This is a genomic window from Xanthobacter aminoxidans (genome assembly GCF_043193615.1).
Classification (GTDB): Bacteria; Pseudomonadota; Alphaproteobacteria; order Rhizobiales; family Xanthobacteraceae; genus Xanthobacter; species Xanthobacter aminoxidans.
Window position 1 is genome coordinate 1 of sequence record NZ_JBAFUS010000001.1, and the last position, 57,211, is coordinate 57,211.

Annotated in this window: 50 protein-coding genes, 1 pseudogene and 1 riboswitch (1 of these 52 cut by a window edge); of the genes and pseudogenes, 25 read left to right on the top strand and 26 right to left on the bottom strand. The window is 67.1% G+C overall.

The window, feature by feature from the left end; all coding sequences use genetic code 11:
• The 6 genes and pseudogenes from V5F74_RS00005 to V5F74_RS00030 form a co-directional block, all read left to right on the top strand.
• Positions 1-226 (top strand): annotated as a pseudogene (locus V5F74_RS00005) (methylisocitrate lyase); the annotation flags it as partial.
• A 130-nt stretch (positions 227-356) separates the two neighbouring features.
• A riboswitch (cobalamin riboswitch) is annotated at positions 357-555 on the top strand.
• Positions 556-657: 102 nt separating this feature from the next.
• Positions 658-2,640 (top strand): TonB-dependent receptor plug domain-containing protein, encoded by a 1,983-nt coding sequence (locus V5F74_RS00010; protein WP_394005530.1) that lies wholly within the window; start codon positions 658-660, stop codon positions 2,638-2,640.
• A 26-nt stretch (positions 2,641-2,666) separates the two neighbouring features.
• On the top strand, positions 2,667-3,554 hold the full coding sequence (locus tag V5F74_RS00015) for an ABC transporter substrate-binding protein (protein WP_394005531.1): 888 nt from the start codon (positions 2,667-2,669) through the stop codon (positions 3,552-3,554).
• Between the two features lie 269 nt (positions 3,555-3,823).
• On the top strand, positions 3,824-4,567 hold the full coding sequence (locus V5F74_RS00020) for a DUF6925 family protein (RefSeq protein WP_051679240.1): 744 nt from the start codon (positions 3,824-3,826) through the stop codon (positions 4,565-4,567).
• Between the two features lie 295 nt (positions 4,568-4,862).
• The gene (gene dusA, locus V5F74_RS00025; protein ID WP_081837712.1) at positions 4,863-5,855 is read left to right on the top strand and encodes a tRNA dihydrouridine(20/20a) synthase DusA; all 993 of its coding nucleotides are present in this window, start codon (positions 4,863-4,865) and stop codon (positions 5,853-5,855) included.
• Between the two features lie 134 nt (positions 5,856-5,989).
• A complete protein-coding gene (locus V5F74_RS00030) occupies positions 5,990-6,826 on the top strand; it encodes a sulfite exporter TauE/SafE family protein (protein WP_024279065.1) in 837 nt (278 codons plus the stop codon).
• 9 nt (positions 6,827-6,835) lie between these two features.
• Here the strand turns inward: V5F74_RS00030 and V5F74_RS00035 are convergent, their stop codons facing one another.
• Positions 6,836-7,489 carry a hypothetical protein gene (locus V5F74_RS00035; protein WP_394005534.1) on the bottom strand — a complete coding sequence of 218 codons (654 nt, stop codon included), beginning with the start codon at positions 7,487-7,489 and terminating at the stop codon, positions 6,836-6,838.
• 234 nt (positions 7,490-7,723) lie between these two features.
• Between V5F74_RS00035 and V5F74_RS00040 the strand changes: the two genes are divergently transcribed.
• On the top strand, positions 7,724-8,608 hold the full coding sequence (locus V5F74_RS00040; protein ID WP_394005536.1) for an ATP-binding protein: 885 nt from the start codon (positions 7,724-7,726) through the stop codon (positions 8,606-8,608).
• Positions 8,609-8,789: 181 nt separating this feature from the next.
• Here the strand turns inward: V5F74_RS00040 and recQ are convergent, their stop codons facing one another.
• The 4 genes from recQ to ssb form a co-directional block, all read right to left on the bottom strand.
• Positions 8,790-10,607: a DNA helicase RecQ gene (gene recQ, locus V5F74_RS00045; RefSeq protein ID WP_394005538.1), complete on the bottom strand. Its 1,818-nt coding sequence runs from the start codon at positions 10,605-10,607 to the stop codon at positions 8,790-8,792.
• A 54-nt stretch (positions 10,608-10,661) separates the two neighbouring features.
• A complete protein-coding gene (locus V5F74_RS00050) occupies positions 10,662-11,273 on the bottom strand; it encodes a LysE family translocator (protein ID WP_374251927.1) in 612 nt (203 codons plus the stop codon).
• A 40-nt stretch (positions 11,274-11,313) separates the two neighbouring features.
• Positions 11,314-14,073: a DNA gyrase subunit A gene (gyrA, locus tag V5F74_RS00055; protein ID WP_394005541.1), complete on the bottom strand. Its 2,760-nt coding sequence runs from the start codon at positions 14,071-14,073 to the stop codon at positions 11,314-11,316.
• A 337-nt stretch (positions 14,074-14,410) separates the two neighbouring features.
• Positions 14,411-14,962, bottom strand: a complete 552-nt coding sequence (ssb, locus tag V5F74_RS00060) for a single-stranded DNA-binding protein (protein ID WP_394005543.1) — start codon at positions 14,960-14,962, stop codon at positions 14,411-14,413.
• A 443-nt stretch (positions 14,963-15,405) separates the two neighbouring features.
• On the opposite strand from ssb, the gene uvrA reads away from it, so the two are divergent.
• Positions 15,406-18,531, top strand: coding sequence for an excinuclease ABC subunit UvrA (uvrA, locus tag V5F74_RS00065; protein ID WP_394007436.1), 3,126 nt, complete (start codon positions 15,406-15,408; stop codon positions 18,529-18,531).
• Positions 18,532-18,561: 30 nt separating this feature from the next.
• On the opposite strand, the gene V5F74_RS00070 is transcribed toward uvrA, so the two are convergent.
• Positions 18,562-19,278 carry an FkbM family methyltransferase gene (locus tag V5F74_RS00070; protein WP_394005545.1) on the bottom strand — a complete coding sequence of 239 codons (717 nt, stop codon included), beginning with the start codon at positions 19,276-19,278 and terminating at the stop codon, positions 18,562-18,564.
• Positions 19,279-19,589: 311 nt separating this feature from the next.
• On the opposite strand from V5F74_RS00070, the gene V5F74_RS00075 reads away from it, so the two are divergent.
• The 5 genes from V5F74_RS00075 (at position 19,590) to V5F74_RS00095 (ending at position 24,315) form a co-directional block, all read left to right on the top strand.
• Positions 19,590-19,751, top strand: a complete 162-nt coding sequence (locus V5F74_RS00075; protein WP_081762634.1) for a DUF1127 domain-containing protein — start codon at positions 19,590-19,592, stop codon at positions 19,749-19,751.
• 194 nt (positions 19,752-19,945) lie between these two features.
• Complete coding sequence (gene trmFO, locus V5F74_RS00080; protein WP_051679238.1) at positions 19,946-21,391, top strand: methylenetetrahydrofolate--tRNA-(uracil(54)-C(5))-methyltransferase (FADH(2)-oxidizing) TrmFO; 1,446 nt, start codon at positions 19,946-19,948, stop codon at positions 21,389-21,391.
• Positions 21,392-21,400: 9 nt separating this feature from the next.
• Entirely contained in the window at positions 21,401-22,504 is a 1,104-nt protein-coding gene (locus tag V5F74_RS00085; protein ID WP_394005547.1) for a serine/threonine protein kinase, read from the top strand.
• A 129-nt stretch (positions 22,505-22,633) separates the two neighbouring features.
• A complete protein-coding gene (locus V5F74_RS00090) occupies positions 22,634-23,806 on the top strand; it encodes an isovaleryl-CoA dehydrogenase (RefSeq protein WP_374251941.1) in 1,173 nt (390 codons plus the stop codon).
• Between the two features lie 167 nt (positions 23,807-23,973).
• A complete protein-coding gene (locus tag V5F74_RS00095; RefSeq protein WP_197023024.1) occupies positions 23,974-24,315 on the top strand; it encodes a hypothetical protein in 342 nt (113 codons plus the stop codon).
• A 79-nt stretch (positions 24,316-24,394) separates the two neighbouring features.
• On the opposite strand, the gene V5F74_RS00100 is transcribed toward V5F74_RS00095, so the two are convergent.
• Positions 24,395-25,003: a TMEM175 family protein gene (locus V5F74_RS00100; protein WP_394005549.1), complete on the bottom strand. Its 609-nt coding sequence runs from the start codon at positions 25,001-25,003 to the stop codon at positions 24,395-24,397.
• Between the two features lie 266 nt (positions 25,004-25,269).
• Between V5F74_RS00100 and V5F74_RS00105 the strand changes: the two genes are divergently transcribed.
• Entirely contained in the window at positions 25,270-26,799 is a 1,530-nt protein-coding gene (locus V5F74_RS00105) for an EAL domain-containing protein (protein ID WP_394005551.1), read from the top strand.
• A gap of 12 nt (positions 26,800-26,811) precedes the next feature.
• Here the strand turns inward: V5F74_RS00105 and V5F74_RS00110 are convergent, their stop codons facing one another.
• The 4 genes from V5F74_RS00110 to V5F74_RS00125 all read right to left on the bottom strand — a co-directional run bounded on the left by V5F74_RS00110 (position 26,812) and on the right by V5F74_RS00125 (position 31,805).
• Positions 26,812-27,612 (bottom strand): FAD binding domain-containing protein, encoded by an 801-nt coding sequence (locus tag V5F74_RS00110; protein ID WP_394005553.1) that lies wholly within the window; start codon positions 27,610-27,612, stop codon positions 26,812-26,814.
• Positions 27,613-27,621: 9 nt separating this feature from the next.
• Positions 27,622-30,000, bottom strand: a complete 2,379-nt coding sequence (locus V5F74_RS00115; protein WP_394005555.1) for a xanthine dehydrogenase family protein molybdopterin-binding subunit — start codon at positions 29,998-30,000, stop codon at positions 27,622-27,624.
• A 76-nt stretch (positions 30,001-30,076) separates the two neighbouring features.
• A complete protein-coding gene (locus V5F74_RS00120; protein WP_394005557.1) occupies positions 30,077-30,595 on the bottom strand; it encodes a (2Fe-2S)-binding protein in 519 nt (172 codons plus the stop codon).
• Between the two features lie 145 nt (positions 30,596-30,740).
• Positions 30,741-31,805, bottom strand: a complete 1,065-nt coding sequence (locus tag V5F74_RS00125; protein WP_394005559.1) for a bile acid:sodium symporter family protein — start codon at positions 31,803-31,805, stop codon at positions 30,741-30,743.
• Positions 31,806-32,168: 363 nt separating this feature from the next.
• Here V5F74_RS00125 and V5F74_RS00130 point away from each other — a divergent pair, with 363 nt between their 5' ends.
• From V5F74_RS00130 to V5F74_RS00165, 8 genes are all read left to right on the top strand, one after another.
• Entirely contained in the window at positions 32,169-33,086 is a 918-nt protein-coding gene (locus tag V5F74_RS00130) for a branched-chain amino acid ABC transporter permease (RefSeq protein WP_029558474.1), read from the top strand.
• Positions 33,086-34,540: a high-affinity branched-chain amino acid ABC transporter permease LivM gene (livM, locus tag V5F74_RS00135; protein ID WP_394005562.1), complete on the top strand. Its 1,455-nt coding sequence runs from the start codon at positions 33,086-33,088 to the stop codon at positions 34,538-34,540. Before V5F74_RS00130 ends, livM begins: the two co-directional genes overlap by 1 nt.
• Positions 34,540-35,487 carry an ABC transporter ATP-binding protein gene (locus tag V5F74_RS00140; RefSeq protein ID WP_394005564.1) on the top strand — a complete coding sequence of 316 codons (948 nt, stop codon included), beginning with the start codon at positions 34,540-34,542 and terminating at the stop codon, positions 35,485-35,487. The genes livM and V5F74_RS00140 overlap by 1 nt, the downstream gene beginning before the upstream one ends.
• Positions 35,484-36,257 carry an ABC transporter ATP-binding protein gene (locus V5F74_RS00145; protein ID WP_394005566.1) on the top strand — a complete coding sequence of 258 codons (774 nt, stop codon included), beginning with the start codon at positions 35,484-35,486 and terminating at the stop codon, positions 36,255-36,257. Before V5F74_RS00140 ends, V5F74_RS00145 begins: the two co-directional genes overlap by 4 nt.
• A 1-nt stretch (position 36,258) precedes the next feature.
• On the top strand, positions 36,259-36,717 hold the full coding sequence (locus V5F74_RS00150; RefSeq protein ID WP_394005568.1) for a DUF6867 family protein: 459 nt from the start codon (positions 36,259-36,261) through the stop codon (positions 36,715-36,717).
• 124 nt (positions 36,718-36,841) lie between these two features.
• Positions 36,842-37,942, top strand: coding sequence for a branched-chain amino acid ABC transporter substrate-binding protein (locus tag V5F74_RS00155; RefSeq protein ID WP_029558468.1), 1,101 nt, complete (start codon positions 36,842-36,844; stop codon positions 37,940-37,942).
• Positions 37,943-38,181: 239 nt separating this feature from the next.
• Positions 38,182-39,282, top strand: coding sequence for a branched-chain amino acid ABC transporter substrate-binding protein (locus V5F74_RS00160; RefSeq protein WP_394005571.1), 1,101 nt, complete (start codon positions 38,182-38,184; stop codon positions 39,280-39,282).
• 70 nt (positions 39,283-39,352) lie between these two features.
• Entirely contained in the window at positions 39,353-39,766 is a 414-nt protein-coding gene (locus tag V5F74_RS00165; protein ID WP_394005573.1) for a rhodanese-like domain-containing protein, read from the top strand.
• On the opposite strand, the gene V5F74_RS00170 is transcribed toward V5F74_RS00165, so the two are convergent.
• The 12 genes from V5F74_RS00170 to V5F74_RS00225 all read right to left on the bottom strand — a co-directional run bounded on the left by V5F74_RS00170 (position 39,748) and on the right by V5F74_RS00225 (position 49,697).
• Entirely contained in the window at positions 39,748-40,206 is a 459-nt protein-coding gene (locus V5F74_RS00170) for a type II toxin-antitoxin system RatA family toxin (protein ID WP_024279092.1), read from the bottom strand. The genes V5F74_RS00165 and V5F74_RS00170 overlap by 19 nt on opposite strands.
• Position 40,207: 1 nt before the next feature.
• The gene (lipA, locus tag V5F74_RS00175; RefSeq protein ID WP_024279093.1) at positions 40,208-41,161 is read right to left on the bottom strand and encodes a lipoyl synthase; all 954 of its coding nucleotides are present in this window, start codon (positions 41,159-41,161) and stop codon (positions 40,208-40,210) included.
• Between the two features lie 124 nt (positions 41,162-41,285).
• Positions 41,286-41,564, bottom strand: a complete 279-nt coding sequence (locus V5F74_RS00180; RefSeq protein ID WP_029558464.1) for a GlsB/YeaQ/YmgE family stress response membrane protein — start codon at positions 41,562-41,564, stop codon at positions 41,286-41,288.
• Between the two features lie 269 nt (positions 41,565-41,833).
• Complete coding sequence (gene lpdA, locus V5F74_RS00185) at positions 41,834-43,249, bottom strand: dihydrolipoyl dehydrogenase (RefSeq protein ID WP_024279095.1); 1,416 nt, start codon at positions 43,247-43,249, stop codon at positions 41,834-41,836.
• On the bottom strand, positions 43,242-43,877 hold the full coding sequence (locus V5F74_RS00190; protein WP_081837711.1) for a nucleoside 2-deoxyribosyltransferase: 636 nt from the start codon (positions 43,875-43,877) through the stop codon (positions 43,242-43,244). The genes lpdA and V5F74_RS00190 overlap by 8 nt, the downstream gene beginning before the upstream one ends.
• A gap of 98 nt (positions 43,878-43,975) precedes the next feature.
• Positions 43,976-44,212: a YdcH family protein gene (locus tag V5F74_RS00195; RefSeq protein ID WP_024279097.1), complete on the bottom strand. Its 237-nt coding sequence runs from the start codon at positions 44,210-44,212 to the stop codon at positions 43,976-43,978.
• A 147-nt stretch (positions 44,213-44,359) separates the two neighbouring features.
• Positions 44,360-45,724, bottom strand: coding sequence for a pyruvate dehydrogenase complex dihydrolipoamide acetyltransferase (locus tag V5F74_RS00200; protein ID WP_029558462.1), 1,365 nt, complete (start codon positions 45,722-45,724; stop codon positions 44,360-44,362).
• Positions 45,725-45,754: 30 nt separating this feature from the next.
• Positions 45,755-46,462 carry a methyltransferase gene (locus V5F74_RS00205; protein WP_051679235.1) on the bottom strand — a complete coding sequence of 236 codons (708 nt, stop codon included), beginning with the start codon at positions 46,460-46,462 and terminating at the stop codon, positions 45,755-45,757.
• Positions 46,459-47,838, bottom strand: coding sequence for a pyruvate dehydrogenase complex E1 component subunit beta (locus V5F74_RS00210; RefSeq protein ID WP_029558460.1), 1,380 nt, complete (start codon positions 47,836-47,838; stop codon positions 46,459-46,461). Before V5F74_RS00210 ends, V5F74_RS00205 begins: the two co-directional genes overlap by 4 nt.
• 5 nt (positions 47,839-47,843) lie before the next feature.
• On the bottom strand, positions 47,844-48,200 hold the full coding sequence (locus tag V5F74_RS00215) for a hypothetical protein (RefSeq protein WP_024279101.1): 357 nt from the start codon (positions 48,198-48,200) through the stop codon (positions 47,844-47,846).
• 10 nt (positions 48,201-48,210) lie between these two features.
• Positions 48,211-49,227: a pyruvate dehydrogenase (acetyl-transferring) E1 component subunit alpha gene (gene pdhA / locus V5F74_RS00220; RefSeq protein ID WP_374253950.1), complete on the bottom strand. Its 1,017-nt coding sequence runs from the start codon at positions 49,225-49,227 to the stop codon at positions 48,211-48,213.
• Between the two features lie 155 nt (positions 49,228-49,382).
• A complete protein-coding gene (locus V5F74_RS00225; RefSeq protein ID WP_029558459.1) occupies positions 49,383-49,697 on the bottom strand; it encodes an FtsB family cell division protein in 315 nt (104 codons plus the stop codon).
• A 125-nt stretch (positions 49,698-49,822) separates the two neighbouring features.
• On the opposite strand from V5F74_RS00225, the gene recO reads away from it, so the two are divergent.
• Positions 49,823-50,554, top strand: coding sequence for a DNA repair protein RecO (recO, locus tag V5F74_RS00230; RefSeq protein WP_029558458.1), 732 nt, complete (start codon positions 49,823-49,825; stop codon positions 50,552-50,554).
• Here the strand turns inward: recO and V5F74_RS00235 are convergent.
• Positions 50,542-50,793, bottom strand: coding sequence for a hypothetical protein (locus V5F74_RS00235; RefSeq protein WP_156026397.1), 252 nt, complete (start codon positions 50,791-50,793; stop codon positions 50,542-50,544). The two genes, recO and V5F74_RS00235, sit on opposite strands and share 13 nt — an antisense overlap.
• Before the next feature lie 293 nt (positions 50,794-51,086).
• Here V5F74_RS00235 and parC point away from each other — a divergent pair, with 293 nt between their 5' ends.
• Positions 51,087-53,324 carry a DNA topoisomerase IV subunit A gene (gene parC, locus V5F74_RS00240; RefSeq protein WP_029558457.1) on the top strand — a complete coding sequence of 746 codons (2,238 nt, stop codon included), beginning with the start codon at positions 51,087-51,089 and terminating at the stop codon, positions 53,322-53,324.
• Positions 53,325-53,327: 3 nt separating this feature from the next.
• Entirely contained in the window at positions 53,328-55,124 is a 1,797-nt protein-coding gene (locus tag V5F74_RS00245) for a chloride channel protein (protein ID WP_038193507.1), read from the top strand.
• Between the two features lie 15 nt (positions 55,125-55,139).
• Here V5F74_RS00245 and V5F74_RS00250 read toward each other — a convergent pair whose 3' ends face one another.
• Both V5F74_RS00250 and V5F74_RS00255 read right to left on the bottom strand, forming a co-directional pair.
• Positions 55,140-56,627, bottom strand: coding sequence for a sensor domain-containing diguanylate cyclase (locus tag V5F74_RS00250; RefSeq protein WP_051679234.1), 1,488 nt, complete (start codon positions 56,625-56,627; stop codon positions 55,140-55,142).
• A gap of 72 nt (positions 56,628-56,699) precedes the next feature.
• Positions 56,700-57,211, bottom strand: partial view of an AI-2E family transporter gene (locus V5F74_RS00255; RefSeq protein WP_051679233.1) — the final stretch only. It continues 631 nt past the right edge of the window; only the last 512 of its 1,143 coding nucleotides appear in the window; the start codon falls outside the window, past its right edge; the stop codon is at positions 56,700-56,702.

Below are 57,211 nucleotides of genomic sequence, written 5' to 3' on the forward strand. Positions count from 1 at the left end.
AGCCATGGGCTATCGCCTGGTGATCTGGCCCGTGTCATCGCTGCGGGTGGCCAACAAGGCACAGGAAATGCTCTACGCGACACTCGCGCGCGATGGCTCCACGCAGGCAATGGTCGGCGAAATGCAGACGCGGGCCGAGCTCTACGATCTCATCGGCCTTAAGACCTTCGAGGCCCTTGATGCGTCGATCGTTGCAACCGTGGTTCCGACGCTCGCGGCAGAGTGACGTCAACGGGTCAGGATTCAGAGCGCCCGGGAGCCGCGATGCAGAAGATGCCACATTGTGGCATTTTCGCAGCAGCTCGGGCACTTTCTGTCTTTATCGTGGCGAGCCATTGACGCACCGCAAAATCTATCCGTATCGTTAAAGTGACGGTTCCCGAAAGGGATCAAAAGGGAACACGGTGATTCGGTGAGTCCGAAAATGCCGTGGCTGCCCCCGCAACTGTAAGCGGCGAGTCCTCTGCCATCAGCCACTGGGTCGCGAGATCTGGGAAGGCGGCAGACGGGCGGTGACCCGTGAGCCAGGAGACCTGCCGTCGATCGTGGTCACACGCGAGCTCATTGGGCGGGGTGTCCTGGTGGCGGTTTTCCAGCCTTTCTCGGCCGGGCGACCTCGTTCGCGGTGACGGACCACCCGCGCCGCCGAGTGTCTTCATGTCGTCCGTTCTGCTGTCCCTCCCCCGCCGCCCCGGTCGGGCCACGGCCCTCGTTGCCTTCCTTTCCGTCGCATTCGCTCCGTGTGCCTTTGCCCAGACGGCGGACGACCAAAATGCCGGTGACCTGCCCACCCTCGTTGTCAGCGCCACCGGCATTCCCACGCCCGAGACCGAGGTGGCGAGTTCGGTCAGCATCGTCACCGCCGACGACATCGCCCGGGCCCAGCAGCGCACACTCCCGGACGTGCTGCAGTCCCTGCCCGGCCTCAACGTGGTGCAGACGGGCGGCCCCGGAGGGCAGACCTCGGTTTTCATCCGGGGCACAAATTCCAATCATGTGAAGGTGTTGATTGACGGCATTGACGCCGGTAATCCCTCCACGCCCAACGGCGCCTTCGACTTCGGACAGCTCATGGCCTCCGATCTCGAGCGGGTGGAGGTGCTGCGCGGCCCGCAGTCGGGCCTTTATGGCTCGGACGCAATCGGCGGCGTCATTGCGGTCACCACAAAGAAAGGCGAAGGCCCGCCCAAGGTCACGGCCTATGTGGAAGGCGGAGCGCTCGGCACCTTCAACCAGTATGCAGGCCTGTCCGGTTCGACGGAAAAACTATCGTATTCGTTCAACGTCACCCACTTCTCGTCCACCGACATTCCGGTGACGCCCCAGAACATCGCGCCCCCCTTCTGGCCGCTCAATCCCAACGCTTACGACAACTGGACGTATTCGACGCGTCTCGACTGGCAGGCGGCGGACAATTTCGCGGTCAATTTTGTTGCGCGCTACATCGACTCGAGCCTCGCTTTCACGCCGGACACCTATCCCCCGCCCACCTATTCCGGCGTGCCGGCCGCGCAGCGTTCCACGTCCTATGCCAGCATGTTCTTCACCAAGGGCGAAGGGGTGTGGAAGGCTTTCGATGATCGCCTCATAACCACCTTCGGTGTGAGCGAGCTTTCAACGTCCAATCCTACCGTCGGGCCGAACACGTCAGTGAACGGCACCTATGACGGCGACCGGCAGATCTATTACCTGCGCTCCAACTACGCCTTCGCGCCGGGCCAGAACCTGCTGGTGGGTGCTGAGCGGCGCAACGAGAGCATGACCTCCGCCACCGCCTACACATCCATCGACGCCGCGACAGGCGACACGGGCGTTTATGCGGAGTATCAGGGCAATCTCTGGAACCGACTCTTCTTTGCCGCCAACGTGCGCTACGACAGCGACGACAGCTTCGGCGACCACACCACCTTCCGTCTCGCCCCTGCTCTTCTGTTCGACGAGACCGGCACCAAGCTGAAAGCGAGCTACGGCACGGGCTTCAAGGCGCCAACCCTCTACCAGCTCTATGCGCCCTATTACGGCAACCTGAATCTGCTGCCGGAAGAAAGCACCGGATGGGACGCAGGCTTTGAGCAGAAAGCATTCGGGGACCGGGTGCTGTTCGGCGTGACCTACTTCCACAACAACATCACAAACCTCATCAGCTACGATCCGGTGACGTATCAGAACATCAACATTTCAAATGCCGTGTCGCAGGGTGTTGAGGCGTTCATCGCCGTCAAGGTCACCGACCGCATTGATGCGCGCGTGGACTATACCTACACCGACGTGGTCGGATATGTGCCCCCTGGCCTGCCGTTCGGCGCCGCCTGTGCGCCCATCGACGCGACGTCCTGCAATCCCCTGCGGCGGCCCAACAACAAGGTGAGCCTGGCTCTCGGCTGGCGGCCGACCGACGAACTCGACCTCAAGGCGAGCCTCGTCTACGCGTCCTCCTGGTGGGACATCGTGCGTCTCACCTCGAACTACATTGACCAGCCCGGCTATACGGTGGTCAACGTTGCCGCCAACTATAAGTTGAATACCAACGCCACGCTTTTTGGGCGCATCGACAACCTGTTCGACCAGACCTACGAAAATCCCAACGGCTTCCTTGCTCCCGGCTTCGGTGCCTATGGCGGTGTGAAGCTCACATGGTGAGGGAAGCTGCAAGGCGCCTTGCGAGCGTGCTCGTCGCCGTGTGGCACCTTCTGCTGACGCAGGGGGCGTTTGCCGAAGCTGGGCGCACAGCCGCCCTGCTTCGCGTCGTCTCGCTCAACCTGTGCGCGGATGAACTGGTGTTGCGCCTTGCCGATCCGGGACAGGTCGCATCCGTCACGTTTCTCGCCCGCGACCCCCGCGCCTCTAACGTCGCGGACCTTGCCCGCACCGTGCCGATGAACCGGGGTTTGGCCGAGGAGATCGTCCCCCTGAAGCCGGATCTGGTCATTGTCGGGGCCTATACCACGCGCACCACCACGGCCATGCTGCGCCGACTTGGCTTCGAGGTGCTGGAACTGGATATTCCCCGAACTCTGGGTGAGGCGTATGCCCAGATCCGTATGGTGGCCGCGCGGCTTGGCGTGCCGGAGCGGGGCGAGCAGACGGTGCGGGAGATGGAGGTCGGGTTCGCCCGGCTGCCGGCCGTCGCAGAGAACCACCCCACAGCGGTGGTCCTGCGGCCCAATGGCTTCACGGTCGGCCGGGGCTCGATCTCTGACGAGGTGATGCAGAAGGCCGGTCTATCGAACCTTGCCGCCCGCCTGTCCACCGACAGGAAGGGACAACTGACACTTGAGGAGATCGTGCGCGCGAACCCCGACCTCCTCATCATCAATGCGGAGAAGGACGCGCCTCCCTCACTCGCCGATGGGCTCCTGCGCCACCCGGTATTGGCCGCATTTGCAACCGCCGGACGGTCCGTCGCACTGCCGCCCCGGCTTTGGACGTGTGCCGGTCCCGCGCTCACCGAGGCCGCGGCGCGTCTCGCCACCGCCCGGCTGAGCCTTTCCGGTGTCGGTGCGTCTGGAGAAGATCGGCCGGCCGCTCACCTCGGCGGGGGCACCCTACGTTGATTCCCGAACGCCGCATTCTGCTCCGGCGCGACGCTGCGGTGATCGCCATGATTCACGACCTTCCGGCCTCCGCCCGCTTCTGTGATCGGGTCGCCTTGATGAAGGATGGGGCCTTATCGCCGAAGGTGTCCCAAGGCCGGTGCTGGACGAAGAACGGATCGCAGAGGCGTTGTCGGTCGATGGCCTGCGGTTCGAACATGCGGGCGAGAGTGTCGTCCTGCCATGGTCCCGACCCAGGCGCGAAAACAGCAGGCAGGAGGCCAGCCAGCATGAGCGATAACGTCTTCGACGCGACCGCAGCACATATCCGGGACCCTTATTGCGGCTTCAGCCTCGGCATTTTCGGGGCCATCGCGGAATTCATGCGAGACCCCGCCGAGGCGGCGGAGGTGTGGGAGGGGCCCGATAGCCTTTCGTTACTGACGACCCGCGGCGGGCTGCGCTTTCACGACCATCCGCAAGCCGTCCTCGTCGACTATCGCATGCCTTCGCGCCATGTTGAGCGCCGGATTCCGGCTCGCGCCGTGTGCCTGCCCACCACCTTGGCCGGCCGCGCTGGCCGCGGCGTCCTCACTGAGGTGGGGACCGATGCCGATGCCCTTCGGGAAGAGGATCGCGATGCCGTTCTGTTCGACCTCGGCATTGGACTTGGGTCCGTCGAGGCGTGCATACGGACCGGTGCTCCGGACCTCCTGGCGATCCTGCGCGCTGGGGAGGGCCGTCCGGTTTTCGAGGTTCCCGGCCTTATGCCCGCCTTGGTCGCGCACGGGCCGCACCGCGTGTTCATCTCAGCGCTCGCGCGCATTGAAGTTTTCTCGCCCATCCCGCCGCCCGACGGCCGGAGCCCCGACGGCCCGCACACGCACGTTCTGCCGAGGCTTCTGGCACACCAGCGCACCCACGCCGCCAATGTTCCAATCCCCGAGGGGTGGGTGCCGTGCTTCTCCATCCACCCTCCTGCCGCTCCGGATGCGGATGGGGTCGCTGACACCGAGACTGGCGCTTGCTTCTAAAGGTTCTTGGTAGAGCGCAGCGCCGCCCGCTGCGCTGGCGCAGTTGACCAATTCCGCAAGCGGCAGGCCATCGAGGGTGGGCCGTCGCCGAGACATGCTGCCTGACCGCCTCGGACGCAATCCGAGCCACGGCTCCCTGGCGATCGATGCGGCGCAGGAACGTCTGCGTTCACGTTCTGCCCCTTCCGACGGTTCCGGGCTCTCCAGAAGCCGGATTTTAGTTTAGTGAAGGAGGCCAATCCGTGTGCGCACCACGTGCACACGGTACGGCGAAATGTTATCCAACTACCGAATAATGCTTAAAAATCAGAACATTGTACTGTCCGTGGCGCCCATGATGGACTGGACGGACCGGCATTGCCGGGCCTTCCATCGCACCTTCTCGCGCCATGCGCTGCTCTATACGGAGATGGTGACGGCGCCTGCCGTGATCCATGGCGACCGGGCCCGGCTGCTCGGGTTTTCGGAGGTCGAGCATCCGGTGGCCGTGCAACTCGGCGGCAGTGATCCGGCGCTTTTGGCCCAGGCGGCGCGTATCTGCGCCGATTTCGGCTATGACGAGATCAACCTCAACGTGGGCTGCCCCTCCGACCGGGTTCAGGGCGGTAATTTCGGCGCGTGTCTCATGCGCGAGCCGCAGGTGGTGGCCGAGTGCGTCGCCGCCATGAAGGGCGCCGTATCCCTCCCCGTCACCGTGAAATGCCGCATCGGCGTGGACGACCAGGACCCCGAGGAAGCCCTCGACACCCTGGCCGACGCCGTGCTGGCGGCCGGTTGCGACGGGCTCATCGTCCATGCCCGCAAGGCGTGGCTGAACGGCCTTTCCCCGCGCGAGAACCGGGACATCCCGCCCCTCGACTATGACCGCGTGCGACGCCTCAAGGCCCGCCTGCCACACGTTCCGGTGTCCCTCAACGGCGGTCTCGAAAGCCTCGCGCAGGGGCTCGCCGAGGCGGAGGGGCTCGACGGCATCATGTTCGGCCGCGCCGCCTATCACACGCCGGAACTGCTGGCGGATGTGGACCTCACCCTCCACGGCGTCCCGGCCCCGCACGAGGATACGTTCGCGGCCATCGAGGCGTTCGAGCCCTATATCGCCCGCCACCTCGAAGCCGGCGGCCGGCTGTCCGACATCACCCGCCACATGCTGGGCCTGTTCGGCGGCAAGAAGGGCGCGCGCATCTTCCGCCGCCGCCTCTCCACCGAGGCCATCATCCCCGGTGCCGGGCTCGAGGTGCTGCGCAGTGCGGTGGACGAGGTGCGCCGCCGCGACCTGCAGGCGGCCTGACGAGGCGGCAATTCCTGCGGAGTTGCGTGAATAGCGCAGCTCTCGCCGGCGTCATGCGGCCGGCACAGTGGACATATGCCGAATTCCGGGCCACTCCTCGTCGCCTATCCGCCCGCAAGCCTTCGGTTCCGCTCATGTTTTCCAACGTTCCCGTGCAGGAGCTCGTCCTGCTCGTCGCCGCCATGCTGGCCGGTGGCCTGCTCACGGGCCTGCTCGCCGGTCTCTTCGGCATTGGCGGCGGCGGCGTCATCGTGCCGGTGCTGTACGAGGTCTTCGGCTTCCTCGGGGTGGACGACAGCGTGCGGATGCAATTGTGCGTCGGCACCTCCCTCGCCATCATCATCCCCACCGCCATGGCCTCCCACCGCACCCACATCGCCAAGGGCGCATCGCTGCCCGGCGTGCTGGCGAAATGGCGCATCCCGGCCATCATCGGCATCATAGCGGGCAGCGCCATTGCGGCGGTGGCGGCGGGTTGGGTGCTACAGGCGGTTTTCGTGGCGGTGGTGTCGCTGCTGGGGCTGAAGAGCCTCATCGGCCGCAACGACATCCGTATCTCCGACCACCTGCCCTCTTCCGCGGTGATGCGCTTCTACGGCTTCTTTATCGGCCTCGCGTCGTCGCTGGTGGGCATCTCGGGTGGGGGCATCTCCACCAACATCCTGCTGCTCTACGGCGTGCCGATCCACGCCGCCGTTGCGACCTCGGCCGGCATCGGCGTCATCATCCCCATACCGGGAGTGATCGGCTATGCCATCGCCGGCTGGCCGCACCTCTCCGAGCTGCCGCCCCTGTCCATCGGCTATGTGTCGGTGATCGGCTTCCTGTGCATCGCCCCGGTGGCGACGCTGGTGGCGCCCTATGGGGCGCGGCTCGCGCACCGGCTGAGCCGCCGCCATCTGGAGATCGGCTTCGGCCTGTTCCTGCTGCTGATCGGCGCGCGCTTCCTCATCGCCATCATAAAAGGCTGAGGCGGCGCCTCACCAGCGGTGGGTGAAGCCGGCGGTGATGCTCTTGTTCAGCGTCGAGCCGGTATCGGCCACGGAGGTGGTCACCGTGAGGTCCGGCGCGAGCTGCTGCTGGGCGCTCACGGTGGGCAGAAGCTGGGACGAATTGCTCGTCGCCTTGGTCGAGACGGCGAAGGTGGTGCCCATGTCCGTCAGCTTGAGGCTGAGCGACTTGTCCGTCTCCCACGCCTGCGACCCGGCCTTCACCTGATAGGTATCCGCCAGCGTCGCCGCGAGACCGCTGGTCAGGGGAATGGTGCGCTCGAAGGTGGTGGCGAGCTTGCTCGCCGCATCGTTGGGATCGACGGAGACGTTCAACGTGCCCTTCTCCCACACCATCCAGTCCGGCAGCCGGGAGACGGTGACCTTCGCATAGGCGGTGCCGCCGAGGCCGTCCGCGCTCTGGCCGACGGTGGGCGCCACGCTCGATCCCGTGGCGGAGAGGTCGAGGCCGACCACCGCGCCATAGTCCTGCACGGGCGTCGAATAGGTGAGCGAGGTCGAGCCGTCGGCCTTCAGGGCCGTCTTCGCCTCCGTCCCGTCGGCAAGCGCCGGCGCGGCGGCGAAGAGCGGAGAAAGCAGCGCCGGCAGAAGCGCGGCGCGCGTGAGGGGGCGGCGGATCGCCATGGGTCTCGACCTCCCGGGGCAGAGGGTGGGGCACCGGAACGGGGACCGCGCACGCGGCTACCGTTCCTCTCGGCTTGCTTGGTCGAGGATGGATGGGGAGAAGTTAAGGCGGAATTGTTGCACTGCGGCGTCGTCCCCATCATGCGCGCGCCGCATGGCTTTTGCGCCACACGCGCGCCGGGCCGCCTTGCCGCCGGGCCAGCCGCGTCCTAATCCCCGCGCGGGAGGATGATAATGACACAGCCGGATCTTTCGAGCGCAACCCTCGACCTGCTCACCCGCATCGCCGGGGCGCTGGAGCGCCTGGCCCCGCCTGCGGTGCCCACACCGGATTTCGAGGCGGCCGACGCCTTCGTCTGGCACACCGACCCCATCCGCTTCGAGCCGGTGCCGCGGGTGAACCGGGTGGAAATGGACCTTTTGCAGGGCATCGACCGGGTGCGCGACCAGCTCGTGGAGAACACCGAGCGCTTCGCCCATGGCCTGCCGGCCAACAATGCGCTGCTCTGGGGCGCGCGGGGCATGGGGAAAAGCTCGCTGGTGAAGGCCTCCCACGCCGCCATCAACCGGTCTCTGGCCGATGATGGCGCGCGCCTGAAGCTGGTGGAGATTCACCGCGAGGACATCGAGACACTGCCGGCGCTCATGGGGCTGGTACGCGGCTCCCATCACCGCTTCATCGTCTTCTGCGACGACCTCTCGTTCGATTCCGACGACACCTCCTACAAGTCGCTGAAGGCGGTGCTGGAAGGCGGCATCGAGGGGCGGCCGGACAATGTGATCTTCTACGCCACGTCCAACCGTCGCCACCTGCTGCCGCGCGACATGATGGACAATGAGCGCTCAACCGCCATTAATCCCGGCGAGGCCGTGGAGGAGAAGGTCTCTCTCTCTGACCGCTTCGGCCTGTGGCTCGGCTTCCACAAGTGCAGCCAGGACGAATACCTCGCCATGGTCGCCGCCTATGTGGAGCACCACGGCATTCCGGCGACGGAGGAGGAGTGGCGGCCGAAGGCGCTCGAATGGGCCACCACCCGCGGCGCCCGCTCCGGCCGCACCGCCTACCAGTTCGTGCAGGACCTCGCAGGCCGGCTGGGGGTTGCGCTGAAGGCGGCGTGAGGCGCCAGCCTGCGTTAGGGCGACGTCTGACTTGCCCCCTCTCCACTTGCGGGAGAGGGCTGGGGTGAGGGGTATGGCGCCCTTTGTCCCAACACTTCCCTGAACCGACCACCTCCCTCACCCCCAACCCCTCTCCCGCAAGGGGAGAGGGGAGATCTTGGAGGGAAGGGAGATCTTGGCCTCACCCCTCGGCGATCACCGCCAGGAATTGCTGGCCGTAGCGCATCAGCTTGGCCTCGCCGATGCCGGAGATCATGCCCAGAGCCTTCATGGAGGTGGGCTTCAGCTCGGCGATGGCCATCAAGGTGGTGTCGTGGAAGATGACGTAGGGCGGCACGCCCTGCGCCCGCGCCAGCTCCAGCCTGAGTTTCTTCAATTTCTGGAACAGCGCCTCGTCCGCCGGATCAGCCAGAGTGGCGGAGGGGCCGCGCCCGCCGCCGGTGACGCGGGCGGCGCGGGGGCGCGCCTCGGCCTTCAGTTCCACCCGCTCCTCGCCGCGCAGCACAGGCCGGCATTTCTCGGTGAGGCCGAGGCTGCCGTGGCCCTCCACGTCCACCCAGAGATAGCCCATGGCCACCAGCTGGCGGACCACGGCCCGCCATTCATCGCGCGAGAAATTGCCGCCGATGCCGAAGGTGGAGAGCTTGTCGTGGCCGAACTTGGTCACCTTGTCGTTGGCCTCGCCGCGCAGCACGTCGATGACATGGCCGGCGCCGAACCGCTCCCCGGTGCGGTAGACGCAGGAGAGCAGCTTCTGCGCCGCCTCGGTGCCGTCGAAGGTGCGCGGCGGTTCGAGGCAGGTATCGCAATTGCCGCACGGCTGCGGCAGGTCTTCCTCGAAATACTTCAGCAACACCTGCCGCCGGCAGGAGGCGGTCTCGGCAAGCCCCAGCAGCGCATCGAGCTTGCTGCGCTCCACCCGCTTCCTCGCCTCCGGGGCATCCGAGCCATCCACGAACTGGATCAGCTTCGCCACATCCTCCACGCCGTAGAGCAGCAGCGTCTCGGAGGGCAGCCCGTCGCGGCCGGCGCGGCCGGTTTCCTGATAATAGGCCTCGATGCTCTTGGGCAGGTCGAGATGGACGACGAAGCGCACGTCCGGCTTGTCGATGCCCATGCCGAAGGCGATGGTGGCTACCATCACCACGCCTTCCTCCTTCAGGAAGCGGTCCTGGTGGCGGGCCCGGGTGTCGGCGTCGAGGCCGGCATGATAGGGCAGCGCCGTGCGGCCCTCGGTGGAGAGCATCTCGGCGGTCGCCTCCACCTTCGCCCGGCTCATGCAATAGATGATGCCCGCCTCGCCATCATGGGCATCGAGGAAGGCTTTCAGCTGCACGCGCGGATTGGCCTTCGGCGCGATGCGGTAGCGGATGTTCGGCCGGTCGAAGGAGGACAGGAACACCTGCCCCTCCTCCAGATTGAGCCGCTCCACGATCTCCCGGCGGGTCGGCCCGTCCGCCGTGGCGGTGAGCGCCATGCGCGGCACGCCGGGATAGCGCTCGTGCAGGATGGTGAGCTGGCGATATTCGGGCCGGAAATCGTGCCCCCACTGGGAGACGCAATGGGCCTCGTCGATGGCGAACAGCGAGATGCGCGCGCCGTCCAGCAGATGGAGGAAGCCGTCCGTCAGCAGCCGCTCGGGCGCCACATAAAGGAGGTCGAGGTCGCCCATGGCGAGCGCCCGTTCCACCTGCCGCCCCTCGCCGGGGGCGAGGGACGAATTGAGCATGGCCGCCTTCACGCCGAGCTGGCGCAGCGCCTGCACCTGATCGTGCATCAGCGCGATGAGCGGCGAGACCACGATGCCCGTGCCCGGCCGCACCAGGGCCGGCACCTGATAGCACAGGGATTTTCCGCCGCCCGTGGGCATGAGCACAAGGGCATCGCCCCCGGCGACCACATGCTCCACGATATCCCGCTGCCGCCCGCGGAACGCCTCGTAGCCAAAGACGTGGCGCAGAACCTCGAGCGGAGCGGAATCATGAAGGGTAGCGGGCATGGGGCCTTATAGCCCCCTGCCCCCGCCGGGCAATGCGGGATGGAGCCGCGCTGCCTATCGGCGCCCCGCCGCCAGCAGCAGCGCGGCACCGCCGACGAGGATGCCGGCGGACACCCGGTCCGCCACCAGGGTGAAGCGGCCCTTCAGCGCTGCGCGCGCCTTGTCCGCCACCACCGCCCACAGCATGTCGCCCACCAGTGCGATGACCGCGAAGATCGCCGCCAGAAGCGCGATCTGCGGCACGGGATCAGCCGTGTTGGTGACGAATTGCGGCAGGAACGCCGCGTGGAACAGGAGCGTCTTGGGATTGGCGAAGGCCACCGCGAGCCCGCGTCCGAAGGCGGCATGGGCGGAAGGTGTGGGCGCATCCACCGCCTTGCCGGCACTGCGCCACTGCATCACCGCAAGCCAAACGAGGTAGGCGGCACCGGCATAGCGCACGAGATCGAAGTGGCGGGAGAAGGCCTCCACCACATAAGCGAGGCCCCCCGCCACCAGCGCCAGCTGGGCGATGAGGCCCACATTGACGCCCATGGCGGTGAGAATGCCCGCCTGCCGCCCGTGCTTGAGGCTGGTGCCGACGATGAGCGCCACGTTCGGCCCCGGCGTCGCCCCCAGGGCGATGCAGGCGAGCACGAACAGGGCGAGGCTTTCGGCCGAGATCATCACTTGCGCTCCTCCGGCCGAGGGCCCGCCCGCTCGCGGATCAGGCCTCCGGCGTGTCGTCTCCGGCGGCTTCCACGCCGCCTTCGCCCGTCTCACCCTCGGCGCCGGTGTCCTCGCTGATGTGCTCCACCGAGACCACGCGCTCGCCTTCCGCCGTGTCGAACACGATGACGCCCTGGCTGGCGCGGCCGACGATGCGGATGCCATCCACGGGGCAGCGGATGAGCTGGCCGCCGTCGGTGACGAGCATGATCTGGTCGGCATCCTCCACGGGGAAGGAGGCGACGAGGCGGCCGTTGCGCTCGTTCACCGCCATGGCAACGATCCCCTTACCGCCGCGCCCGGTGACACGATATTCGTAGGACGAGGTGCGCTTGCCGTAGCCGTTCTCGGACACGGTGAGGATGAACTGCTCCTTCGCGCCCATCTCGGCATAGCGCTCCTGGCTGAGCTGGCCGGAGCCGCTCGCGCCCTCCTCCTGCTCCACCTCGGCGCTCTCGCCCGCCTCGCCGCGCAGGGCGCGGCGCATCTTGATGTAGGCGAGCCGCTGCTCGGCATCGGCATCCACATGGCGGATGATGGCCATGGAGATGACGCTGTCACCATCCTCCAGCCGGATGCCCCGCACGCCCACGCTGTCGCGCCCCTTGAACAGGCGCACCTCGGTGGCGGGGAAGCGGATGCAGGCGCCGGCCGCCGTGGTCAGCAGCACGTCGTCCTCCTCCGTGCACAGGCCGACATCCGCGATGGCCTCGCCCTCGGCGAGCTTCATGGCGATCTTGCCGTTGCGGTTCACCTGCTGGAAATCGGTGAGCGCATTGCGCCGCACGGTGCCGCCGGTGGTGGCGAACATGATCTGCAGGCGCTGGTTCTCGCCCTCGTCCTCCGGCAGGAGAACGACGGACGTGATGCGCTCGTCCTGCTCCAGCGGCAGGATGTTGATGAGGGCCTTGCCGCGGGCCTGCGGCGCCGCCAGCGGCAGGCGCCACACCTTCATCTTGTAGACCTGCCCCTTGGAGGAGAAGAACAGCACCGGCGCGTGGGTCGAGGCCACGAACAGGCGGGTGACGAAATCCTCGTCCCGCGTCTGCATGGCCGAGCGGCCCTTGCCGCCGCGCCGCTGCGCCCGATAGGTGGAGAGCGGCACGCGCTTGATGTAGCCGGCATGGGAGACGGTGACGACCATCTCCTCGCGCTGGATCAGATCCTCGTCCTCCAGATCGCCGAAGCCCTCGACGATCTCGGTCTTCCGGGGCGTGCCGAACTCCGCCTTGATGGCGAGAAGCTCGTCCCGGATGATCGCGCGCATGCGCGGCCGGCTGGCGAGGATTTCGAGATAATCGGCGATCTCGGCGGCGAGCTTGTCCAGCTCGTCGGCGATTTCATCGCGGCCGAGAGCGGTGAGCCGCTGGAGCCTTAGGTCGAGGATCGCGCGGGCCTGCACCTCGGAGAGGCGATAGGTGCCGTCTTCCTTCAGCTTGTGGCGCGGATCGGCGATGAGGGCGATGAGCGGCGCCATGTCCTTGGCCGGCCAGTCGCGGCCCATCAGGGATTCGCGGGCGCTCGCCGGGTCCGGCGCGGTGCGGATGAGGCGGATCACCTCGTCGATGTTGGCGACGGCGATGGCGAGGCCCACCAACACGTGGGCGCGGTCGCGCGCCTTGCGCAGCAGGAACTTGGTGCGCCGGCTGATGACCTCCTCGCGGAAGGCGATGAAGGCGGTCAGCACGTCGTGCAGGGTGAGCAGGCCCGGCTTGCCGCCGGAGAGCGCCACCATGTTCACGCCGAAGGAGGTCTGCAGCAGCGTGAGCCGGTAGAGGTTGTTCAGCACCACGTCGGCCTGGGCGTCGCGCTTGATCTCGATGACCACGCGCATGCCGTCGCGATCGCTCTCATCGCGGATCTCGGAGATGCCCTCCACCCGCTTGTCGCGCACCAGCTCCGCGATCTTCTCGATCATCGTCGCCTTGTTCACCTGATAGGGAATCTCGGTGACGATGAGGGCTTCGCGGTCCTTGCGGATGTTCTCGATGGCGACTTTCGCGCGCATCAGGATCGAGCCGCGACCGGTGAGATAGGCCTGGCGGATGCCGGTGCGTCCGAGGATCAGCGCGCCGGTGGGGAAGTCCGGGCCGGGCAGCAGGTCGAGCAGCGCCTCGGGCTCCAGCAGCGGGTCGTCCAGCAGCGCGACGGTGACGTCGATGATCTCGCCGAGGTTGTGCGGCGGGATGTTGGTGGCCATGCCGACCGCGATGCCGCCGGCACCATTGACCAGGAGGTTCGGGAACTTGGCCGGGAGAACGGTCGGCTCCCGCTCGGAATTGTCGTAATTCTCCTGGAAATCGACGGTTTCCTTGTCGAGGTCGTCGAGAAGGGTGTTTGTCACCTTCTCGAGGCGCACCTCGGTGTATCGCATGGCCGCCGGGGCATCGCCGTCCACCGAGCCGAAATTGCCCTGGCCATCCACCAGGGGGAGCCGCATGGCGAAGGTCTGGGCCATGCGCACCAGCGCGTCATAGACCGACTGGTCGCCGTGGGGATGGTATTTACCGATCACGTCGCCGACCACGCGGGCCGACTTGCGGTACTGCTTGTTCCACTCGTACCCGTTCTCGTGCATGGAGAACAGGATGCGCCGATGCACGGGCTTGAGGCCGTCGCGCACGTCGGGCAGGGCCCGGGCGACGATGACGCTCATGGCATAATCGAGATAGGAGCGGGACAGCTCCTCCGTGATGGAAACGGGCCGGATGTCGGACGGCGGCTCGCCACCAGTCTTCGGCGTTTCGGAATCGGCCAAAAGTCAGCACTCGCATGGATTGGTGAGGTGCTTCCTTCTAGCCGATTCACCCCTGCGACGCCAGCAAAACCCCTCTGGCGGACGTAAATTTATACTATATAAATCAATGGGTTATGCAGACCATCTCGCAGGTCGCCGGACAATTTGTCGGTTTTGCGTCAGATGGGCTCGCGAACGCCGCCTGAAGCGGCCGGAAACGGGGCCTGCGACGGCACAACAAAAGCCCGCCCGCGGCATGCGCAGGCGGCGACTTTCCGTGAGCCAATCAGCAACAAAGCTAGGGCGGCCAGCACCAAGACCGACCGCAGCGCCCCGTCCTCAAAGCCGAAGGCGTGCCTCAGAACGGGATTTCGTCGTCGAGATCGGCCGCAGGGCGTCCGCCACCCGAACCGCCGCCAGCCGGTGCCGGACGGCGCCCGCCGCCGGAACCGCCTCCGCTGTAGCCGCCGAAGCTGCCGCCTCCGCCGCCCATGGGGCTGGCCGAGCCGAAGTCGGAGCCGCCGCCATATTCGTCCGCGCCGGAGCCGGCGCCGCCGCCCTCACGGCCGTCGAGCAGGGTCAGCTCGCCGCGATAGGGCCGCAGCACAACCTCGGTGGTGTAGGTCTCGCGGCCGTCCTTCTCATACTTGCGGGTCTCGAGCTGGCCCTCGATGTAGACCTTGGAGCCCTTCTTCAGGAAACGCTCGGCCACGCCGACCAGGTTCTCGTTGAAGATCACCACCCGGTGCCACTCGGTGCGCTCGCGGCGCTCGCCGGAGGCCTTGTCGCGCCAGTTCTCGGACGTGGCGATGGACAGGTTGCAGACGCGGCCGCCGTTCTGGAACGACTTGACCTCCGGGTCGCGGCCCAGATTGCCGACCAGGATCACCTTGTTGACGCTGCCGGCCATCCCGCTCTCCCTCGTGCCGTGTTCCGCCGTTCCGCAGGCCGCCATTGCGACGCGCCGCGAATCCCGCACCCTACCGTCCCCGCCGGGTCATGCGACCCCCGGCGCGGCTTTATCCCCATGATGAACCGCCGCTGGCCGCCGTGCGTAACAGCTCATGGCTTAAATGTTCACGTTGTGTTCCTAACCGACTTCCCCCAGACTGGCAAGAGCATCGGCGCGCTCGATCCGAGTCGCCCCGCTCTTTTTGGGTGGCGCCCTTCGGAGTTCGTATTATGTTCTCTTCCGCATCGCACAAGGTTCACTACATTTCCGAGAGTTCATGAGCACGTTCCCCGGCGCGCTGCGCGGCTTTCCGGCCGCTGGCGTGCTCGCCGCTGCAAGGGCGGCACGATCGTTTCTCAGGCCCCGACCCCTTTTTGCGCCGCAGGCGCCAGCGGATGTCCATGTCTGATCGCGCAGCCTCCCCGCGTCCCATCCCGCGCCGCGATGCCCGTACCCTCTCGGTGCGCGGCGCGCGCGAGCACAATCTCAAGAACGTGGACCTCGAAATCCCCCGCGACAGTCTGGTGGTGTTCACCGGCCTGTCCGGCTCGGGCAAAAGCTCGCTCGCCTTCGACACCATTTATGCGGAAGGCCAGCGGCGCTATGTGGAAAGCCTCTCCGCCTACGCCCGCCAGTTCCTGGAGATGATGCAGAAGCCGGACGTGGACCAGATCGACGGTCTCTCGCCGGCCATTTCCATCGAACAGAAGACCACCTCGAAGAATCCGCGCTCCACGGTCGGCACCGTCACCGAGATCTACGACTACATGCGCCTTCTGTGGGCGCGCACCGGCGTGCCCTACTCCCCGGCCACGGGCCTGCCCATCGAGAGCCAGACCGTCTCGCAGATGGTGGACCGCACCCTCGCGCTGCCGGAAGGCACGCGGCTCTTCCTGCTCGCGCCGGTGGTGCGGGGGCGCAAGGGCGAGTACCGCAAGGAACTCGCCGAGTGGATGAAGAAGGGCTTCCAGCGGGTCAAGATCGACGGCACCTTCCACGAGATCGCCGAGGCGCCGGCCCTCGACAAGAAGTTCAAGCACGACATCGACGTGGTGGTGGACCGCATCGTGGTGCGCGCGGACCTCGCCCAGCGGCTCGCCGACAGCTTCGAGACCGCGCTCGGCCTCGCTGACGGGATCGCGGTGGCCGAGTTCGCCGACGAGAAGGACGAGGCCGGCGCCCCGCGGCGCATCATCTTTTCCGAGAAGTTCGCCTGCCCGGTGTCCGGCTTCACGATTTCCGAGATCGAGCCGCGGCTGTTCTCCTTCAACAATCCCTTCGGCGCCTGCCCGGCCTGCGACGGCCTCGGCGTGGAGCAGACCATCGACCCGGACCTCGTGGTGCCGGACAAGGCCCGCTCGCTGAAGCAGGGCGCCATCGCCCCCTGGGCCAAGTCCACCTCGCCCTATTACGGGCAGACGCTGGATGCGCTGGCGAAGCACTACCACTTCAAGCTGAACGTGCCCTTCGCCGATCTGCCGGAGCAGGCGCGCGACGTCCTCCTCTTCGGTTCTGGGACCGAGAAGATCACCTTCCACTATGACGACGGCATGCGCGCCTACGAGACCTCGAAGACCTTCGAGGGCGTGGTGCGCAACCTTGACCGGCGCTGGAAGGAGACCGACAGCGACTGGGCGCGGGAGGAGATTTCCAAATATTTCTCCACTGTTCCCTGCAAGGTCTGCAACGGCTACCGGCTGAAGCCCGAGGCGCTGGCGGTGAAGATCGCCGGGCGGCACATCGGCGAAATCGGCGAGCTCTCGGTGCGGGCCGCGGCGGGATGGTTCGAGAGCCTGCCGGCCCAGCTCACCGACAAGCAGAACGAGATCGCCGGGCGCATCCTGAAGGAGATCCGCGAGCGGCTGCGCTTCCTCTTGGACGTGGGGCTGGAATACCTCACGCTGGCGCGGTCCTCGGGCACGCTTTCCGGCGGCGAGAGCCAGCGCATCCGCCTCGCCTCGCAGATCGGCTCCGGCCTCACCGGCGTGCTGTACGTGCTGGATGAGCCCTCCATCGGCCTGCACCAGCGCGACAATGAGCGGCTGCTCGGCACGCTGAAGCACCTGCGCGACCTCGGCAACACGGTGATCGTGGTGGAGCATGACGAGGACGCCATCCTCGCCGCCGACCATGTGGTTGACGTGGGGCCCGGCGCCGGCATTCACGGCGGGAAGATCGTGGCGCAGGGCACGCCGGCGGAAATCCTCGCCAATCCCGCCTCCCTGACCGGCCGCTATCTCACCGGCGAATTGAGCGTGGGCGTTCCGGCGCGGCGCAAGCCGAACCCCAAGCGCATGCTCAAGCTCTCGGGCGCGCGCGGCAACAATCTGAAGAATGTCACGGCGGAAATCCCGCTCGGCCTGTTCACCTGCATCACCGGCGTGTCGGGCGGCGGCAAGTCCACGTTGCTCATCGATACGCTCTACAAGGCGGTTGCGCGCCGGCTGAACGGCGCCTCGGAGGCCCCTGCCCCGTTCGACAAGCTGGAGGGGCTGGAACACCTCGACAAGGTGATCGACATCGACCAGTCGCCCATCGGCCGGACGCCTCGGTCCAACCCGGCGACCTATACCGGCGCCTTCACGCCCATCCGCGAATGGTTCGCCGGCCTGCCGGAAGCCAAGGCGCGCGGCTACGGGGCCGGGCGCTTCTCCTTCAACGTGAAGGGCGGGCGGTGCGAGGCCTGCCAGGGCGACGGCGTCATCAAGATCGAGATGCACTTCCTGCCGGACGTGTACGTCACCTGCGATGTCTGCAAGGGCAAGCGCTACAATCGCGAGACGCTGGAAGTCACCTTCAAGAACAAGTCCATCGCCGACGTGCTCGACATGACGGTGGAAGAGGGCGCGCAGTTCTTCAAGGCGGTGCCCTCGGTGCGCGAGAAGCTGGAGACGCTGCACCGCGTCGGCCTCGACTACGTGAAGGTCGGCCAGCAGGCGACCACGCTCTCGGGCGGCGAGGCGCAGCGGGTGAAGCTCTCCAAGGAGCTGTCGCGGCGGGCCACCGGACGCACCCTCTACATCCTGGACGAGCCCACCACCGGCCTGCACTTCCACGACGTGAAGAAGCTGCTGGAAGTGCTGCACGAACTCGTGGAGCAGGGCAATTCGGTGGTGGTGATCGAGCACAATCTCGAAGTCATCAAGACCGCCGACTGGATCCTCGACCTCGGACCCGAAGGCGGCGACGGCGGCGGCGAGATCGTGGTGGCCGGCACGCCCGAGACGGTGGCGCGCGACAAGCGCTCCCACACCGGCCACTTCCTCGCCGAGGTGCTGGCCCGCCGTCCGTTCGCGGACAGCCGGAAGGCGCTTGCCGACAAGGCCGCTGAAAAGGAGGCCAAGCCGGCCGGGGCCGCGCGCGGGAAAGCGGCGCGCCGTCCGACCGCCGGGGAAGAGGCCGAGGACGGCGCGCCGGCCTCCGTGGCGGACGCCCCTGCCGTCGTGATGGAAGAAGCCGCCTCGGCGGAAGCGTCCGATGCGCCGCGTGTCGCGCGCGGACGCCGGCGTCGGCAGGCCGCCGAGTAGGAAGGGCTCCCGCGCCTTTCGCCCGCAGGCTCAGGCCGAGCGGGCGGCGCCTGGGCGCATGCGGCGGCGGAGCAGGCGACCGATGCCGTAGGTCCACATCAGCTGTGCCCGGGCCCGCACGCTCAGGTGTCGGGCGGTCGCCTGCGGTACGAACCACGCATTGTGGCCGGTGCGCCGGACGAGATGATAATTGCCTTGGCGCATCACGGCGCAGGTCTCGCTGAACCGCTCGCGGTCATCCACCACAACGAGCTTCGGCTGGAAGCGGCTGAGCGTCACGCCCTTCAGGACGTCGGGCTCTGCCCCCTCCACATCCACCGAGAGGAAGTCGATGGTGGAGAGGCCGGCGCCCTCAAGAACGGCGTCGAGGGTCGCGGCCGGCACCTCGATCACCATGTCCTCCGGCCGCACCTTGCGCGGATTGAAGACGATGGTGCTGCTGCCCCGGCGTTCCAGCAGGGCCACGCGCCCGGTCCCCGCCGCCGCGGGTGCGACACAGGCGCACTGAACCACCTGGGCCTGACGCGCGCGACGCAGGTTTTCGGCGAATTCCGGTACCGGCTCGACCAGAAGGCCGGTCCAGCCGGTGAGTTCCAGATGCAGTGTCTGGCTCTGAAAGACCGGGTCGTACGCCCCCACCTCCACAAAGACCCCGGTCGGCCCGAGGAAGCGGGACGTCAGTCCGCGTTCTTCCTGGGCGGTATAGATCGCCTGCCCGGTAAGACCGGTGGCGTTCGCCATGTTCATTGCATGCCCCCATGCGACTTACGCACACGCAGCGCACCATCACGGATGGCGCGCTGAGAGGGCCCCCGCCCGCTCAAGTTGGATATAGCATTCGGGCGGCAGATGAGTACCGCCCATAACGCGTGCTCGCTCAAGGACCTGCAATGCAGCATTGCAACACGCTCCTTCAGGTTAACGAGCAGTGGCTCGCTCCATGCACGGGTTGCATTGCTGCAATGCATCGACGCTTCTATGGCGATGCAGCATGAGGGCATATGTTGCTGTCAGCAAGTGGAGTCGCCGCAAGGTGGACCCGCAAGAGGAGAAGTAACATGTTGCTCTGGGGTATCCTGGCTCGCCAGTTCCGCCGCTGGCAGGTCTACAACCGCACGGTTGCCGAGCTGTCCAGCCTCGACGATCGTTCTCTCGCCGACATCAATGTGTCGCGCAGCGAAATCCGGGCCGTCGCCCGCCACGCTTCGGCTGCCGCCTGATTTCAGGCGCCGCTGCCATGGCTGAGCCGGCCTTCGGGCCGGCACCGGAGAATGGTCCCTCAGGGGACCATTTTCGTTTTTGAGCCCGCGCCACGGGCGAGACAGGCGCTGAGGGTTGAAGTCCCGGCGGCGCGTGTGGCACACCACTTGTCCCGCCGGGTGCCCCCGATTGCCGGCGGCACACTGGAGCCGCGATGCCTGACACTTTTTGGCCCGACCGTCCGAATGGCGATAATGTCGCACCCGTCCATGTGGTCGGCGGAGGGCTCGCGGGCTCGGAGGCGAGCTGGCAGCTGGCCACGCGGGGCATTCCCGTGGTGCTTCACGAGATGCGGCCCGTGCGCGGCACCGAGGCGCACCTCACCGACGGCCTCGCCGAGCTCGTCTGCTCCAATTCCTTCCGCTCGGATGATCCGCAAGGCAATGCGGTCGGCGTGCTCCATGCGGAGATGCGCCGCGCCGGCTCGCTGATCCTCAAGGCGGCGGATGCCAATCAGGTGCCGGCCGGCGGCGCGCTGGCGGTGGACCGGGAGGGCTTCTCCCGCGCCGTCACCGCCGCACTGGAGCAGCACCCGCTCATCGAGATCCGTCGCGAGGAGATCACCGGCCTGCCCCCGGCCGAGTGGGACAACGTGATCCTCGCCACCGGCCCCCTTACCTCTCCGGCTCTGGCCGAGGCGATCCTCGGCCTCACCGGCGAAAGCGCCCTCGCCTTCTTCGATGCCATCGCGCCCATCGTGCATTTCGACAGCATCGACATGGGCAAGGCCTGGTTCCAGTCGCGCTACGACAAGGCGGGGCCGGGCGGCACGGGCGCGGACTACATCAACTGCCCCATGGACGAGGCGCAGTACAACGCCTTCGTCGACGCGCTGATCGCCGGCGACAAGGCGCCGCTGCGCGATTTCGAGGCCAAGACCCCCTATTTCGACGGCTGCCTGCCCATCGAGGTGATGGCCGAGCGCGGCCGCGAGACGCTTCGCTTCGGTCCCATGAAGCCGGTGGGCCTCACCAATCCCCACGCGCCTGATGTGAAGGCCTATGCCATCGTCCAGCTGCGGCAGGACAACAAGCTGGGCACGCTCTACAACATGGTGGGTTTCCAGACGAAGCTGCGCCATGGCGAGCAGGCCCGCGTGTTCCGCACCATCCCGGGGCTGGAGAATGCGGAATTCGCCCGGCTCGGCGGCCTCCACCGCAACACCTATCTCAATTCCCCGCGCCTTCTGGATGGCACGCTGCGCCTGAAGGCCGATCCGCGCCTGCGCTTCGCTGGCCAGATCACCGGCTGCGAGGGCTATGTGGAGAGCGCGGCGGTGGGCCTCATGGCCGGGCGCTTCGCCGCCGCCGAGCGGCTTGGGCTGGACGCGCCGCTGCCGCCGCTGACCACGGCCCACGGGGCGCTGCTCGCCCACATCACCGGCGGGCATATCGAGGCGGAGGCCGAGGGCGGCCCCCGCTCCTTCCAGCCCATGAACGTGAATTTCGGCCTGTTCCCCCCGCTCACCGAAGCCCCCAAGGGCGAGGCCGGCAAGCGCCTGCGCGGGGCGGAGAAGACCCTCGCCAAGAAGAAGGCGCTCGCCGCACGGGCGCTCGCCGACATCATGGGCTGGCTCGACAGCCCGCCAGAGGCGGCTTAAGAGGCCCGGATGCCGCGCCAGTCCGTCACGCCGCCGCCTTTGGAATATGATGCCGACCCGGCCCGCTTCGCCGTGGACACGGTGCTGAAGCGCGACGTCTTCTCCACCGTGGAGCGCGGCACCTGGACCGACCGCCATGGCCGGGAATGGCCCGCCGTGCGCCGGCGCTGGAACGACGTCTCGCTGTGGTTCGCACCCATCGCCACCCAGCTCGCCGCCCACGAGATCCATGCGCTGGAGAAGGTGACGCGCACCGGCGTCACCACGCCGCTGCTCGCCGTCGGCAAGCGCTTCCTGGTGCGCGGCTGGATCGACGGGGCGCCGCTGCAGATCGCCCGGCCGGCCGGCGACATGCACTTCTTCCACTCCGCCCGCTCCGCGCTGCTGACGCTGCACCGCGCCGGCTACGTCCATAACGACCTCGCCAAGCAGCAGAACTGGCTGCGCGGGGCAGACGGCGAGGCGTGGCTGATGGATTTCCAGCTCGCGCTGCCCTTCAGCCGGCGGTCCAAGCTCGGCCGCGTGCTGGCCTATGAGGATCTGCGCCACCTCCTCAAGCACAAGCGCACCTATTGTCCGGACCAGCTCACCCCGCGCGAGAAGAAGGTGCTGGCCACCAAGAGCCTGCCCACCCGCGTGTGGATGGCCACCGGCAAGAAGGTCTACCGCTTCGTCACGCGGCGGCTGATGTCCTATTCCGATACCGAGGGCCGTGGCCCGCGGGTGACGCAGGTGGGGCCGCGCATCGCCGAAGCCCTCGCCAGCCATCCGGCGGTGGCGGAAGTCCACATGTCGGACTTCCAGACGCTGGGCGGCAAGGTGGGCCTCTACGCCTTCGTCGCGTCTTCCGCGGCGGTGACGGCGGATGCCCTGCGCGCCCATCTCGGAACCGCCTTGCCCGACCGGCCGCACCTCGATCACCTCCAGATCGTCCCCGCGCTCCCAAAGGGGCCGGACGGCGCGGTGCGCGACGACCTGCTGCTGCTGATTGCCCGCAACCAGATCGAGATGCTGGACCAGCTCGCCGGCTCTGAGGCCGTGCGCCTTCAGGTGGCGGAGATCGCCCGCGGCCGGCTCAACCTCACCGATCGCATCACCCGTCCCGCCGCCTGACGAAAGTTGTGCGGCGCGGACCCTGCACGGCCCATTGATTAAACGGACAACCGTTTTATTCTAGGCCCCGCTTCCCGGCGGCGGCCGCGACCGCGCATGAGAATCCGGGGAGCGAGGGAGGATGTGACCATGCTGCCGAACGCCCCCGGGGGTTTCGATTTCGACCTCGGCGAAACCGCCGACATGCTGCGCGACACCGTGCGAAACTTCTCCCAGGCCGAGATCGCCCCGCGCGCCGCCGAGATCGACAAGAGCAACCTTTTCCCCCGCGACCTGTGGCCCAAGCTCGGCGCGCTGGGCCTGCTCGGCGTCACGGCGGAGGAAGAATATGGCGGCTCAGGCCTCGGCTATCTCGAGCACGTCATCGCCATGGAGGAGATTTCCCGCGCCTCCGCCTCGGTGGGCCTCTCCTACGGCGCGCACTCCAATCTCTGCGTCAACCAGATCAGCCGCAACGGCACGCCGGAGCAGAAAGCGAAATACCTGCCCAAGCTCATCTCCGGCGAGCATGTGGGCGCGCTCGCCATGTCCGAGCCGGGCGCGGGCTCGGATGTCGTCTCCATGCGCACGCGCGCGGAGAAGAAGGGCGACCGCTACGTCCTCAACGGCTCGAAGATGTGGATCACCAACGGCCCCATCGCCGAGACGCTGGTGGTCTACGCCAAGACCGACCCCGCCGCCGGCCCCAAGGGGATGACGGCCTTCCTCGTGGAGAAGGGCTTCAAGGGCTTCTCCACCGCCCAGAAGCTCGACAAGCTGGGCATGCGCGGCTCCGACACCGGCGAGCTGGTGTTCGAGGATTGCGAGGTGCCGGAGGAGAACGTGCTTGGCGCCGTGGGCAAGGGCGTCAACGTGCTCATGAGCGGGCTCGATTACGAGCGCGCGGTCCTCGCGGGTGGCCCCACGGGCATCATGCAGGCCTGCATGGACGTGGTGATGCCCTATGTCCACGAGCGCAAGCAGTTCGGTCAGCCCATCGGCACCTTCCAGCTGATGCAGGGCAAGATCGCCGATATGTACGTGACCATGAACGCCACCAAGGCCTACGTCTATGCCGTGGCCAAGGCCTGCGACCGCGGCGCCACCACCCGCGAGGATGCGGCCGGCGCCATTCTCTACGCGGCGGAAAAGGCCACCTGGATGGCGCTCGAAGCCATCCAGACCCTCGGCGGCAATGGCTACATCAACGATTATCCCACCGGCCGCCTGCTGCGCGACGCCAAGCTCTACGAGATCGGCGCCGGCACCAGCGAAATCCGGCGGATGCTCATCGGCCGCCAGCTTTTCGACAAGACCGCCTGATACCACCGCTGCGGCGAAGCTCCCGTCAGCGTGTCTGGCGGGAGGTCGACCGGCGGATTATCGTAGGGGCGGGTCTGCGCACCACGACGCCCCACGGTCGCGCGCTCGGCGGCGGAAGCAACGGCTCCCGTCGCCTGTCGAAGTGACGAACCGAAGGATGGAATGCCATGAAGAAGATCATTCTGGCCGCTACCGCTCTCTCTCTGGCTCTGGCCCCCGCCGCCGCTTTCGCGCAGGGCGTGGTGAAGGGTGCCGAGCAGGGCGCCAATGCCGGCGCTTCGGCCGGTGACAAGGCGGCTGGCCCGGTGGGCGCCGGCGTCGGCGGCACGGTAGGCGGTGTGGGCGGTGCGGTCGCGGGCGGTGTCGCCGGCGGCGTCAAGGGCACCGGCACCGGCGCCGAGAAGGGCGCGAAGGAAGGCGAGAAGGCCGCCGGCCCCGTGGGCGCGGTGGTCGGTGGCGCGGTCGGCGCAGTCGGCGGTGCCGTGGGCGGCGTCATCGGCGTCAAGTGACCGCGCGTGACGTGATCGCCAATTGATTGAGTGAGAGGCCGGCGCGGGGCATCCCCTGTGCCGGCCTTTCTTTTCGTGCTCAGTCCGGTGCGCCGTAGCCGCCACGTGGCCAGAAGGGCAGGCGCGCCAGCGCGTTGAGCAGGTAGGCGTACATCCCCTGCCCCGGCGCGACGAGACTGATGAGCACCGAGAGAATCGCGGTCGCAATGAACAGCGGCAGCACCCCGCCGGCGGCGCTTCGCAGCGAACGGCGGCGCGGCTCCACGTCCAGATAGCGGATGGCGATGGTCAGAACAGCCAGCATGGTCATGTTGCCCGCATAGACCACCACCGCCGGCGCCAGCCCGCCATAGCGCCCCACCAGCCCCGACGAGAACGGCACGGTGGTGACGAAGAACAGGAACAACAGCGCGAGGCGCACCGTGTGCCGGTCCACGGTCTCGCTGGAGGGCCGGATCTCGATGCCGCTGCGCCAGAAGGCGCCGAGGACGAAGAAGGAGATCACATAGGTCAGCATCTGGTGCGACAGCGAGACCAGATGCGCCGTCAGGTCCGCCGCCGAGGTGAGTGGAAGATCGTCCGGCAGGCGGATATCCAGCACCAGCAGGGTCATGGCGAAGGCGAAAATGCCGTCGCTCAGGGCGTCCACGCGCGCCTTGGGGAAGAGGCTCCTGCCGCTGGGTTGCATGCTAGGTGCTCCGGGCCGCCGGCGTGACACATGCGGAAACTCGACCGGGCGGAACGGTCGTCATCGGGCGTCTCACCCGCCGCAACGCCCCAGGATGGCCCCGAAATGCGCGTGTCGGCATCATTTGCGCCAATGACATTTTGCCATTATTGAAACAATCACAACGCGTAGGCGCAATATAATCCTCTTATCATGTGAGCATGTAGCACGATACCGACAGGAGTTCTCTGGTCGATACGATTGCTGCACATTTTTGGGCAGCCAAGATGAGCCGGCGGTTGACCTGGGCGTTGGTCGTTCTTGCAACCGTTATCGGCACGGTGGTGCCGCTCGCGCCGACCCTCTACGTTTCATGGCGGCTTGCTCTTTCCGCGCAGCAAGAACAACTCGATGCCTATGCATTGCGTGTCCTTGATCATATCGACGCGGTCTACGCCAACGCCGAGTCTGCGCTGCGGACCATTGCTGCGACGCCGTTCCCGCCCTGCTCGCCACAGCAGATTAGCGCCATGTTGCAGATCACCGAAGAGGCGCTGTCTGTTGTCAACATCGGCTATGGCGCGGGAGACGTGGTCGAGTGCAATTCGTGGGGGCCTCTGACCTACAGGTTGGAGCGAGCCCAGACCCAGGTCGAGCAGCCGGATGGCATCGGCCTCAGTCTGAACTGGCGGCCGACAAATTTCGGCACCGACCGGGCGCTCCTCATCCTGCGCCTCCATGGCTACAGCGTGCTCGTGGACCAGCGGCAGTTCTTCAATGCGTGGGAGACCCCGAACCCGTACACGATCTCGGGAGTCCGCACCCGCGGCGGCCTGCCCATCTATGCGAGCTATCGTGACCAGGACCGGCCCGCGCCGCCCGAGGTAGGGGATGCGAGCGTCGAGAAGGTCTCGCGCAACTGGGCGGTGACCGTCCGTCAGCCGCGCATCACATTCCAGGACCATCTGCAGGCCAATCGGGCGGTCCTCCTGCCCCTTTCGGCCGCGATCGCGCTGCTGTCGGCCGCATCCGGGCTTCTGGTGCTGCGCCAGCAGCGCTCTCCCCGCGGCGAACTGGCGAGGGCGCTGAAGAACGGCGAACTGGTCGCGCACTATCAGCCGATCATCGAACTGGCCACGGGGCGCTGCATCGGCGCCGAGGCGCTCGTGCGCTGGCCACGTGCGGACGGCAGCCAGACGCCACCGGACATGTTCATCCCCCTCGCCGAGGAAACCGGCCTGATCGGGCGCGTGACCGACCGTATGCTCGCCGCAGTCGTTGAGGATCTCGGCGATCTGCTGCGCAATGATCCCCACGCGCATGTCAGCATCAACCTAAGCGCCGCCGACATCACCACCGGGCGCATCCTGCCGGTGCTGGAGCGTGTGCTGGATGGCTCCGGCATTCAGCCGAGGCAGATATGGCTCGAAGCGACGGAGCGCAGCTTCATCGATGTGGACGGCGCACGCACCACGCTCCTGGAGCTGCGCCGCCGCGGCCACAGGACCGCCATCGACGATTTCGGCACAGGATATTCCGGCCTCAACTACGTCCAGAACCTGCCGATTGATCTTCTGAAGATCGACCGGTCCTTCATCACCGCCATCAATACAGAGGCGCCCACGCGCGACGTGACCCCCTATATCATCGCCATGGGGCACGAACTGAAACTGCAGATCATCGCCGAGGGTGTGGAGACCGAGAACCAGGCCGAATACCTGCGGGCCCAGGGCGTGAGCTTCGCCCAGGGCTGGCTTTACTCGAAAGCCCTTCCGGCCGCCGCATTTATCGTCTTCTGGGCAGCCAGACGTCGATAGGGCCGGCCACGCTCACCCCGTGATGGAGGCCAGCGCCCGCTTCAGCATCACCTTCGCCAGTTGCGCCCGGTATTCAGCGCTGCCGTGCAGGTCGCTCATGAGGTTGGACGGATCGAGCGCGAGGCCCGACACCGCCTGAACCGAGAAATCGGAGGAGAGAATGTCCCCCGCCTCGGTCCACAGGAACACGCCGGACTGCCCGGCCCCTGTCACCGCTACCCGCACCTCGGCCGCTGTCTTCGCCACGAACACGCCAGCCATGGCATAGCGCGAAGCCGGGTTGCGGAACTTGGCGTAGCCGGCCTTCTCCACCTTGGGGAAGTCCACGCGGGTGATGATCTCCCCCTCCTTCAGCGCCGTCTCGAACAGGCCGCGGAAGAAATCGGACGCGCCGATGGAGCGGCGGTCCGTCACCACGGTGGCGTTGAGCGCGAGCACGGCGGCGGGATAGTCGGCGGTCGGGTCGTCATTGGCGAGGGAGCCGCCGATGGTGCCCCGGTTGCGCACCGCCACGTCACCGATCATGCCGGCAAGGTCAGCCAGCGCCGGAATGGCGGCCCGCACCAGTTCGGAAGCGGCGACATCCGCATGGCGGGTCATGGCGCCGATGGAGACGCCTTCCGTCGTGGCGCAGATGCCGGAGAGCTCCGGGATGCGGGAGAGGTCCACCAGCGCGGTCGGCTGGGCGAGGCGCTGCTTCAGGGTCGGCAGCAGGGTCTGCCCGCCGGCCAGCGCCTTGGCCTCCGGATCGGCGGAGAGCAGCGCGGCGGCGGCGGCGATGGCGTCGGGACGCTGATAGTCGAAGGCGTACATGGCGTCCTCCTATTCCGCAGCAAGACAGGAAGCGCGCGCCTGCGCAATGGCCCACACCCTGGAGGGCGTGGCGGGCATCGGCACGTCCTCGGTGCCGAGCGCGTTGGTGAGCGCGTTGATGACGGCGGGCGGCGCGCCGATGGCCCCGGCCTCGCCGCAGCCCTTGATGCCGAGCGGGTTTGAGGGGCAGCGGGTCTGCGTCATGCCCACGGTGAAGGAGGGAAGGTCGCCGGCGCGGGGCATGGTGTAGTCCATGTAGGAACCGGTCACGAGCTGGCCGTCCTCGTCATAGGTGACGCCTTCCATCAGCGCCTGGCCGATGCCCTGGCCGATGCCGCCGTGCACCTGTCCTTCCACGATCATGGGATTGATGATCTCGCCGAAATCGTCGATGGCGACGAAGGACTTGATCTCGACGACGCCCGTCTCCGGGTCCACCTCCAGCTCGCAGATGTGGCAGCCGGCGGGGAAGGTGAAGTTGGTGGGGTCGTAGAAGGCCCCCTCCTTCAGACCCGGCTCGATCTCGGAGGTGGGAAATTTGTGCGCCACATAGGCGTTCAGCGCCACCTCGGCAAAGGCGAGCGAACGGTCGGTGCCGGCGACGGTGAACTTGCCGTCCTTGAACTCGATGTCTCCTTCCGAGGCTTCCAGCATGTGGGCGGCGATCTTCTTCGCCTTGGCCTCCACCTTGTCGAGCGCCTTCACGATGGCCGACATGCCCACCGCGCCGGAGCGCGAGCCGTAGGTGCCCATGCCGAACTGCACCTTGTCGGTGTCGCCGTGGACCACGCTCACCTGATCGATGGGAATGCCGAGGCGGGCGGAGACGAGCTGGGCGAAGGTGGTCTCGTGTCCCTGCCCATGGCTGTGGGAGCCGGTGAGCACCTCCACATTGCCCGTGGGGTTCACGCGCACTTCCGCGCTTTCCCACAGGCCGACACCGGCGCCGAGCGAGCCCACCGCCGCCGAGGGGGCGATGCCGCAGGCCTCGATATAAGCGGACAGGCCGATGCCGCGCAGCTTGCCGTTGCGCTCGGATTCCGCGCGGCGGGCCGGGAAGCCCTTGTAGTCCGCCACCTCCAGCGCCTTATCGAGGGAGGCGACATAATCGCCCGCGTCGTAGCACATGATGACGGGCGTCTGGTGCGGGAAGGACTTGATGAAGTTGCGGCGGCGGAACTCGGCAGGGTCCTCCCCGCGCTCCCGCGCCGCCTTCTCCACGATGCGCTCCAGAAGGAATGTCGCCTCCGGCCGCCCGGCGCCGCGATAGGCGTCCACCGGGGCAGTGGTGGTGTAGACGGCATCCACCTCGCAATAGATGGCTGGGATGGCGTACTGACCCGACAGGAGGGTCGCGTAGAGATAGGTCGGGATGGAGGAGGCGAAGGTGGAGAGATAAGCGCCCATGTTGGCGCGGGTGTGCACCCGGAAGCCGATGATGTGCCCGGCCTCGTCCATCGCCAATTCGGCATGGGTGATGTGGTCGCGGCCGTGGGCGTCGGAGAGGAAGGCCTCGGAGCGATCCCCCGTCCACTTCACCGGCCGGCCCACCTTCTTCGCTGCCCAGGTGCAGACCGTCTCCTCCGCATAGATGAAGATCTTGGAGCCGAAGCCGCCGCCCACATCAGGGGCGATGACGCGCAGCTTGTTCTCCGGCGCGATGCCGACGAAGGCGGAGAGCACAAGGCGGGCGACGTGCGGGTTCTGGCTGGTGGTCCAGAGGGTGAAGGCCTCGTCGCCGGAATCATATTCGCCGATGGCCGCGCGCGGCTCGATGGCGTTGGGAGCGAGGCGGTTGTTGACGATGTCAATGCTCGTCACCTTCGCCGCGCGGGCGAACGCCGCCTCGGTGGCGGCCTTGTCGCCCAGCTCCCACTCGAAGGCGGTGTTGCGCGGGGCGCACTCGTGGATCTGCTCGCCGTCCGTGGCCGTGGCGAGGTCCGCGACGGCGGGGAGAAGCTCGTATTCCACCTCCACCGCGAGCGCGGCGTCCTTCGCCTGGTTCAGCGTCTCGGCGATGACGACGGCCACATGGTCGCCCACATAGCGCACCTTCTCCTTCGCCAGCGCGGGATGGGAGCCCATCTTCATGGGGCTGCCGTCCTTGGAATGGATCATCCAGCCGCAGATGAGGTCGCCGAGGCCGTCGGCCGCGAGGTCAGCGCCCGTGAGCACGTCCACCACACCGGGCATGGCCTTGGCCGCGGTGGCGTCGATGTGGCGGATGCGGGCGTGGGCGTAGGGCGAGCGGACGAAATAGGCACAGGCCTGCCCGGGACGGTCCATGTCGTCGGTGTAACGGCCCTTGCCGGTGATGAAGCGGTGGTCTTCCTTGCGCCGGACCGCGGCGCCGATGGGCGTGACGGAGCTGGAAACGCTGGCGTTCATCGGGATCCTCCCGGCGCCGCCCTTTGCGGGCGCGCAATGTCTGCGAAATGCGTGGCGGACGGGGTGCGGCAGCCGCCTATTCGGCGGCGCGCGGCGCCTCGGCGGAGCCCATGGCGGAGGCGCCCGCAGCCACCGACTTGACGATGTTGTGATAGCCCGTGCAGCGGCAGATATTGCCGTCGAGGTTCTCGCGGATGGTCGCCTCGTCGAGGTTCGGGCCGAAGCGGGCCACGAGATCCACCGCGCTCATGATCATGCCCGGCGTGCAGAAGCCGCACTGCAGGCCATGGTTTTCGCGGAAGGCTTCCTGCATGGGATGCAGCTTTCCGCCGGTCGCCAGCCCCTCGATGGTGGTGACGGACGCGCCGTCCGCCTGCACGGCGAGCGTGGTGCAGGACTTCACCGCCACCCCGTCGAGATGGACGACGCAGGCCCCGCACTGGCTGGTGTCGCAGCCCACGTGCGTTCCCGTCAGGTCCAGCGTCTCGCGCAGGAACTGCACCAGGAGCGTGCGCGGATCGATCTCGGCTGAGACGGACTTGCCGTTCACGGTCAGACGGACGGGGACGCGAACGATGGTCGTCGCCTCGGACATGCCTCACCTCCCTGAGCCGGCGCCTCTCCGGCGCGGGGTTCGTCCCCGCGTCCGGCATTCACGGCTGCCGACCGTTTTTCATTCCTCCAATGTGGGACCGCGCCGGTGACGCGGTCAAGACGGGGGTGCTCCGATGGGGAACCCGTCACGCTCTCGTGCGCGCGGGCTCCGGCAGGGGCAGAGCGTCGTCCTCGGCAATCAGCGAGGGCTCGCTCTCCTCTGCCTCCATCATCGCCAGCGCATCGGTCCGGGAGGCGAAGCGGTTGGCGATGACGCCGACAATGACCAGCTGGAGGAAGTGATAGAGCATGATGGGCGTGATGATGAGCGACAGGGCCGGCGCCGCGCCGAACATCACGTGCGCCATGGGTAGGCCCGTCGCCAGCGATTTCTTGGAGGCGCAGAAGGCCACCGCCACCGTGTCCGGCGCGGAAAAGCCCATCAGCCGGCAGACGCCGCGCGTCAGCGCGTAGACCACAGCGAACAGGCCGACGACGGCGACGATCACTTCGGCCAGCAGCAGCGGGCTAAGTCCGTTCCACACGCCGGAGACCACGCTGTCGCAGAACGAGTTGTAGACGATGGCGAGGATCACCACGCGGTCCGCCGCCTTCACGAAAGCCCGATGCCGCTCCACGGTCTTGAGCAGGAGCGGGCGCAGCGCCTGCCCGATGGCCAGCGGCAGGAGAACCAGCGTCACCAGCTTCAGGATGACCGCGCCGAGATCCATCCCGCCTCCCACCGCGTGGAGATACCACGCCATCAGGGCCGGGGTGGCGAACACACCGATGAGGCTGGAGATGGAGGCGTTGAAGATCGCCACCGGCACGTTGCCCCGCGCCAGCGAGGTCATCGCCACCGACGATGACACCGTGGAGGGCAACGCCGCGAGGAAGAAGAAGCCGATGGCGAGCGGCTCGGGGAACAGCCCGCCGGCCAGCGCCAGCGCGCCCGCCACCACGGCCGGGAAGACGAGGAAGGTTGTGGCCTGCACCACTAGGTGCAGGTCCCAGCGCGCGGCGCTCTCGATCAGTCGCCGTGGAGACAGCGAGACACCGTAGAGCAGGAAGATGACCGCCACGCCCCACGTCGCCGCCTTGTCAGCGTGGAGGATGCCGCCGGTGACGCCGGGTTTTGGCCAGGCGAGGGCAAGGACGACGGTGGTGGCGAGGGCGACGAGAAAGGGATCGAGCTTCAGTCGTGACAACATGAGCCGTGTGACGAGGCGTGGGGATGATGTCCCCTCCCCGCGGCCGCTTCCCGTCCCCATCGGAACCCGCTGCGCCTGAGGCGCGGAAAGGCTCCGCTTCTTCCGCCACCGGGCATCTGAGATGCCAGGCTACGGCTGCGCCGATCTTGGTGTCGACAATATACCAGAAAGGTATCTGCCTGCGCCCGCCCCTGCAAGAGCGAAATAAAGGCAGGCGAAGCTTGGCAGAAAGCTCCCGTTGACGGGCTTCGCGACGCAATTGTGTCGGCCGAGGGGCCGGGTTATGACTCTCAAATACGGCAGCGCACAATCATCGGGCACGATGAGATAAGAGGCGCCCGAACAGAGGGGTTCAAGCGGCGGATGGATGTCTTCCTCCAGCAGCTCATCAACGGATTGACCCTCGGGTCGATCTACGGACTGATCGCCATCGGCTACACGATGGTCTTCGGCATCATCGGAATGGTGAACTTCGCCCACGGCGACGTGTTCATGGTCAGCGCCTTCATCGCGCTCATCTGTGTTCTGGTGCTGACCACCCTCGTCGGGCTGAGTTCCATTTTCGTCATTCTCGCCATCACCCTCGTGGTGGCGATGCTGTTCACCGGCCTCGTGAGCTGGACCATCGAGCGGGTGGCCTACCGGCCGCTGCGCGGCTCGTTCCGGCTGGCGCCGATGATCTCGGCCATCGGCATGTCCATCCTGCTCTCCAACTTCGTGCAGGTGGCGCAGGGCCCGCGCAACAAGCCGCTGCCGCCTATGGTGACGGACGTGATCGTCGTCATGGAGAACGACGGCTATCAGGTCACGCTCGCCTACAAGCAGATCATCATCATGGTGGTGACGGCGGTGCTGCTGGCGGGCTTCTGGTATCTCGTCCAGAAGACCTCCCTCGGCCGCGCCCAGCGCGCCTGCGAGCAGGACCGCAAGATGGCGGCGCTCCTCGGCGTGAACGTGGACCAGACCATCGCCCTCACCTTCGTCATCGGCGCCGCCCTCGCTGCCGTCGCGGGCGTGATGTACCTCATGTACTACGGCGTCGTGAACTTCGCGGACGGCTTCGTTCCGGGCGTGAAGGCCTTCACCGCTGCGGTTCTGGGCGGCATCGGCTCGTTGCCGGGCGCGGTGTTGGGCGGCATCCTCATCGGCCTCATCGAGACCTTCTGGTCCGCCTATTTCTCCATTGAATACAAGGATGTGGCGGCGTTCTCCATCCTTGTGGTCACGCTCATCTTCCTGCCGCAGGGCCTGCTCGGCCGGCCGGAAGTGGAGAAGGTGTGATGGCGTCCGATCCGGCCGCCGAAACCACCGCGCCGCCTGCGGACGCGCGCCCCTCCGCTGTGGCCGGCGCCCTCAAGGACGCCATCGTCAGCGGCCTGCTGACGGCGCTCCTGCTGACGCCTCTGGTGGGCTTCCGCGCCAGCGAATCGGGCACCGGCTCGCTGGTTCTCACCTACCGGTTCGGCCTCGTCGCCATCTTCGCCGGCATCGTGATGGTGGGCCGTTTCCTGCTCATGGTCACGGTATGGAACCCGAACCGCCCGCCCCGCCGCGTCTCCACCACGCCCGGCGCCATGGCCCGGATCGGCGCTCTGGCGGCGCCGGCGGTGAAGCCGGTGTTCTTCAGCTTCGCCATCCTCTACCCGTTCCTGTCCATCCTCATAGCCGGCGGGCTGAGCCCAAGCCGCTACTGGGTGGACCTCGGCATCTATGTGCTCACCTACGTGATGCTCGGCTGGGGCCTCAACATCGTGGTGGGCCTCGCAGGCCTGCTCGACCTTGGCTACGTCGCCTTCTACGCGGTGGGCGCCTACACCTTCGCCTTGCTCTCCACCAGCGTGCCCATCAACGACTTCTTCGCCGGCACGTTGGGCGATGGATTCTGGACCGCCTGGGCGTTCTGGATCTGCCTGCCGCTCTCCGGCATCCTCGCCGCCATGTGGGGCGTCATCCTCGGCTTCCCGGTGCTGCGGCTGCGGGGCGACTATCTCGCCATCGTCACCTTGGCCTTCGGCGAGATCATCCGCCTCGTGCTCATCAACTGGGTGTCGCTGACCAACGGCGGCGCGGGCATCTCCTCCATCCCGCCCATCACCTTCTTCGGCGTGCCGTTCGATTCCTCCGACACCGGGTTCGCGAGCATTTTCGGGCTGGAGTTCAACTCCATGCACCGGATGATCTTCCTCTATTTCGTCATCCTGGGCCTCGCCGCGCTCACCGCCGTTGTCACCATCCGCCTCCGGAAGATGCCGGTGGGCCGGGCGTGGGAAGCGCTGCGCGAGGACGAGATCGCCTGCCGCTCGCTCGGCATCAACACCACGCTGACCAAGCTTACCGCCTTCGCCACCGGCGCCATGTTCGGCGGCTTCGCCGGTGCCTTCTTCGCGGTGCGCATCCGCTTCGTATCGCCCGAGAGCTTCACCTTCATGGAATCGGCCGTGATCCTCGCCATCGTGGTGCTGGGCGGCATGGGATCGCAGATGGGGGTCGCCGGCGCGGCGATCCTGCTCATCGGTGGCATGGAGCTTCTGCGCAACCTCTCCTTCCTCAAGGCCGACTTCCTGTTCGGCCCGGACTTCGACCCCTCCCTCTACCGCATGCTCATCTTCGGCTTCGCCATGGTGGCGGTGATGGTGTGGCGTCCGCGCGGCCTCGTCTCCAGCCGCATGCCCACCGTTTTCCTGAAGCAGCGCAAGGCGGTGTCGGGGTCGCTGGTGAAGGAAGGGCACGGCTGATGGTCGGCGAACCCCTCTCCCCGGCCATGTCCTCTGGCCGCGCCTGGGAAACCAACCAGATCCTGAGGGTCGATCACCTCTCCATGCGCTTCGGCGGCCTCGTCGCGGTCAACGACGTCTCCTTCGTCGCCGGGCGCGGCGAGGTGACGGCGGTGATCGGCCCCAATGGCGCGGGCAAGACCACGGTCTTCAATTGCATCACCGGCTTCTACAAGCCCACCACCGGCCGCCTCGCCTTGTTCCATGGCGGCCCGGCAAGCGCGGCGGAAGTGGACGGCGTCACCGCCTCGGGCCTTCCCTGGGGCAAGTCGCAGGCCGGCGCGCTTTATCTGCTGGAGCGCCTGCCGGACCACAAGGTCGCCTCCTGGGCACGGGTCGCGCGCACCTTCCAGAACATCCGCCTGTTCTCGGGCATGACCATCCTGGAAAACCTGCTGGTGGCGCAGCACATGTCGCTGACCACCTCTGGCCTCATGAATCCCGTCGCCATCCTGAACCTGCCGTCGTGGCAGCGGAAGCAGAAGGGCGCCGTGGACCGCGCGCTCTACTGGCTCAACAAGATCGGCCTCGTCGACCGCGCCGACGACCCGGCCGGCGACCTGCCCTATGGCGACCAGCGGCGCCTCGAGATCGCCCGCGCCATGTGCACGGACCCGGTGCTGCTCTGCCTCGACGAGCCCGCCGCCGGCCTCAACCCGCGCGAATCCGCGGCGCTGAACGAGCTGCTGCTGTCCATCCGGCGCGAGCATCAGGCGTCCATCCTGCTCATCGAGCATGACATGTCGGTGGTGATGGAAATTTCGGACCACGTGGTCGTACTGGAATACGGCTCCAAGATCGCCGACGGCACCCCCGATGAGGTGCGCAACGACCCGCGCGTTATCGCCTCCTATCTCGGCGTCGAGGACGAGGAAGAGGCCGTCGCCGTGGTGGAGGCCGGGGCATGAGCGCGCAGACAGCCACGGAAACCGCCGCCGCCCCCGCTCCCGCCGCGCGCAAGGCGCCGCTGCTGAGCGTATCCGGCGTCACCGCCTATTACGGCAACATCATCGCGCTGAAGGGCGTGGACATCGAGGTCAATGAGGGGGAGATCGTCACCCTCATCGGCGCCAACGGGGCCGGCAAATCCACCCTGATGATGACCATCTGCGGCAGCCCCCGCGCCCGCGACGGCCGTATCGTCTATGCCGGGCGGGACATCACCAGCCTGCCAACCCACGAGATCATGCGGCTCAAGATCGCCCAGTCTCCGGAAGGCCGGCGCATCTTTCCGCGCATGACCGTCTACGAGAATTTGCAGATGGGCGCCGCCATCGACGGCAACGCCCATTTCGCCGAGGATCTGGAGCGCATGTTCACGCTGTTCCCGCGCCTCAAGGAGCGCATCGAGCAGCGCGGCGGCACGCTCTCCGGCGGCGAGCAGCAGATGCTGGCCATCGCCCGCGCCCTCATGAGCCGGCCGCGCCTGCTGCTGTTGGACGAGCCTTCCCTCGGCCTCGCGCCCCTGGTGGTGCGGCAGATCTTCGATGCCATCCGCATGCTCAACCGCACCGAGGGGCTGACCGTGTTCCTGGTGGAGCAGAACGCCTTCCATGCGCTGAAGCTCGCCCACCGCGGCTATGTGATGGTGAACGGCCTCGTCACCATGTCCGGCACCGGCGCGGAGCTGCTCGCCCGGCCGGAGGTGCGCGCCGCCTATCTGGAAGGGGGGCGCTGACGTGACCGCACACGACGCCGCGCGCGATCCCGGCCGCATCACCTCCCCCATGCTCATCGGTCCGCTGGTGGCCTTGGTGGTGCTGCTGGCGGCGCTGTTCATCTGGCCCCATGAGTTGATCGGCGCCTCGCTGGGCGATTTCCTGCTGGTGACGCTGTTCCTCGGCGGCGGGGCGGCGTGGCTCACCGGCAAGGCGGTGGCGCGCTCCTGGGAATCCTACGTCCATCTCGTCGCCTATTGCGCCTTGCTCGCTTGCGCGGTGCGCTTCTGCCACTTCGCGCTGTTCCAGGCGATGCTGTTCGATCTGGAGCCGCTGGTGGTGGAATTCGTGCTGCTCGCCTCCATCGCGACGCTCGGCTTCCGTGCCATGCGGCAGCGGCAGATGACGGTGCAATACGGCTGGATGTACGAGCGCGAGGGCCATGTGGCATGGCGTCCGCGCCGGCCTGACGGAGACTGAACGGCGGGCGCGGTTGCCCTCATGAGAGGGATCGACTCGACCCGTGATTGCGGCACAATGCGCCGCCAACGGATTCACCCCGGCCGGTCGTGACGCCGGCAGGGTGCAGAAGGGGAGACAAGGCATGAAGAAGCTTTTGATGGCGTCGCTGGCGCTCGGCGCCGGCCTCGCCCTGGCGGCGCCGGCCCAGGCGCAGGTGAAGATCGCCGTCGCCGGCCCCATCACCGGCGATCTCGCCGCCGTGGGCGCCCAGCTGAAGAACGGCACCGAGCAGGCCATCGTCGACATCAACGCCTCCGGCGGCATCCTCGGCCAGAAGATCGAGTTCCTGGTGGGTGACGACGGCGGCAAGCCGGAGCAGGGGAAGTCGGCGGCCAACAAGCTGATCACCGACGGCGCCAAGTTCGTCATCGGACACTACAATTCCGGCGTCTCGATCCCGACCTCACAGGACTATGAAGAGGCCGGCGTGCTGCAGATCAGCCCCGCCTCCACCAACCCGACCTTCACCGAGCGCAAGATGTGGAACACCTTCCGCACCTGCGGTCGCGACGACCAGCAGGGCGCGGTGGCCGGCGCCTACATCCTGAAGAACTTCAAGGGCAAGAAGATCGCCGTCGTCCACGACAAGACGCCCTACGGCAAGGGCCTCGCCGACGAGACCCAGAAGGCCCTCAACAAGGGCGGCATGAAGGAAGTTCTCTACGAGGGCATCAACCCGAAGGAGAAGGACTATTCGGCGCTCGTCTCCAAGATCAAGGCGACCGGTGCCGACCTCGTCTATTTCGGCGGCCTCTATCCGGAAGCCGGCCTCATCGTGCGCCAGATGCGCGACCAGGGCATGAAGACCGTCCTCATGGGCGGCGACGGCATGATCGACAAGGAGTTCTGGTCCATCGCCGGCGACGGCGCCACCGGCACCCTGACCACCTTCGGTCCGGACCCGCGCAAGAACCCGGCGGCCAAGGCCATCGTGGACAAGTTCAAGGCCAAGGGCATCGATCCCGAGGGCTACGTGCTCTACTCCTACGCCGGCGTGCAGGTCATCAAGCAGGCGGCCGAGGCGGCCAAGTCCCTCGACCCCAAGAAGGTGGCCGAGAAGATCCACTCGGGCATGAAGTTCGACACCGTGCTCGGCCCGCTCACCTTCGACAAGAAGGGCGACATCACCAAGCTCGACTACGTGGTCTACGTCTGGAAGGACGGCACCTACAGCGAGCTGTGATGCCCTGTACTTCAATCGACGCGTGAATAATCCGAAGCCTGCGCCCCCCGGCGCAGGCTTCTTCGTTTGAGCCAAACTTCGGCATCGCGCCGTGCCGTGGCGCGCTTGTCTTCGGACCCCGCTTTGGCAATCATGCTGCCACAAGGGCAAGGCGCGTCCCATGCGCCCGAAGCCCGGCGTGCGAAGGCCGGATCAACGGCCCCGCGCCAGACTTTCACACTCATTTCGAGGGGATCGGGATGAACAGGCTTTCCTTCGCCGCGCTTGCCGTCTGCGCCGGCCTCGCCCTCGCGCCCGCCGCGCGGGCGGATGTGAAGATCGCGGCCGCCGGGCCGCTCACCGGCTCCATCGCCGCCTTCGGCGCGCAGATGAAAACCGGCGTCGAGCAGGCGGTGAACGACATCAACGCCGCCGGCGGCATCAACGGGCAGAAGATCGAGCTTCTGGTGGCCGACGACGGCGGCAAACCCGAGCAGGGTGTGGCGGCGGCCAACAAGCTCATCACCGACGGCGCGACCTTCGTCATCGGCCACGTCAATTCCGGCATCTCCATCGCCGCGTCATCGGATTATGCCGATGCTGGCGTGCTGCAGATCAGCCCCGCCTCCACCAATCCCGCCTACACCGAGCGCAAGCTGTGGAACACGTTCCGCACTGCCGGCCGCGACGACCAGCAGGGGCCGGTGGCGGGCGCCTTCCTCGCCGAGAAGTTCAAGACCGGCAAGATCGCCATCGTCCACGACAAGTCGCCCTACGGAAAAGGCCTCGCCGACGAGACGCAGAAGGCCCTCAACAAGGCCGGCGTGAAGGAAGTGATGTATGAGGGCATCAACCCCGGCGAGAAGGACTATTCGGCCCTCGTCTCCAAGATGAAGGCGGCCGGCGTCGACGTGATCTACTACGGCGGCCTGCACCCCGAGGCCGGTCTGATCGTCCGCCAGATGCGCGACCAGGGCCTGAAGACCGTGCTGATGGGCGGCGACGCGCTGGCCGACAAGGAATTCTGGTCCATCGCCGGCACCGGCGGCACCGGCACGCTGATGACCTTCGGTCCCGATCCGCGCAAGAACCCGGCGGCCAAGGGCATCGTGGCAGCCATGACCGCGAAGGGCATCGATGCCGAGGGCTACGTGCTCTATTCCTATGCTGCCATGCAGGTCATCAAGCAGGCGGCCGAGGCGGCGAAATCCCTCGATCCGCAGAAGGTGGCCGCGCAGATCCACACCGGCATGACCTTCCAGACGGTGCTCGGCCCGCTCTCCTTCGACAAGAAGGGCGATATCACCAAGCCCGACTTCGTGGTCTATGAGTGGAAGGACGGCGGCTACAGCGAGCTGTAGGCCGCCTGCTCCCTTCTCCCCTCGCGGGAGAGGGGAGCACGTCGTGCGGGACTTAGACGGAGGACCCCCCATGCCCCAGACCATCACCCGCGGCTACAAGGCCCTCCTCGCCGAGGCGAATGCGAAGGTGGAGACGGTGACGCCGCAGGAGGCGCTGCGCCGCGCCGGCGAGGGTGCGCTGCTGGTGGACCTGCGCGACCCGCGCGAGCTGGAGCGCGAGGGCCGCTTGCCGGGCGCCTTCCATTGCCCGCGCGGCATGCTGGAATTCTGGATCGACCCGGAAAGCCCCTATTTCAAGCCGGTGTTCGGCGAGGACCGGGCGTTCGTCTTCTTCTGCGCCGGCGGCTGGCGCTCCGCGCTCTCGGCTGCAACGGCGCAGGACATGGGGCTGAAGCCGGTGTCCCATGTGGAAGGTGGCTTCAAGGCGTTGCGCGAGGCCGGTGCGCCGTTGGAGGCGCCGTCCGCCTACCCGACCGTCCTGTAGACCTCGTCCGCCCGCTTCTCGAAGGCATCGGCGAAGCGGCGGAAGGCGGCATCGAACATGGCGCCCATGAGCATGCCCAGCGTGCGCGAGCGGAATTCGTAGGAGATGAAGAACTTCACGTCGCACGCGCCGTCGCCCTGGGGCACGAACTCCCAGCGGTTGTCGAGGCGGCTGAAGGGGCCGTCGAGATATTCCACGTGGATGACGAGGCGGGGCCGGTCCAGCGTCACGCGCGAGGTGAATGTCTCGCGGATGAGCTTGTAGGCGACCGTCATGTCCGCCACGAGGATTTCCACGCCCTCGTCCGACTTGGTGCGCCGCTTCACGCGCAGCGCCTGGCAGAGCGGCACGAACTCGGGATAGTGCTCCACGTCCGCCACCAGGTCGAACATGTCTGCGGCGGAATGCCTGACGCGCCGGCTGTTGGAGAAAGAGGGCACGTCAGGCCCGTCCGAGCCGCGCCGCGCGGTTGGCGCGCAGCTTCTCGAAATCGTCGCCCGCGTGGTGGGACGAGCGGGTGAGCGGGCTCGCCGAGACCATCAGGAAGCCCTTGGCGTAGGCCACCGTCTCATAGGCCTTGAACTCGTCCGGCGTCACGAAGCGCTCCACCTTGTGGTGCTTGCGGGTGGGCTGGAGATACTGGCCGATGGTGATGAAATCCACATCCGCCGAGCGCAGGTCGTCCATGAGCTGGAGCACTTCCGGCCGCTCCTCGCCGAGGCCGACCATGATGCCGGACTTGGTGAAGATGGACGGGTCCAGCTCCTTCACCTTCTGCAGCAGGCGCAGGGAATGGAAATAGCGCGCGCCCGGACGAACGGAGAGGTAGCGCGAGGGCACCGTCTCCAGATTGTGGTTGAACACGTCCGGCCGCGCCGCGACCACCACCTCCAGCGCCCCGTCCTTGCGCAGGAAGTCGGGGGTGAGGATCTCGATGGTCGTCTTCGGGCTCGCCTTGCGGATGGCGGCGATGGTGCGGGCGAAATGCTCGGCACCGCCGTCGGCGAGGTCGTCGCGGTCCACCGAGGTGATGACGGCGTGGGAGAGGCCGAGCTTGGCGATGGAATCCGCCACCTTCTGCGGCTCGTCGCGGTCGAGGGCATCGGGCAGGCCGGTGCGCACGTTGCAGAAGGCGCAGGCGCGGGTGCAGGTGTCGCCCATGATCATGAAGGTGGCGTGCTTCTTTTCCCAGCACTCACCGATGTTGGGGCAGCCCGCCTCCTCGCACACGGTGACGAGGCCATGCTCCTTCACGATGCCGGCGGTCTTCGACCAGCCGGCCGAGCCCGGCGCCTTCACCCGGATCCACTCCGGCTTGCGCAGCACCTCGGTTTCCGGCCGATGCGCCTTCTCCGGATGGCGGGGCCGTTCCCGCGTGTCGATCACCGTGACCATGTGCGAACTTCCATACCCGGCAGGTCGCCATGACGGCGCCTGCGATCCTGCAACATAATATCCTGCGCGGCGCCCCGGAAGGGAGGCCGCCGCAGGGCCGGCATACCCCGGCGTGGGCCGTTCGTCAGCGCGACCTGATCGCCCGCCACACCCACAGCAGGATGATGGCGCCGCCGATGGCGGCAATCAGCGTGCGGAAGAAGCCGTGCACCGGCACGTTCAGCACGCCGGCCAGCTTGTCGCCGATGAAGGCGCCGGCCACGCCGACGAGGAGGTTCGTCAGCAGGCCGTGATTGCTGGCCGTCACCCGCTCCGCCACCCAGCCGGCGATGATGCCGATGATGATGAGCGAGAAGAAGCCGACACCCGGCTGGCTCAGGAACGCGTAGGTCTGCTGGTCCATGATGGCCCCCTTGGACACGCCCACAGAAGCGCGGGCGCGTCTGGATCATGCCGCCAACGGCTCCGCGTGGCGAGCGGTACCGCTCCGGTTCCCCGGACCAGCGACGGCGCAGCCGGAGCGCCGAGCCGGGGTCCAGCGCAAGACTCCCGCGCAGCGGACACAAGCGTGGGCGGCAGGAAAGAGCCGCCTTCGGCGAAGTCCTTGCGCTGGATCCCGGCTCTCGCTCCTCGGCACTCACGTGCCGTTGCGCTCGGCCGGGATACGCTCCCTCACACGTGGATCGCGCGCCCGTAGGCCGCCATGACGCTCTCGTGCATCATCTCGGACAGGGTCGGGTGCGGGAACACGGCGTGGATGAGGTCTTCCTCGGTGGTCTCGAGGTTCATGGCGATGACGAAGCCCTGGATCAGCTCGGTCACTTCCGCGCCCACCATGTGGGCGCCGAGCAGTTCGCCGGTCTTGGCATCGAAGATGGTCTTCACGAGGCCGTCCGGCTCGCCGAGGGCGATGGCCTTGCCGTTGCCGATGAAGGGGAAGCGGCCGACCTTGATCTCGCGGCCGGCCTCCTTGGCCTTCTTCTCGGTGAGACCCACGGAGGCGATCTGCGGCGTGCAATAGGTGCAGCCGGGGATCTTCAGCTTGTCCATGGGGTGCGTATGGAGACCCTTGATGGTCTCGACGCAGATCACGCCCTCATGCTCGGCCTTGTGCGCCAGCATGGGCGGGCCGGCGATGTCGCCGATGGCATAGACGCCGGGCACGCTGGTGCGGCCATAGCCGTCGGCGACGATGATGCCGCGCTCGATCTTCACGCCGATGGCCTCCAGTCCGAGGCCCTCCACATTGCCCACCACGCCTACGGCCGAGATCATCCGGTCCACGGTGATGTCGTGCTTGGCGCCCTTGGAATCCTCCACATGGGCGGTGAGGCTGTCCGCGTGCTTGGTCACGCCCGTGACCTTGGCGCCGGACATGATCTTCATGCCCAGCTTCTCGAAGCGCTTGCGGGCGATGGCAGCGATTTCCTCGTCCTCGACGGGCAGGATCTGCGGCAGCACCTCCACCACGGTCACGTCCACGCCCATGGTGCGGTAGAAGGAGGCGAACTCGATGCCGATGGCGCCGGAGCCCATGACCAGCAGGCTCTTGGGCATCTTCTCGGGCACCATGGCCTCGAAATAGGTCCAGATCAGCTTCTTGTCGGGCTCAAGGCCCGGCAGGGCGCGCGGGCGGGCGCCGGTGGCGACGATGATGTGCTTGGCGGTGTAGTCGCCGCCGCCCTTGGCGTTCTTGGGCGGGTTCGGGCTGGCCTCGACCTTGAGCTTGCCGGGGGCGGTGAAGGTGGCCTTGCCCCAGATCACGTCCACCTTGTTCTTGTTGAGCAGGAAGCCGACGCCCGTGGCGAGCTGGGAGGAGACGCCGCGCGAGCGCTTCACCACGGCCGCCGCATCGAAGCCGATCTTCTCGGCGGAGAGGCCGTAGTCCTTGGCGTGCTCCATGTAGTGGTAGATCTCGGCGGACCGCAGCAGCGCCTTGGTGGGGATGCAGCCCCAGTTCAGGCAGATGCCGCCGAGGTGGCTCTTCTCCACCACCGCGGTCTTGAAGCCGAGCTGCGCCGCGCGGATGGCGGCCACATAGCCGCCCGGCCCGCCGCCGATGACGATGATGTCGTAGGTATCAGCCATGGAAGGTCTCCTCGCCGCGCGCTGTTGCGGCGGGCTCTGGTCGTGATGGGGATCGGGGCGTCCCGAGGCGGCCGCCGGCGTGGGCTTCGGCGAGGCGCAAAAGCGCCTCCTCGAACAGGGAAAGGTCGCGGAAGGGGTCCTCGGCCGGGGCGTCGGCCTGGATCACCGGCAGGCAGCAGGCATGGAGCGCCTCGGCCAGCATGAGATTGTCGAAATGGCCGAAGTCCTCCACATGGAGGCCATCCGCCATCAGGCTGTCCGGCCCCTCCAGCGCGGCGCCGATGGTGGCGCGGGCGCGGTGCTTCAGCTCGCCGGGATGATTGGAATAGGCCGCCACCGGCTTGCCGAGGGCGAAGGCGAAACCCACCTCGAATGCGGTGCCGGGATCGGCACTGATGCCGCGAAAGGGCGTGAGGTTGGCGAGCACCGCGTCGGCGGTCCGCATCATGTTCACATTGGCGCAGAAGATCGCGGTGGCGGAAATTCCGCCCGCCGCATCAAGGGCGATCTCGCCATCGAGGGGAAACAGGCCCGTGAACCCGTGGCGGGCGCACAGCTCCACCTTGCGCCGGCCGATCTCGCGCGCATCGTCGAGGAACACCTCCGGGCCGGCGAGATAGAGCTTCATCGGGTGGGCTTGTCCTTCCGTTCCCCGTTCGATCCCTCCCCCGCAAGCGGGAGAGGGGTCAGGCTGCACCGGGGCGGGAACCCTGCCCCCTCAGCCCCTCACTTGGTCAGGATGGCGAAAAGCTCATCCTTGAGGCGCATGCGCTCGCGGCGCATGGCTTCCATCTCCTCGTCGCCCGTGGGCTCCACGTCGGTCTCGGCCCGGTGCACCTGACGGTTCACCTCGTGATAGGCCTCGTGGAGCTTGGCGAAATGAGCATCGGAGAGCTTCAGCGCCTGGATCTTCTCGGCATATTCCGGGAAGTCGGCGGCGAGCTCGTGGGGCGTGTGGCTCATTGTTGTTCCTTTCTGGGGTCGAACGGCGCCGGGCGCCGCTGCCCCGCAGCTACACTGCTCCGCTGCGGCAGGATTTGATCTGCCGCAGCCCGGTCCGGCCGGCGGAGGCGCAGGCCTCGCGCCAGCGAAGTCGCGTCAGCTGCGACCTCAGACCAGCATCGCCATGGGCTTCTCGATGAAGCCCTTGAACGCGCTGAGGAGTTCGGCGCCAAGCGCGCCGTCCATCACCCGGTGGTCGCAGGTCATGGTGACGGTCATCTGGGTGACGATCTTCACCTCGCCGCCCTTCACCACGGCCCGCTGCTCCGAGGCACCCACCGCGAGGATGGAGGACTGCGGCGCGTTGATGATGGCGGTGAAGTTGCGCATCCCCATCATGCCGAGGTTCGACACGGAGGTGGAGCCGCCGGAATATTCCTCCGGCTTCAGCTTCTTGGTGCGGGCGCGGGCGGCCAGATCCCGCATCTCGTTGGAGATGGTGGAAAGGGTCTTCTGCTCGGCCTTCTTTACGATGGGGGCATAGAGGCCGCCGTCGATGGCGACCGCAACGCCCACGTCCGAGTGCTTCATGCGCAGGATGCGATCCTCGGCCCACACGGCATTGGCCGCCGGCACCTTCTGGAGCGCCAGCGCCAGCGCCTTGATGATGAAGTCGTTGACCGAGACGCGGTAGGACGGCTTGCCGTCCTTGTCCTTCGACGCATTGGAATTGACCTGCTCGCGCAGGGCCATGAGGTCGTCGAGGTCGCAATCCACCGTCAGGTAGAAGTGCGGGGTGAGCTGCTCGCTCTCCACCAGACGGCGCGCGATGGTCTTGCGCATGCCGTCGAGCTGCACTTCCTCGTAGGTGCCGGCCTCGAACATGGCCTTCACCTGATCCGCGGTGGGACCTGTGAGAGCAGCCGTCGCCTTGGGCGCGGGAGCCGCAGCCGCAGGGGCCGCAGCAGCCGCAGCCGGGGCGGGCGCCGCGGCCGGCTTCGCGCCGGGCTGTGCACCTTCCAGGTCGCGGGCGACGATGCGGCCATGCGGGCCGGAGCCCGACAGGCTGCCAAGGTCGATGCCCTTGTCCTTGGCGATCCGGCGGGCGAGCGGCGAGGCGAACACACGACCGCCCTGCCCGTTCGACGCCGGGGCCGACGCAGCCGCCACAGGAGCGGGCGCGGCCGCAGGCGCCGGGCTCGCGGCAGGCGCAGCAGCGGCAGGCGCGGGAGCCGCGGCGGGGGCCGGGGCGGCAGCGCCCTTGCCGGCGGCAGCGGTCGCCACGTCCTCACCCTCGCCGGCGAGGATGGCGATGAGCTGGTTCACCGGCACGTCCTGCGCGCCTTCCGGCACCAGGATCTTGGCAAGCACACCCTCGTCGATGGACTCGACTTCCATGGTGGCCTTGTCGGTCTCGATCTCGGCCAGCACGTCGCCGGACTTGACCGTGTCGCCTTCCTTCTTGAGCCACTTGGCGAGGTTGCCCTTCTCCATGGTGGGAGACAGGGCCGGCATCAGGATTTCGATGGGCATCTTCTTGGCCTTTCGAAAAGACAAAAACCCTCAGCGACGCCGGACGAAGGCGAGCATCTGCTGCTGGCGGGGATGGGACCAGTCGCCGATGATCTTCATCTCCCAATTGGGATCGCCGGCGAGCGCCGTGGAAAGCTGTGCCTGGGTATAGTGGTACGGGTCCTTGTCCGGGAACGTCACCACCCCACCCTTGCCCTGCTTTACCTGCTGCCCGAACTTGCCGTCGGGCACGAGGAAGCAGGTCACGAAGAAGATACCTCCGGGCACGAAATGGGGGGCGATCCGGGCGAGGCAGTCGACCAGATACGGCATCGGCAGGTGACTGAAGACTGACTGGGCGATACCCATGTCAAACTGCACACCGAACCCACCGATATCGAAGCTGTCAGACACACTCAGGTTGTCGCGCGGCAGCTTGGCGTCGAGCCCGGCCGGGACGATCTCCTGGGCGTAGCCCGCCTCCAGCAGGTCGCCGCTGAGGTCGATCCCGTAATACCGGTCGGCATCGAGATAAGCGACGAACTTGACCCCGCCGCGCAGGCTGCCGCAGCCGATGTCCACCAGCCGGTGGTGCGGCTTAAGCCCCTGCTTCACAAGGAAATCCCGCTGCAGCCGGCCGACCTCTTCCCAGAGGCCGCCGATGACTTCGCGGTGCTGTCCCTGCTGCACGTGGCGCGCCACGTGATCGAGATCGTAATAGGTGGTCGGAGCGGTCTCCGACCTCTTTCCGGCGGTCATTTGTAGGTCACCGCCTTGACCGCCTCGATCACCTCCGCAACCGACGGCAGCGCCAGCTTTTCGAGGTTCGCGGCATACGGCATCGGCACGTCCTTGCCGGTGACGCGTAGGACCGGAGCGTCAAGGAAATCAAAGGCCTTGTCCATGAGCTGGGCTGCGATCTCGGCGCCGATGCCGGACTGCGGCCAGCCCTCTTCCACCGTGACGCAGCGGCCGGTCTTCTTCACCGAGGCGACGATGGCATCCACGTCCATGGGGCGGATGGTGCGCAGGTCGATGACCTCGGCGTCGATGCCCTGCTTCGCCAGTTCCTCTGCCGCCTTAAGGGCATAGGTCATGCCGATGGAGAAGGAGACGATCGTCACATCCTTGCCCGACCGCGCGATCCGCGCCTTGCCGATGGGCAGGACGTAATCGTCGAGCTTCGGCACCTCGAACGAGTGGCCGTAAAGGATCTCGTTCTCAAGGAAAATGATGGGGTTGGGGTCGCGGATGGCGGCCTTCAGCAGGCCCTTGGCATCGGCGGCCGAATAGGGCGCGATCACCTTCAGGCCGGGCACGTTGGAGTACCAGGCGGTGTAATCCTGGCTGTGCTGGGCGGCGACGCGGGCAGCGGCGCCGTTGGGGCCGCGGAACACGATGGAGCAGTGGACCTGACCGCCGGACATGTAGAGCGTCTTGGCGGCGGAGTTGATGATCTGGTCGATCGCCTGCATGGCGAAGTTGAAGGTCATGAACTCCACGATGGGCTTCAGTCCCGCCATGGCCGCGCCGACGCCGACACCGGCAAAGCCGTGCTCGGTGATCGGAGTATCGATCACGCGGCGGGCGCCGAATTCCTGCAGCAGGCCCTGGGTGATCTTATAGGCACCCTGATACTCAGCCACTTCCTCGCCCATGACGAAGACATCGCCGTCGCGGCGCATCTCCTCGGCCATGGCGTCACGCAGGGCCTCGCGGACCGTCTGGGTCACGAACTCGGTGCCGGCCGGCACTTCCGGATCGGGCTGCACGGTCACCTGCGGCGGAGCCGCGACAGCCGAAGGGGCCGGAGAGACGGGCGCCGCAGCGACCGGAGGCGGTGCGCTCTCGGCGGCCTTGGCGGCGGGAGCGGGGGCGGCGCTCGCGTCCTCGCCTTCGGCCAGGATGGTCGCGATGGGCGTGTTCACCGCCACGTCCTGCGCGCCTTCCGGCACCAGGATCTTGCCGAGGATGCCCTCGTCGACGGCCTCCACCTCCATGGTGGCCTTGTCGGTCTCGATCTCGGCGAGCACGTCGCCGGACTTGACCGTGTCACCTTCCTTTTTCACCCACTTGGTGAGGTTGCCCTTCTCCATGGTGGGAGACAGGGCCGGCATGAGGACTTCGATGGCCATGGCTGTCAGCTCTTGCTCGGCGCGGGAGCGGGGACGGACGGCGTGGCGCCGGCCGGGGCCGCGTGATCGCGCTTGAAGGTGAGGTTGGTGTAGGCGGAGATGGCCGCGATCGCGATGGTCACGGAAACGAAGAAGGCGATGGCCGCCTTGCCGGAGCGCACCCGGTCCGCATCCTCGGCGGCGCCGGAGCGGCCGACTGCGAAGGGCCAGAGCGCCAGCAGAAGGTAGCTCCCGGTGCCGACGGGGCGCCCCGCCGCCCGCTCGGCGGCGAGGGCGGAGCGGCCGCCGCGCACGGCGACGACCCAGGCGCCGATGGCGGCCAGCAGCGCCGCCCCGGCGATCACATGGAAGAGTTCGGCCACGAGCCGGGCCTCAGCGCAGGATGTCCGTGTAGAGCTCGGCGACATCGGGCTCCGGATCGCTGCTGGCGAAGTCGGCAGCCGCGTTGACGATCTCGCGGACGTCGGCATCGATCTTCTTGAGATCGTCTTCGGTCACCTTGTGGCCGTCGAGGAGACGGGTGCGCACCTGCTCGATGGGATCGTGCTCGGTCCGCATCTTCTGCACCTCCTCCTTGGACCGGTACTTTGCCGGGTCCGACATGGAGTGGCCGCGATAGCGGTAGGTCTGCATCTCGAGGATGTAGGGGCCGTTGCCCTCACGGGCGAAGGCGAGGGCCCGTTCGCCAGCAGCCTTCACCGCCTGCACGTCCATGCCATCCACCTGCTCGCCGGGGATGTTGAAGGAGGTGCCGCGCTTGGAGAAGTCCTGCTGGGCGGAGGCGCGGGAGACCGCGGTGCCCATGGCGTACTTGTTGTTCTCGATTACGTACACGACCGGCAGCTTCCACAGCTCGGCCATGTTGAAGCTCTCGTAGACCTGGCCCTGGTTGGCCGCGCCGTCGCCGAAATAGGTGACGGAGACGTTGCCGTTCTCCCGGTAGCGGTCGGCGAAGGCGAGGCCGGTACCCAGCGACACCTGCGCGCCGACGATGCCGTGGCCACCGAAGAACTGCTTCTCGATGCTGAACATGTGCATCGAGCCGCCCTTGCCCTTGGACAGGCCGCCGCGGCGGCCGGTCAGCTCGGCCATGACGCCCCTGGCATCCATGCCGGTGGACAGCATGTGGCCGTGGTCACGGTAGCCGGTGATGACCTGATCGCCCGGTTTCATCGCCATCTGCATGCCGACGACGACGGCTTCCTGGCCGATATAGAGGTGGCAGAAGCCGCCGATGAGGCCCATGCCGTACATCTGGCCGGCCTTCTCCTCGAAGCGGCGGATGAGCAGCATCTCGCGATAGGCTTCGAGGTCCTGATCCTTGGTGAAGGGTACCGGGCCGGACGGCACGGCGGTCCGGGGGGAAGTCTTCTTGGCGGCCATCGGCATCCTCAGGAAGCTCTGGAACTGCGCCTCTCTAACGCACAGCCGAGCCACCTGAAAGCGGGAAATTTTCGATGCTGCAACGCAACACGTTGCAAACTCTTATGGATCAAGGGTTGAACTTGAATATGGTTCAAATGCCTCATGAACCAGTTTATAGTTCATTTGGTGCGAAGCAGCACAAGATCTTTGGTATTTATGAAGTTCAACTGCCGCCGCGCCTCCTCGTCCAGCAGGTCCGGATCGAGCTGGCTGGGGGCGAGAAGGGACACCTTGTTCTCTATCGCCTGCCGCTGCGCCTTGAGGCCGGCGAGCTCGGATTCGAGTGCCTTGGTTTCCTGCTCGTAGTTGCGACGCGCGAGGAGCCCGTGGTCGCCGATATAGGCATGATAGGCGAAGTATCCGATAAGCGCCGCAGCCCCCACGTGGAGAGCGAGCGTCGCAAGGATGGTCTGGAGGCGCGAGCGGCTTTGCATGGGCGCATCCTGCCGATTTTAGGTTTCCGCCCTGTTAAGGCTGGCGTGCCGGAGCGCCGGAGTTGCGCCCGGAGCCGTCCGCGCCTCAACTGGGGGAAGGAAACGCCACACGGGAGCGGACATCGTTGGAGTGGACGGACGAGGGTATCGTGCTTGGGGTCAGGCGGCACGGCGAAGGCAATGCCATCGTCGAGTTGCTGACGCGCCATCGCGGCCGTCATCTCGGCATGGTGCGGGGTGGTGGATCGCGCCGGCTTGCACCCGTCCTCCAGCCCGGCAATTCGGTCAGCGCCACATGGCGTGCCCGACTGGATGAGCACATGGGCAATTATGCTCTGGAGGCCTCAGTCGTCCGCGCCGGGATGCTGATGGAGGCGCCCCATGCGGCCTTCGGGTTCACCCACATGGCGCAATTGCTTCACCTGCTGCCGGAGAGAGATCCCCACGAGGAGCTTTTCCTCACTCTCGGGGCCATTCTCGATGCGTTCAGCGAGGCAGACACGGCCGGTATGCTGGTGGCGCGGTTTGAGCTGGCCATGCTGTCGGAGCTGGGATTCGGATTGGAATTGGAGACGTGCGCGGCAACCGGCCAGCGCGACGATCTCATCTATGTCTCGCCGAAGAGCGGGCGGGCGGTTTGCCGCGAAGCCGGGGCGCCCTACAAGGATCGCCTCTTTCCCCTGCCGCCCTTTCTCCGGACCGGCACACCACCCGCCAGCGAGGACGTAGAATCGGCGCTGGCGATCACCGGCCATTTCCTGCTGGTGCGGGCTTTGGAGCCACGCGGGCTCGGCTTTTCCGAAGCCCGCGCGGCGTTCCTGGCATCGTGGCGGCGAAGCGCCGATCACCAGCGGTAGTAACGGGGCGCCACCCAGACGTTGCGGCAGCGCGTCACCCAATGGGGGCGGCCATTCCACCAGCGGCGCACCTGCCAGCAGCGCCGGACCCAGCGCACATCCTCGACCTTCGCCTGTTCATGGGCGGCGCCGGCAAAACTTCCCGCGCTACCGGCAAGTGATCCGGCCGATGCAGAAGGGGCCGTACCAAGAAGCGCCAACGCAACGACTCCCCCCGCCGCAAGAGTTGCAATCTTCATGGACCTTCTCCTCTTGACGCGAACGTAGAGAAATGTTCGCGGATCGATGCTGAAACGTCGCAGGGGCGGGATTTTGTTCCGGGAGTGACATCTTAAGCGCGTGCTTTGCCGCAGATTATGGCCTTCTCCGGTACATGCGTGCCGTATTACGCAGCAGCACGCCCCAGACTTGACGATCCATTCAGTCTTGCGGCGAGATCGCGGCTTGCGCGGCTGCGGATCGCAGGGGACCGGACGCGGCCGGGCCGGTGGCGCGGGCTTGTCGCGCGCCTGCGCGCGAGGTACTGCGGGGCATGGCCACCCGCACACTTCCGCCCGGCGACGGGAACATCGAGAAAGTTACGCTGAAGGAGGCGCTGGAAGAGCGCTACCTCGCGTACGCCCTCTCGACCATCATGCACCGCGCGCTGCCCGACGCGCGCGACGGACTGAAGCCTGTCCACCGGCGCATCCTCCACGCCATGCGACAGTTGCGGCTGGATCCCGGGCAGGGCTTCAAGAAGTCCGCCCGCGTGGTCGGCGACGTCATCGGCAAGTTCCACCCGCACGGCGACCAGTCGGTCTATGACGCGCTGGTGCGCCTCGCCCAGGACTTCGCCCAGCGGTATCCGCTGGTGGATGGCCAGGGCAATTTCGGCAATGTGGACGGCGATAACGCCGCCGCCATGCGATACACCGAGGCCCGCCTCACCGAGACCGCCCGGCTGCTGCTGGATGGCATCGACGAGGACGCGGTGGATTTCCGCCCGACCTATGACGGGTCGGAGGAAGAGCCGGCAGTCCTGCCCGCCGCCTTCCCGAACCTACTGGCGAACGGCTCGCAAGGCATCGCCGTGGGCATGGCCACCTCCATCCCGCCCCACAATGCGGCGGAGTTGCTGGATGCCGCGCTCCACCTCATCGACCATCCGGACGCGCTCGCGTTCGACCTGCTGAAGTTCGTGCCCGGCCCGGACTTCCCCACCGGCGGCGTGCTGGTGGAGGACCCGGTCGGCGTGGCGGAGGCCTATGCGACCGGCCGCGGCTCGTTCCGGGTCCGCGCGCGCTGGGAGAAGGAGGACACCGGCCGCGGCGGCTATGTGGTGGTGGTGACGGAGATCCCCTACGGCGTCGCCAAATCCCGTCTCGTGGAGAAGATCGCCGAGCTGCTCACCGACAAAAAGCTGCCGCTGCTCGCCGACGTTCGTGACGAGAGCGCCGAGGACATCCGCCTGGTGCTGGAGCCGCGCACCCGCACCGTGGATGCCGAGGTGCTCATGGAGAGCCTCTTCAAGCTCACCGAGCTTGAGGCGCGCATTCCGCTCAACATGAACGTACTGGTCAAGGGCCAGATCCCCAAGGTGCTGTCGCTGGCGGAGGCGCTGCGCGAGTGGCTGGACCACCGCCGCGACGTGCTGCTCCGCCGCTCGCGCTACCGGCTCGACCAGATTGCCCACCGGCTTGAGGTGCTGGGCGGCTACCTCATCGCCTATCTCAACCTCGACGAGGTGATCCGCATCATCCGCGAGGAGGACGAGCCGAAGGTCTCGCTGATGCAGACCTTCGAGCTGACGGACGTTCAGGCGGAAGCCATCCTCAACATGCGGCTGCGCTCCTTGCGCCGCCTGGAAGAGATGGAAATCCGCAAGGAGCACGACGTCCTTTCCAAGGAGCAGGACGGGCTCAACCGCCTCGTCGCCTCCGAGACGGCCCAGTGGAAGGCGATTTCCAAGGAAATCCGCGAGACCCGCAAGACCTACGGCCCCGAGACCGAACTGGGCCGGCGCCGCACCACCTTTGCCGCCGCGCCGACCGTGCACGAGGACGCCTTCACCGAGGCGCTGGTGGAGCGTGAGCCGATCACCGTCGTCGTCTCCGCCAAGGGCTGGATCCGCGCGCTGAAGGGCCATGTGGCTGACGTCTCGAACCTGCAGTTCAAGGGCGACGACAGCCACGGCCACGCCTTCTTCGCGGAGACCACCTCCAAGGTCATGGTGTTCGCCTCCAACGGCCGGTTCTACACGCTGGATGCCTCCAAGCTCCCCGGCGGGCGCGGCCATGGAGAGCCGGTGCGCCTGATGATCGATCTTGAGCAGGAGGCGGAGATCGTCTCCGTCTTCGCCTATCAGGCCGGGCGGAAGCTGCTGGTGGCGTCGAAGCAGGGCCGCGGCTTCGTGGTGCCGGAGGACGATTGCCTCGCCAATACCCGCAAGGGCAAGCAGGTGCTCGTCACCGACCCGCCGGACGCCGCGCTGGCGGTGCGCTTCGTCGATGGCGACTGGGTCGCGGTGATCGGCGAGAACCGCAAGATGCTGGTCTTCCCGCTGAACCAGATTCCCGAGATGTCGCGCGGCCGCGGCGTGCGCCTGCAACGCTACAAGGACGGCGGCCTCAGCGACCTCAAGGTGTTCCCCATGGCCACCGGCCTGACCTGGGAGGACACCTCCGGGCGGACCTGGACGGTCACCGATCTCATCGAGTGGCAGGGCGAGCGCGCTTCGGCGGGCCGCCTGCCGCCCAAGGGGTTCCCCCGCACCAACACGTTCGGCTGAGGCATGGACGCGCCCTCCCCCGAGACCGGGCGCGCACCGGCTCTTGACGAACGGGCGGCGCTCCGGCGCCTCGTCGATCAGGCGCAGTCCATCGTCCGGGCGCGGGAGACCTCGCTCGTCCTCATCGCCGCCGTCATGGGCGTGCTGGCCGGGGTTGCGGCCAGCCTCATGAGCGCCACCACCCAGTGGATGCATGAGGTTCTCTACTGGCTGGCACCGGGCGAGCGACTGTCCTCCTCCCCTGCCCTCGCCTCGCCCTGGCTGATCCTCGTCCCAGCCGTGGGCGGCGCGGCGATGGGCGTGATCGCCCTGGCGCTGAAGCGCTGGCGCAGGCACCCTTTCGTCGACCCCATCGAGGCGAATGCGCTGCATGGCGGGCGCATGTCGCTCACCGACAGCATCATCGTCGCCCTGCAGACCATGGTGTCCAACGGCTTCGGCGCATCGCTGGGGCTTGAGGCCGGCTATTCGCAGATCGGCTCGGGCATCGCTTCCCGGCTGGGGCTGACCTTCAAGCTCCGGCGCAACGATCTGCGCATTCTCGTGGGCGCGGGCGCTGCGGCGGGCATCGGCGCGGCGTTTGATGCGCCGCTGATGGGCGCCTTCTACGGCTTCGAGATCGTCATCGGCTCCTATTCCATCCCCGCGGCGGCTCCGGTGCTCGCCGGGACGGTCTCGGCGGTGATGACGGCGCGGCTGCTCGGCGCCCATGTGGAGCCGCTGCACATGCCCCTCGACCCGAACCTCGGGCCGGTGGACATCCTGCCAATCCTCTTCCTCGGCCTCGCCGCTGCGGCGGTCGCCATCGTCATCATGCGGCTCGTGACGACGGTGGAGACGCTGTTCGGCATGAGCCGCATTCCCGCGCCGCTGCGGCCCATGGTGGCCGGCATAGGCATCGGTGCGCTGGCGCTCTACAGCCCGCAGGTGCTCTCCGATGGCCACGGCGCGCTCCATACCCAGGTGGGCAGCGCGGTGACGGCGTCCGTCGCCATCGTGTTCGGCCTGAAGATCCTCGCCTCCGCCCTCTCCATCGGCTCCGGCTTCCGCGGCGGCCTGTTCTTCGCCTCGCTGTTCCTCGGCGCTCTGATGGGCAAGCTCTATGGCGGGCTGCTGGCCGTCGCCTTCCCGGGCTTCCACCTCGACCCGTCAGTGGCGGCAGTGGTCGGCATGGGCGCGCTGGCGGTGGGCGTCATCGGCGGGCCGCTCACCATGAGCTTCCTCGTGCTGGAGATGACGCGGGACATCTCCCTCTCCGGCTTCGTGATGGCGGCGGCGGTCGTCACCTCCCTGACCGTGCGGGAAACGTTCGGCTACTCCTTCTCCACCTGGCGCCTGCATTTGCGCGGCGAAACCATCCGCGGTGCGCAGGACGTGGGCTGGATGCGCGACCTGACGGTGGCCAAGATGATGCGCACCGACTTCCCCACTTTCCCGCAGGATGGCACCCTGGACGCCCTGCGCGCCCGCTACGCGCTGGGCTCAACCCGCATCGTCGTGCTGGTGGACGCGGCCGGCGGCTATGGCGGGCTGCTGCGCCTGTCCGAGGCCTACGCCAGTCTGGAGCCCGGCGAAACGGCGGTGTCGGGGTTGGCGACCCAACGCGACCACATCTTGCTCCCGGCCATGAACGTCAAGGAAGCCGCCCTCGCCTTCGACGCCGCAAAGGCGGAAGACCTCGCGGTGGTGGACGACCGCGACAACCGCCATCTCCTGGGGCTGTTGGGCGAATCCCACGTCCTGAAGCGCTATGCCGCCGAGCTGGAGCGGGCACGGCGGGGCCTCGGCGCGGAAGACTGACGCGCCAGACCGGCCTCAGGCGGCAAAAGCCTCCAGCCGGGCCACGCGGTTTCGTCCGGCCCTCTTCGCCGTATAGAGGGCGGTATCGCTCCGTGCGATCAACTCCCCCGGCCCGTCGTCCGCCCTCTGGACGGCGATGCCGACGCTGACCGTGATTTCGATGGCCAAACCATGGGTCACGATAGCGTTGGCCGCGACGCCCGCCCGAATGCGCTCGGCCACCAGCTCCGCCCCCGCCGACGGCGTCTCCGGCAGGACGACGACAAATTCCTCCCCGCCATAGCGACAGACGAAATCCCCCGGCCGGCACGCCGCACGCTGGACGCGGTGGGCGACCTCGGCGAGCACGGCGTCGCCCATGGCGTGGCCGTGCGTGTCGTTCACCCGCTTGAAGTGGTCGATATCGATCATCAGCACAGCAAGCTCACGCTGCTCACGCCGGGAGCGCAGCATTTCCACCTCCAGCGTGAGGTCGAGCGCCCGTCGGTTGGGCAGGCCGGTGAGGGAGTCCGTAATGGCCATCCGCTCCAGCTGGCGCTCCATCTCCCGGCTGCGGCGCAGGGAGGTGGAGAGCGCCGCGACGGTCAGCGCCAGCAGCAGCGATATCGTGAGCGTGAGCGCAAGAGTGATGGCTGCTCGCAGATACCACCCGCCGAACTGCTGGCGCGCTGAAACGCCAACGGTCACGGAGAGCGGATACCCCTTGACCAACACAGTCCGCAGGAACCTGCGCTGGCCATCGATCTGTGATGTTTCCACCCTCCAGTCGTCCGGCATCGCTGACGCCTGCCGCTGGAGGACGTCGGGCGTCACCTCATCTCCCGCATTGCCCCGGCCATCGGTAGAGGGGTAGCGCAGGACGACGGTGCCGTCGGTCCGGGTCAGCCGGACGATGCCGCCGGGCGGCAGCTTCACCCGCTCGAACATCTGCTGGAAATAGACGAGGCGAATAGAGGCCACCACGACACCCGCGAATGACCCGTCCGATCCATTTATCCGCCGGCTGATTCCAATGGCACGCTCGGGGCTCGAGAGCCGGGACAGGAAGGGCCGGCTGACGTAGACGCCGGCGTTCGGGTTGTCCCTCTGCACACGAAAGTAGTCCCGATCGGCGAAATTGATGCCGCTCAGGTCCTCTTCGGAATCGTCGAACAGGACATTGCCCTGCGCATCCAGCACGAGCATGACACCGAAATCATTGGCATCGCCCGCACGGCGAAACAGGACGCGTTGCCGCAGCGCCGCAGGAAGCGCCATCAGCGTCGGCTCGCGCAGTGCTTCGGCGAGACCGGTCAGGCTGGATTCAACCAGAAGGAAGTCGCGTTCGATCGCTCCCGCGAGCACAGAGATTGTGTTCGCGGTATAGCGTTCGCCGTCGTGCCAAGTTTCCTGGTAGGAGCGCCACAGAGCAAAGGACTGCATCCCCACGATGGCGAGGATGAGTGCACTCGTGACAAACCGGAGCAGACGGCCGGAGGAGAGGTGTTTGAGAACCTTGTCCATCAGCCTTACCTGGGCCGCATCTATACCATCCCAGCCGCCACGTTATCAGCCAGAATCACCATTTCGCGACTTTTATTCCGCAGCCGGCCTTTCGATGCGGCGTTCCTCCACCTCCGCGGAGCGGACAGGCTCCGCCTCGAGCCAGTGCAGGATGAGCGTGTAGCCCAGCGCCAGCACCACGGGGCCGACGAACAGGCCCAGCACCCCGGAGGACAGGAGCCCGCCGATCGCGCCGATGAAGACCACCAGCATCGGCACGTCCACGCCGCGCCCCAGCATGATGGGACGCAGGACGTGCTCTATGAGCGAGACGCCCGTGCACCAGACGGCGAAGATCACCGCCGGCACCGGATCAAGCAGTGTGAAGGCGTAGATCGCCACCGGCACCAGAACGATGGCCAGCGGCAACTGCACGATGGCGATGATGAGGCAGAGCAGCGCCAACAGGCCCGCGGCCGGAATATCGGCGGCGAGAAAGCCCAGCCCCGCCAGCAGCGACTGGATCAGCGCGACGCCGATGATGCCCTTGCTGACACTGCGAATGGTGCGCACCGCGAGGTCGGCATAGCCCAGCCCCCCGGAGC

Coding starts and splice junctions, on each gene's coding strand:
- trmFO (WP_051679238.1), top strand. CDS start 19,946: ATGCCTGACACTTTTTGGCCCGACCGTCCGAATGGCGATAATGTCGCA.
- V5F74_RS00245 (WP_038193507.1), top strand. CDS start 53,328: ATGGACGCGCCCTCCCCCGAGACCGGGCGCGCACCGGCTCTTGACGAA.
- V5F74_RS00095 (WP_197023024.1), top strand. CDS start 23,974: ATGAAGAAGATCATTCTGGCCGCTACCGCTCTCTCTCTGGCTCTGGCC.
- lpdA (WP_024279095.1), bottom strand. CDS start 43,249: ATGGCTGATACCTACGACATCATCGTCATCGGCGGCGGGCCGGGCGGC.
- V5F74_RS00010 (WP_394005530.1), top strand. CDS start 658: ATGTCGTCCGTTCTGCTGTCCCTCCCCCGCCGCCCCGGTCGGGCCACG.
- V5F74_RS00180 (WP_029558464.1), bottom strand. CDS start 41,564: ATGGACCAGCAGACCTACGCGTTCCTGAGCCAGCCGGGTGTCGGCTTC.
- V5F74_RS00070 (WP_394005545.1), bottom strand. CDS start 19,278: ATGAACATGGCGAACGCCACCGGTCTTACCGGGCAGGCGATCTATACC.
- uvrA (WP_394007436.1), top strand. CDS start 15,406: ATGTCTGATCGCGCAGCCTCCCCGCGTCCCATCCCGCGCCGCGATGCC.
- V5F74_RS00160 (WP_394005571.1), top strand. CDS start 38,182: ATGAACAGGCTTTCCTTCGCCGCGCTTGCCGTCTGCGCCGGCCTCGCC.
- livM (WP_394005562.1), top strand. CDS start 33,086: ATGGCGTCCGATCCGGCCGCCGAAACCACCGCGCCGCCTGCGGACGCG.
- V5F74_RS00075 (WP_081762634.1), top strand. CDS start 19,590: ATGTTGCTCTGGGGTATCCTGGCTCGCCAGTTCCGCCGCTGGCAGGTC.
- V5F74_RS00155 (WP_029558468.1), top strand. CDS start 36,842: ATGAAGAAGCTTTTGATGGCGTCGCTGGCGCTCGGCGCCGGCCTCGCC.
- V5F74_RS00145 (WP_394005566.1), top strand. CDS start 35,484: ATGAGCGCGCAGACAGCCACGGAAACCGCCGCCGCCCCCGCTCCCGCC.
- V5F74_RS00090 (WP_374251941.1), top strand. CDS start 22,634: ATGCTGCCGAACGCCCCCGGGGGTTTCGATTTCGACCTCGGCGAAACC.
- V5F74_RS00140 (WP_394005564.1), top strand. CDS start 34,540: ATGGTCGGCGAACCCCTCTCCCCGGCCATGTCCTCTGGCCGCGCCTGG.
- V5F74_RS00205 (WP_051679235.1), bottom strand. CDS start 46,462: ATGACCGCCGGAAAGAGGTCGGAGACCGCTCCGACCACCTATTACGAT.
- V5F74_RS00130 (WP_029558474.1), top strand. CDS start 32,169: ATGGATGTCTTCCTCCAGCAGCTCATCAACGGATTGACCCTCGGGTCG.
- V5F74_RS00030 (WP_024279065.1), top strand. CDS start 5,990: ATGTTTTCCAACGTTCCCGTGCAGGAGCTCGTCCTGCTCGTCGCCGCC.
- V5F74_RS00235 (WP_156026397.1), bottom strand. CDS start 50,793: ATGAAGATTGCAACTCTTGCGGCGGGGGGAGTCGTTGCGTTGGCGCTT.
- pdhA (WP_374253950.1), bottom strand. CDS start 49,227: ATGCCGATGGCCGCCAAGAAGACTTCCCCCCGGACCGCCGTGCCGTCC.
- V5F74_RS00195 (WP_024279097.1), bottom strand. CDS start 44,212: ATGAGCCACACGCCCCACGAGCTCGCCGCCGACTTCCCGGAATATGCC.
- V5F74_RS00040 (WP_394005536.1), top strand. CDS start 7,724: ATGACACAGCCGGATCTTTCGAGCGCAACCCTCGACCTGCTCACCCGC.
- V5F74_RS00210 (WP_029558460.1), bottom strand. CDS start 47,838: ATGGCCATCGAAGTCCTCATGCCGGCCCTGTCTCCCACCATGGAGAAG.
- V5F74_RS00125 (WP_394005559.1), bottom strand. CDS start 31,805: ATGTTGTCACGACTGAAGCTCGATCCCTTTCTCGTCGCCCTCGCCACC.
- ssb (WP_394005543.1), bottom strand. CDS start 14,962: ATGGCCGGCAGCGTCAACAAGGTGATCCTGGTCGGCAATCTGGGCCGC.
- V5F74_RS00120 (WP_394005557.1), bottom strand. CDS start 30,595: ATGTCCGAGGCGACGACCATCGTTCGCGTCCCCGTCCGTCTGACCGTG.
- dusA (WP_081837712.1), top strand. CDS start 4,863: ATGCTTAAAAATCAGAACATTGTACTGTCCGTGGCGCCCATGATGGAC.
- parC (WP_029558457.1), top strand. CDS start 51,087: ATGGCCACCCGCACACTTCCGCCCGGCGACGGGAACATCGAGAAAGTT.
- V5F74_RS00035 (WP_394005534.1), bottom strand. CDS start 7,489: ATGGCGATCCGCCGCCCCCTCACGCGCGCCGCGCTTCTGCCGGCGCTG.
- V5F74_RS00225 (WP_029558459.1), bottom strand. CDS start 49,697: ATGCAAAGCCGCTCGCGCCTCCAGACCATCCTTGCGACGCTCGCTCTC.
- V5F74_RS00115 (WP_394005555.1), bottom strand. CDS start 30,000: ATGAACGCCAGCGTTTCCAGCTCCGTCACGCCCATCGGCGCCGCGGTC.
- V5F74_RS00110 (WP_394005553.1), bottom strand. CDS start 27,612: ATGTACGCCTTCGACTATCAGCGTCCCGACGCCATCGCCGCCGCCGCC.
- V5F74_RS00190 (WP_081837711.1), bottom strand. CDS start 43,877: ATGAAGCTCTATCTCGCCGGCCCGGAGGTGTTCCTCGACGATGCGCGC.
- lipA (WP_024279093.1), bottom strand. CDS start 41,161: ATGGTCACGGTGATCGACACGCGGGAACGGCCCCGCCATCCGGAGAAG.
- V5F74_RS00250 (WP_051679234.1), bottom strand. CDS start 56,627: ATGGACAAGGTTCTCAAACACCTCTCCTCCGGCCGTCTGCTCCGGTTT.
- recQ (WP_394005538.1), bottom strand. CDS start 10,607: ATGCCCGCTACCCTTCATGATTCCGCTCCGCTCGAGGTTCTGCGCCAC.
- V5F74_RS00050 (WP_374251927.1), bottom strand. CDS start 11,273: ATGATCTCGGCCGAAAGCCTCGCCCTGTTCGTGCTCGCCTGCATCGCC.
- V5F74_RS00105 (WP_394005551.1), top strand. CDS start 25,270: ATGAGCCGGCGGTTGACCTGGGCGTTGGTCGTTCTTGCAACCGTTATC.
- V5F74_RS00020 (WP_051679240.1), top strand. CDS start 3,824: ATGAGCGATAACGTCTTCGACGCGACCGCAGCACATATCCGGGACCCT.
- V5F74_RS00100 (WP_394005549.1), bottom strand. CDS start 25,003: ATGCAACCCAGCGGCAGGAGCCTCTTCCCCAAGGCGCGCGTGGACGCC.
- V5F74_RS00085 (WP_394005547.1), top strand. CDS start 21,401: ATGCCGCGCCAGTCCGTCACGCCGCCGCCTTTGGAATATGATGCCGAC.
- V5F74_RS00165 (WP_394005573.1), top strand. CDS start 39,353: ATGCCCCAGACCATCACCCGCGGCTACAAGGCCCTCCTCGCCGAGGCG.
- V5F74_RS00200 (WP_029558462.1), bottom strand. CDS start 45,724: ATGCCCATCGAAATCCTGATGCCGGCCCTGTCTCCCACCATGGAGAAG.